Below are 57,671 nucleotides of genomic sequence, written 5' to 3' on the forward strand. Positions count from 1 at the left end.
GTTGAGCGTCCGTGAATATGAGGACCCGTTTAGAAGCAATCACGCAGCTAAGAAAAAGTAGCCAGATTGGGACACGAGCCTCTTCCAGAGGCAGTTAAAGTGGCAATCGCAGTAGGCCTTGAACGCAGTGAATGAGGCCAGCGCCTTGACACGCAGCCAGTAGCGGGGGCTTATAGCCCCAGTGAAAACCACCCGTTTTACGGGTGGTTTTTATTGTGCCGCTTCAACCACATCCTTAACGGGTGTTGCAGTGTCGTCACGAACGAATTCAATGTGAAACAGCCTAATTGAACAAGCAAGGTCGGTGGGCATTGGCGTAAGGAAGTCGAACAGAAGAGAAAAAATCAATTTAGGGCAGGGTCGCCGGAGGAGAAATGGCTCAGTGGTGAATTTGTTCTTAGCCAACGGGTTTGGTTGGCTTAGAACAAGCCGCGACTTTGAGACTTGGAGAGGCTCAAAGCGCTGGCCACCACGTTCCAGCCATTTCTGCGGAGGCGGCCCTGCCCGGCGGTTAACGCGGTTGAAGCCAGTCGGCTAAAACCGGTTAGCCCTCACTGCCTGCTGGCTAGAATAGGTATTTCACTGCCTGTGTGGTACACTGTTAAAAGGAATAATTCGTTGCCAAGTGATTGGCGAAAGAACCTAATCTAATTTAACGAGGTGCTCACATGAGTAAAATCAAAGTGGTCGCACTCGGCGGCGTGCGTGAGAACGGTAAAAATATGTACGCCATCGAAGTAGACGACCAAATTTTCGTTGCCGATTTTGGGCTGAAATACCCGGACAACGAGCTACTGGGAATCGATGTTGTGATTCCTGATCTCACTTACCTGGAAGAAAATGCCGATAAAATCGCCGGCATCTTTCTGACTCACGGTCACGCCGACGCGATTGGCGCGCTGCCGTATTTTGTCAGCGAACATCCAGTGCCGGTCTTTGGCTCCGAGTTGACCATTGCGATGGCCAAGCTCAACATGACCGCCAGCCCGAAAGCCAAGAAATTCCGCGATTTCCATGTGATCACTGAGAAGTCGGTGATTGATTTTGGCAAAATCAAGGTGTCCTTCTTCCCAACGACCCACAGCATTCCCGGGAGCTTAGGGATTGTCATCGAAACGCCAAATGGTTCGATTGTTTACACCGGGGACTTCAAGTTTGACCAAAGCGCCTCGCCGAAGTACCACACGGACCTTTCGCGTCTAGCCAAAATCGGCGACCGGAAAGTATTGGCATTGCTGTCTGATTCTAACAATGCGGAATCGCCATACCGCAGTGCCAGCGAACACGAAATCTACGATCACATCAACGAAACTTTCCGCTACCATGAAGGTCGGGTGATCGTGGCCAGTGTCGCCAATAACATTCAGCGCATCCAGCAGGTCATTAACGCAGCTGCGGCCAACAATCGCCGCGTCGTTTTGACGGGCCGCGAAGTGGAGCGGGTCGTCAAAACCGCTATTCGGCTCAAGGATATCGTGTTGCCAGACGAAGGCATTATTGCCACCACCAAAGAGCTAAAGACCATGAAGCCGGAAGAGACCGTGGTGCTTGAAACCGGGCGCATGGGCGAGCCGCTGAAGTCACTGCAACGGATGGCCACCAATAAGCATCGGTTGGTACACATTCACGAAGGCGACTTGGTTTATATCACCACCACCATTTCGCACGCCATGGAAACCATGGCCGCCCGTACCCGTGATATGATTTATCGCGCTGGTGGTGAAGTCAAGGCCATCTCGGAAGACATCCACGCCAGCGGTCACGCGAATAAGGACGACTTGCAGTTGATGATCAACTTGCTGCGGCCGCGCTTCGTCATTCCTGTGGAAGGTGAGTATCGCCTGCTGGAAGCCCATGCCGAGATTGCTAAAGATGCCGGTATTCCAGCCGAGAATGTCATCATTCCAAACGTCGGCGACATCATCAGCTACGAAAAAGGCAAGATGCATCTCTCTGGCCATGTCGATGCCGGTAATACCATGATTGACGGTATCGGTGTCGGCGACATTGGCAACATCGTTTTGCGTGACCGCAAGATGCTGGCCGAAGATGGGATTTTCATTGCGGTCGTCACCATCGACCGCAAGAAGAAGAAGATCGTGGCCAAGCCGAAGATTCAAAGCCGCGGGTTCGTTTACATGAAGACCTCCCGTGACCTGCTTAACGAAAGCGGCGAGCTCGTGGCCAAAACCGTGCAAAAACAATTGGACAACAAGTCCTTTGACTGGAGCACTTTGAAGCAGGCGGTGCGTGATGATTTGAGCCGGTTCTTGTTTGATCACACGAAACGCCGGCCGGTGATCTTGCCTGTGATTATGGAAGTGAACCAAAATAGTGCTAAGCGGCAGTAGCCGTTCAAACCTGGAGCTTAGCTTCAGGTTTTTTCTATGCTTGGAAGCGCTCAAGCCGGATATTTTTTTCTAGCGCAAACATTGGTATGATGGTAACCAAAGGGGAGTGAAGCGCATGGGAAAAATCGTGCCTTTGCCAAATAGTGGCAGCCGCCATATGAGCCTTGGCGTTTCTGCCTTGCAGAAGCAGAACTACGCCAGTGCCGTGGCGCATTTAGAAAAGGCGTATAAGGAAACGCCGGTGTTTGAAGTGGCCCGGCCACTGGTCAAAGCGCTGGTGGGACTGCATCAAAGTCGTGAAGCCTTGCCTTACGTCAGTGAGTATATGGAAGATTTCTTGGCCGGCGATAGCACCACTAAGTTGTTGTTTGAAGTTTTGCTGGACCTGCCCGATTACCGGTTTGCCTGGGCGGTGTTACATCATGTGGAGGCTAAAAACGCCGCCGTTTTTGAGCAGCAAATTACGGCCGCTGAAACGGCTGATCTCACCGCGCATGGGGATGAGATTGCAGATCTGGCCCGGCGGTTGCGCCATCTGGGTGGATTAAGCGCGCATGAGCAGGAACAACTGATTCAGCAACTTGGGCGCTTGCCGAAAGCCAAAATCATCGAGGCAGCCAAGCCCAATTTGGTTGATCCAGATGTCCATCCCGCCATTCGCGTTAGCCTGTTAGACGCGCTGACGGCAGTGGGGGAAGCAACGCCAGTTCAAGTGACGAGTTACCAGACCACTGCCGAGGTCATTCCCAGTGCGCTACCTGGCGTGATGAATGATCCGACCATGCTGCAAGTGCTGAATCAAATTCAGCTCCAAGTCGGCTTAGCGGATCCCGAGCTGATGAAGGCTACCGTGGAAACGTTGCGCTTTGAGCTGGGTTACCTTTATCCCTTTATTGGAGAGGCTGTGCCAGATCCCAAGCATTTTGCTGCCAGTTATCTCAACCGCGATCGGCCCGAGGTGACCGCCGAAGAGCACGCCTTGTTTGAATGGTTAGGGACGCAGACCCAGGCTTTGACCGCGCTAAGTTGAGCGGCTGAACAGTGGCAGGAGCGCCTCAAAAGACGTGTAAAGCAAAAAAACTTGACTAGGATGGTTTACAAAACCGGGGGTTCTCGGTATAATCATTTTCGGAATTCATTTCCAGCCAAAATATTGTTTTGGTATTTTGGCGTGAATGTAGTAAGATAGAACGTAAAGGATTACGGGCGGCTTTGCCTGTGTCTTTACGAAAATATACAGGAGGTTCGTTTTTTCATGGCTGAAAAAGAACACTATGAACGCACTAAGCCCCACGTAAACATTGGTACGATTGGGCACGTTGACCACGGTAAGACTACTTTGACCGCGGCTATCACCAAGGTACTTTCCGAAAAGGGCCTCGCTAAGGCGCAGGACTACGCATCAATCGATGCTGCCCCAGAAGAAAAGGAACGTGGCATCACGATCAACACCGCCCACGTTGAATACGAAACCGAAAAGCGTCACTATGCGCATATCGATGCCCCAGGGCACGCGGACTACGTTAAGAACATGATCACCGGCGCTGCTCAGATGGATGGTGCGATCTTGGTTGTTGCGGCTACTGATGGCCCAATGCCACAGACCCGTGAACACATCCTGCTGGCTCGTCAGGTTGGTGTTGACTACATCGTTGTCTTCCTGAACAAGACCGACTTGGTTGACGATGACGAATTGATCGACTTGGTTGAAATGGAAGTTCGTGAACTTCTGTCCGAATACGATTTCCCTGGTGACGATATTCCTGTTATCCGTGGTTCAGCCCTCAAGGCACTTGAAGGCGACAAGGAACAAGAAAAGGTTATCGAAGAACTCATGGACATCGTTGATGAATACATCCCAACCCCAGTTCGTGATACCGACAAGCCTTTCTTGATGCCTGTTGAAGACGTCTTCACCATTACTGGTCGTGGGACGGTTGCTTCTGGTCGTATCGACCGTGGGACCGTTAAGATCGGTGACGAAGTCGAAATCGTTGGTCTGAAGGACGAAGTTCTGAAGTCCACCGTTACTGGCCTTGAAATGTTCCGTAAGACTCTTGACTTGGGTGAAGCCGGCGATAACGTTGGTGTTCTGCTTCGTGGTGTTAACCGCGACCAAGTTGTTCGTGGTCAGGTCCTGGCAAAGCCAGGTTCCATCCAGACCCACAAGAAGTTCAAGGGTGAAGTTTATATCCTGACGAAGGAAGAAGGCGGCCGTCACACGCCATTCTTCTCCAACTACCGTCCTCAGTTCTACTTCCACACCACCGACGTTACCGGTGTGATCGAACTGCCAGAAGGTGTTGAAATGGTTATGCCTGGCGACAACGTTACGTTCGAAGTCGACATGATCGCGCCAGTTGCTCTTGAAAAAGGTACGAAGTTCACCGTTCGTGAAGGTGGCCGTACTGTTGGTGCCGGGGTCGTTTCTGAAATCCTCGACTAATTCAACCTTTAACAGCGTTTCGCTTCGGCGAGGCGCTGTTTTTGATTATTAAGATGAAAATCGTTCAACATAAAATAAATAAGATGAGTTTTACTTAACGCTGGCAGACCGGTACCATGAAGTTATCGTAAGCAATGAAAGGACGCGGTCACATGAAGTTTGCCAGTCGAGTTGCCACCACCATGCAGTCAGGGTTAGATGAACTCTTCACTGCCCCGGATCCTGAACTCATCTCGTTTGCCGGCGGGTATCCTGATACCACCATGTTTCCCCAGGGAGCATTGCAGGCGGCGTTTGCGCAAGCCACTGCTGAACCGGCCGCATTTCAATATGGCGATAGTTGGGGCTTACCTAAACTGCGCGAGCACATTGCTGCGTGGCTACAAGCAGATGGCATTGGGGCCACGGCGCAGGATGTGCTTTTGACCCAAGGGGCGCAGCAAGGCATTGATCTCGCGGCTAAGATGCTCCTTAATCCTGGTGACGGCTTGGTGGTCGAGGCGCCAACCTACTTAGGCGCGCTGGCTGCTTTCAACGCGTATGAACCGCATTACTATGAAGTACCAATGGCCGCGGATGGCATGGACTTAACCGAGTTGCAGAAGGTTTTGATGACCCACGACGTCAAAATGATTTATACCGTGCCGGATTTTCAGAATCCGACAGGTGCGGTCATGTCTTTGGCCAAGCGTAAAGCCCTGATTGCCTTGGCCAATAAGTATGACGTCATCATTTTGGAGGACGGGCCGTACCGCTGGCTGCGGTATCAAGGCGAGTCGCTGCCACCGCTTAAGCATTTTGACACCCAAGGGCGCGTGATTTTTCTCGGTAGCATGTCCAAAATTCTGGCGCCGAGTTTGCGCTTAGGGTGGATGGTCGCCGACGCGGAGCTTTTAGAAGCGGCAGCGGCATTGCGCGGGGCTAGTGATGTCGAATCGAGTCAGTTGGTTCATCGGGCCGTGGCGCTGTACCTGGAACAAAATGACTTTGAGGCCCATCTGAACCAACTCCGTCAGTGCTATGGCGCCAAGCTCAAGCTGATGCATCATGCCCTCAGTGCGCAGCTACCAGAAGGGTACCAACTGAGTCAGCCGGCGGGTGGGTTCTTCCTGTGGTTGACGGCGCCAGCTGGCGTGGATATGACGATGCTACAGGCGCAGCGGTTGACCCCAGCGCATGTGAGTGTGGTACCGAGCAAAAACCTCACCCCTTCGCATCAGTTGCTCAATGGCGCCCGTTTGACCTTTGCGGCGCCGCCAACGGCCAAGATTGAACCAGGCAGTGCCCGGTTGACCGCCGCCTTAGCGGCCACTGCGACGGCCCAGGCCCATCGTGCTTAGCGTTAATACCGGCCTAGTGCCGGTATTTTTGTGGGGAATTTGACCATAGTCGCTGCGAAAATTGACCGCTTGCTAGGCTGAAGTTTGCTACAATGAAACATGAAAACGTCACCACAGGAGGTCTATATGCTTCAACTTGTTGCAGTGGATATGGATGGCACTTTTTTGCGCTCTGATCAGGACTATGATCGGGCCCGTTTTGCTAAGGTCCATCAAATGCTAACTAATCACGGCGTGCGCTTCGTGGTCGCCAGTGGTAATCAGTATTATCAGCTAAAAAGCTTTTTTGAAGCTTATCCGGAAACGATTTATGTGGCCGAAAATGGCGCCTACATCCGCGATGAAACGCAAACCTATGCGGTGCACACCTTTACCCCAGCTGAAACGGCTAAGATTACCGCTATTTTGACGAGCCATCCCGAATTGAAAATCGTCGCGTGCGGCGTGAAAAGTGGCTATGTCCGCGCCAGCGAAGGCGAGGCTTTTATCACCAATACCAGACGCTACTATCATCGACTGGCGGTGCAGCCCACCCTTGAGGTGACGGATGATGACATTCTCAAGTTCGGGATGAACTTTCCGCCTGAACGCACCGAGGAATTCCTGCAGGTGCTCGGTGAGGAACTCAAGGGCCTGGCGGTGGCGACTTCCAGTGGCCATGGCGATATTGATATTATTCAACCCGGCCAGCATAAAGCCGCCGGCCTGGCCGAACTGGGCCAGGTGCTCCATATTCCCCTCGCGAATATGGCGGCGTTTGGCGATGGGGGCAACGACCTTGAAATGATCAAGGAAGTTGGCTTAGGCGTGGCGATGGCCAACGCCCAACCTGCGGTCAAGCAAGCGGCAGCTGCCCAGACATTGGACAATAACGCGCAAGGCGTGCTGGCGTTTCTCGAAGATTATTTTAAAGACTAAGCATGGCGCCGCGGGAGACGCGGCGTTTTTGAATGAGGCGAGGACATGAAGACGTTATATTTGATGCGGCATGGCGAAACGTTATTTAATCAATTGCGGCGCATTCAAGGTTGGTGCGATTCACCCTTGACCGCCAAGGGCATTGGCCAAGCCTTGGCTGCCCGGCAGTGGTTCGCAGCGCAAGGCATTACGCTGGATGAAGCTTATTGCTCCACTGCTGAGCGGGCAACTGACACCTTGGAGCTGGTCACCAAACTGCCTTATCTTCGCAAAAAGGGCTTGCGCGAGCATGGTTTTGGCCAATTTGAAGGCCAACCGGAATACCTGAATCCGACGCCGCCCTATGGGGACTTTTTCGTGCCTTGGGGCGGGGAAAGTGATGCCCAGCTTGAAGCGCGCATCACCCAAACCATCGGTACCATCATGGAACAAGCCACCGGGGCCAATATTTTAGTGGTGTCACATGCTGGCGCTTGCCACACTTTTTTGCAGCATTATGCCCCTAATCAGTTGCATCAGCGCCTGCCGAATGCGGGTATTATCATCTTTGATTACGTGCAAGGGGACTTTAAGCTGCGCCAGATTGTTGACCCGCAAAATGCCCAGGCGTGAATATGACGTAAAGTTTTTTTACTTGTCAGCCCGCGTTGCGTTTACAAATGCGGGTTTTTCGCGTATAGTATGGAAAGTATGCAATACGAATAACATAATTTAGTCGGAGGGATATCATGGCTGCAAATTGGGAAAAGAAGGGCGACACAGACGGCGTCCTGACTTTTGAAATCGCACAAGATAAGATCAAAGAAGGTCTGGACAAAGCGTTCAACCGCGTTAAGAAGAACCTGAACATTCCAGGTTTCCGGAAGGGCCACGTGTCTCGCACCGTGTTCGACCGCATGTACGGCGAAGCGGCATTGTACGAAGATGCCTTGAACATTGTTTTACCAGACGCTTACGATGCTGCTATCGCTGAAGCCGGCATCAATGCCGTTGACCAGCCAAAAATCGACATCGACAGCATGGACGAAGGCAAGCCTTGGGTAATCAAGGCCACTGTCACTGTGGCGCCAGAAGTAACGCTGGGCGACTACAAGGGCATCACCGTTGACAAGCAGGATCGCACCATTAGCGATGCTGATGTTGACGCTGAACTGACCAAGAAGCAGGAAAGCCAGGCCGAACTGGTGCTCAAGGAAGACGGCGCGGCTGAAAAAGGCGACACCTTGACCATCGATTATGTCGGCACCGTTGACGGCAAGGAATTCGATGGCGGTTCTGCTAAGAACTACGCCTTGGAATTGGGCTCTAACTCCTTCATTCCTGGTTTTGAAGATCAGCTGATTGGCGCCAAGGCTGGCGATGAAGTCACCGTCAAGGTTACCTTCCCAGAAGATTACCAAGCCAAGGATTTGGCCGGCAAAGATGCCGAATTCAAGACCACCGTTCACGAAATCAAGAGCAAGGAATTGCCTGCCTTGGACGATGATTTTGCCAAGGATCTGGACGACGAAGACGTTGAGACGCTTGAAGAACTGAAGCTGAAGATCAAGTCTGACTTGCAAGCCAAGAAGGACGAAGAAGCAGACGATGCCATTCAAGAACAGGCGATTGCGAAGGTCGTTGACAACGCCACGATCCCGGCTATTCCCCAAGCCATGATTGACACCGAAGTGGACAACCAGATGAACCAATACCTGGGTTCCATGCAGCAACAGGGCATCGATCCAAAGATGTACTACCAGCTGACTGGCACTTCCGAAGCCGACTTGAAGAAGCAATTTGCTTCTAACGCTGAAAGCCGCGTCAAGACCAACTTGGTTCTTGAAGCAGTCGTTAAAGCGGAAAAGATCGAACCAACCGAAGACCAAGTCAAGGGTGAAATCAAGCGCTTGGCTGGCGAATACAACATGGAAGAAAAGGCCGTTCGTCGCGCCTTGACCGATGATATGTTGAAGCATGATATCGGCGTTCAAGATGCCATCACGGTCATCACCGACTCAGTCAAGGAAGTTGCCCCAAAGGCAGCTGACAAAGCCGACGCCGATAAGGAAGACGCTGACAAGTAACCTTGTGTCACGCAAGGGCACTCCTCCGCTTTAGGGGGAGTGCTTTTTGCATCTTGGAGGCAATTTGATAAGAATCATACGCTTATTCGTCCGCTTAGTCGGCGGCCCAGAAAAACGTGCGCTTTTGATGATGCTCAGTGGCGTGGCCCTTTTTCTCCTGGCCCGTCGCCGTCAATGGCGCCCAACCGCTCGTAAATTGCTGCTGACCCTAGCCGCAGCGTTGGTGGCGGCAGGAGTCCTGATTATTGTGATGTAAACTGCCATATTTGAGGCATGAGTCATACAGAAAATCAAACATACACTTTCATCATCGCTTTTGTAGCGTATAGATGGATAAGACATTCGTCGTGAAACAGTAGGGTCGGGTAACTGGAGCAGAAAGGGGCTCAGTGGTGAAATTGTTCTTAGCCAGTGTTCTTGACTGTTAGAGTAAGCCGCGACTTTGAGACTCGCAGAGGCTCAAAGCGTTGGCCACCACGTTCCAGCCCCTTACTGCGGAGGTTAACCGACCCGGCCGCACAGTCTTCGACCGCAGCCTGGTCGCGCTGCGGTCGGCAACATCCGAGCGATTAGCTACGCACCAAGCCTCACCAACAAAGAGCGATGGCAATGCTTGGTGCTAGGCTACTCGTCGGACTAAGCCTGCCGACCTCCGCAGCCTAGTCGCGCTGCGGTCGGCAACGTCCGAGCGATTAGCTACGCACCAAGCCTCACCAACAAAGAGCGATGGCAATGCTTGGCGCTAGGCTACTCGTCGGACTAAGCCCGCCGACCTCCGCAGCCTATTCGCGCTGCGCTGAACCGACGCCCGAGCAGCTAGCTACAGACTGAGCCTTGAAGCCAAGCCCTGGCTTCAAGGTTCAGTCTTAGGCTACCTGTCGGGCTAAGTGCGGTTCAGCTTCGCAGCTTAGCTTTTGACAAACCCGGTTTTGTTGTGCTACGCTGTTGCGGTTTGACTAGGCATGGTGCCGCGGTTTTGGTATCATGAAGGTAACAAGAAGGGGTTGAAGATTAATGTTTGACAACGTTGAAACCACCGGTCCGGTGACCTGCTCATTTTGCGGGAAATCCCAAGATCAGGTGAAGAAAATCGTTGCTGGCCCTGGGGTTTATATTTGCAATGAATGTATCGACCTCTGCAAGGAAATCATCGACGAAGAATTCAAGGCTGACGCCGCTTCCAACATGCTGGAAGTACCAAAGCCAATCGACATTTTGAGCATTTTGAATGACTATGTGATCGGTCAAGATGCCGCTAAAAAAGCGCTCGCGGTAGCGGTTTATAACCACTACAAGCGGGTTAACCAGATGGAAGTCGCTGACAAAGGCGACACTGAGCTGCAAAAGTCTAACATCGCTTTGATTGGACCAACCGGGTCAGGGAAGACCTTCTTGGCCCAGAGTTTGGCGCGGATTTTGAATGTGCCATTTGCCATCGCTGATGCCACCACCTTGACGGAGGCGGGTTATGTCGGCGAAGACGTCGAGAACATTTTGCTCAAGTTGCTCCAAAACGCCGATTACGACGTGGAGCGGGCCGAAAAGGGCATCATCTACATCGACGAAATCGATAAGATCGCCAAGAAATCCGAGAACGTCTCCATCACCCGTGATGTGTCTGGTGAAGGGGTGCAGCAAGCCTTGCTGAAGATTTTGGAAGGCACGATTGCCAACGTGCCACCGCAGGGCGGGCGTAAGCATCCGCAACAGGAATTCATCCAAATCGACACCACGAACATTTTGTTCATTGTTGGTGGGGCGTTTGACGGCATCGAAGGCATCGTCAAGAACCGCCTCGGTGAAAAGACCATCGGCTTCGGCAAGAATTCAGACAACACCGAAGTTGATGAGCAGAAGTCACTGATGCAGCAGATTGTACCGGAAGATTTAATGAAGTTTGGGATCATCCCTGAATTCATTGGCCGGATTCCGATTATTGCATCGCTTGAGAAGCTGACGGAAGACGATTTGGTCCGGATCTTGACTGAACCGAAGAACGCCTTAGTCAAGCAGTATCAAAAGCTGCTGTCGCTGGATGACACCAAGCTGGAATTCACGCAAGGCGCCTTGCATGCGATCGCTCATAAGGCGATTGTGCGCGATACTGGGGCCCGTGGTTTGCGGAGCATCATTGAAGCCGTGATGCAAGATATGATGTTCACCTTGCCAAGTGAACCAGAGGTGGTTAAGGCAGTCGTGACCAAAGCGGCGGTTGAAGGCACCGGCAAGCCGGAGCTGATCAAAGCCGACGATCGAAAAGCCTCATAAGTTTGATATAAGCTAGGCCAAGCTGACGTTCAGCTTGGCCTTTTTTGATGGGATCATTTTTGCCCCTGGTTTGTTTACCGATGCAGACGCCCCTTTTTTCGGCGGGTATGATACACTTAATGGCGAAAGATTTTAGGAGGTCACCATGAAAGTCAATAATGTGAGCCTAACCATCAGTGCGGTTAGTGCCAAGCAGTATCCTGCCACCGGGTACCCAGAAATTGCTTTTGTCGGCCGCAGTAATGTCGGCAAGTCAAGCTTGATCAATCGCCTGATCGATCGCAAAAGCATGGCCCGGACCTCGAGCGTCCCTGGCAAAACGCAAACGCTGAACTTTTACGACATTGAAGACCTGCTATATTTTGTCGATGTCCCTGGCTATGGCTTTGCTAAGGTGTCCAAAGCCGCGCGGGCAAAGTTTGCGGCCATGATCGAGGAATACTTAAGTACCCGGCAGCAGCTGCACGGTGCGGTGCTTTTGGTCGATGCGCGGCATTTGCCAAGTGCCGATGACGTGTCGATGTATCAGTATCTGAAGTATTTCAATATCGATGTGTTGGTGATCGGCACGAAGGTCGACAAAACCAGCAAGGCGCGGCGGCAAACCATCATGCGTGATATCAAAAAGACCTTGGATCTAAACCAAACCGATCAGCTGATTATGTTTTCCGCCGAAACTGGGGAAGGCAAAGATGCGGTCTGGGCTTGGTTAGAGGCCCAAGCAAATATTGGAGGCAATGATCATGGAGTTGAATGAGTATCAGGAAAAGGCCAATAAGACTCTGGCCGGCAATGAGCATGTGCTGACCAACCTCGCCTTGGGGCTGGCGTCAGATGGCGGGCAAGTGGTCGATCGCATCAAGCGCTACACCTTCCAAGGGCAGGACCTCGATCAGGAGCAACTGAAGGCCGAGCTGGGCGATGTTCTTTGGTACTTATCGCAAATCGCATTATGGGCGGATATTCCTTTTGAGGAAGTCGCCAAAGCTAATTTGCAAACGTTAGCCAAGAAGTATCCCAACATCAAGTTATAACTTAGTCATAAACGAAACCAGCGGCCTGCCGATTTTCAGTGTGGCCGCTGGTTTTATCATGAGGCGGAAATGAATCCAATTCTATTAACGTTAATTCTATTGCTCACTGGGGTGGCTGGTGGGCTCATTAGCTCCACCGCTGGCATGGCGTCTTTGGTCACCTATCCAGTGTTGCTGGCGTTAGGCGTGCCGCCAGTGTCGGCTAATGTCACCAACACTGCCGCGATGATTTTCACTGGGGTGGGTTCCGGCCTGGCGTCCACGCAAGAGCTGTCGGCGCATCGCAAATTGATGTGGCAGGTCGGCGTCTGGGCCGTGATCGGCGGCATCGTCGGCGCGTTGATTTTGGCCGTGGCGCCGGCTTCCAGTTTTGAAAAAGTGGTGCCGTTTCTGATTGCCCTTGCTGGGGTGCTGATGTTGTCATCGCTGCGCCAAAAGCCCGCGCCGGAGCAGGTCGGTCACACCGTTCGCGGCTGGCGTCTGGTCGGCCGTAATTTCCTAATTTTCTTGGTTGGGGTGTATATCGGCTACTTCGGGGCTTCGGCGGGCGTGATGATGCTCTCCATTTTGGCGGTCACCTTACCCGTCAGTTTTGCTGTCAGCAACGCGTTGAAAAACTTCGCGACGTTACTGACCAATATCGTCTCGCTAGTGATTTACGCTTTCACCACCAAAGTCTACTGGTTGATGGTGATTCCGCTGGGGCTGGGGATGTTTGCTGGCGGCCTGCTGGGACCCATGGTGGTGCGCCATGTCTCTAATCGCTTGATTAGATTGTTGATCGGCATTGGCGCTTTCGCCTTGGCGGGCTATTTCTTTTATACCGCGTATCTTCAGTGAATCAAAATGCCGAGCCTCGCGCTCGGCATTTTGATTCATTCATTTCTTAGTGGCTTTTTTGGCCTTGGCGGCTTTAGCCTGGTCTTCTTGCTTTTTTGGATCATTGCCAGTGGCTTTGGTTTCCTCAGGCACCGTGGCAAACTTGTCGAACATTTCGCCCCAGTCGGTTTTAGTATTCACTTTTAAGCCCATCGTCGTGTGCTCCTTCCGCCTTGCTTTTGGCGCTAGTATAGCACGCAGAGGCGACAGATACCAAATGTTGAATAAAAATAGAATAGATATTGCATAAATACTAATTTACGTGTATAGTAAACGACATGATAGTCAAGATGCCGGGAAAATTCGGCCGTGAAGGGAAGAATGGGTTATGAGCGTTGAACAACCATTGATTCAAGTGAACCATCTCGTTAAGAAGTTTGGCGATAACATTGTCTTGAATGACATTACTGAAACCATCAACAAAGGCGACGTCATTGTTGTCATTGGGGCGTCAGGCGGTGGGAAAAGTACCTTCCTGCGTAGTCTCAATTTGCTGAATCAGCCGACCTCTGGCCAGGTGCTGTTTGAAGGCACCGACTTGACCTCCCTGAGTGAAAAGCAGCTGGACGTGGTGCGGGAAAAAATGGGGATGGTATTCCAGCAGTTTAACCTGTTCCCGAACATGACCGTGTTGGATAATATCAAGCTGGCGCCGATGAAAGTCAAGGCTCAAAGCGAAGCTGATGCCACGGCCAAAGCCAAGGCCTTGCTGGCACAAGTCGGCCTGGAAGATAAAGCCGATGCTTTCCCTACTAGCTTGTCTGGGGGTCAAATGCAGCGGGTGGCCATTGCGCGCGCCTTGGCCATGGAACCGGATGTGATGCTGTTTGACGAACCAACCTCGGCGCTGGATCCAGAAATGGTGGGCGAAGTGCTGAAAGTTATGGAAGACCTGGCCAAGTCAGGCATGACCATGGTCATTGTGACCCACGAAATGGGCTTTGCTCGCGAAGTGGCGAATGAAGTGTGGTTCATGGATGACGGCATCATTGCTGAAAAAGGCAAGCCAGAAGCGATTTTCTCGCATCCAGAGCATCCGCGGACCCAGGACTTCCTCAGTAAAGTCCTGGCCCAGTAGAAAAGATCCTGACCGACATGGTTGTCAGTCAGGATCTTTTTGATTCCAAGCGGCCTTGGGTAAATTGAGCACATGCATCACCGCCGCGATGGAGCAGCCGCCCAGCAGTAGGAACAAAATGGCCATGCCATACTGGCCAATGGCCGTCGACAAGGTGACCGTGGCTCCGGCCAGCACCGAAGCCAACGGATAAACCGCGGAAAAGGCCCCGGAGTATGTGCCAATCTTGGCTGGATCCATTAAGTCCGCGCGCAGCGTTTGACTCGGCGGCACTACGACCATTTCGCCGATGGTGAGAATCACCGCGCAAATCACAATCGGCCACAGAGTGTTGAGCATGCATGTGAGGGCAAACCCCAGCGTCTGCAGCCCCATGCCAATGCCGTAAGCGCGGCGCAGTGACCATTTGCTGGTCAAGCGGGTGAAGAGGGACATAAAGGGAATAATGATGGCGGTGTTGATCAGCGTGATGCCAGACAGCATGCGCTGGCCATAGATTTCCAGCCCGAAAAGAGGCACCGTGTGAAAATCGGCGCCGAGATGCACGGCAAGGTAGAAACCAAGCTGGTTGGTGACCATGCCGCTGAGTACTATGCCGATGAGGTACCAGTCGTAGCGATGGTCACTCATGACTTGCCAATAGCCACGTACCGCCTGCCAAACTGATCCAGAGCCGGTATGCTCTGGGGCGAAGCTTTCGGTCATGAAGAACCAGATGATGATCAGGTTGATGATGGTGACCACGCCCATACCGATGAGTAATTCAAACAGGTAATCCCGGAAGAACCAGCCGCCCAGCGCGGCCCCAATCATGACCGAAATGTTAATGATCCAGTAGATCAACGCGTACACATAGCGCCGATTCTGCGGCGTCGAGACATCGATGACCATCGCCTCTTCGGCGGGGCTAGAGAGGTTGGCGCCGACCTGCGCAATCAAAAACGCGAAGAAGGTGGGAATCGGATAGTGACCCAGTGGAGAATTCATCACCGCCGCCAAGGCAAACCCAACCAACGTCAAAATGGTGCCTAGCACCATGATGGGTTTACGGCCATGCACATCGGCCAGATGCCCACCATACAGGCCGGCAATGAAGCCCATGACCGACACGATAATGAGTAGCACCCCGGTCAGGCCGGCGCCGAAGTACTTGGCGTAGTAAATGGTCATGTTAGGGCCAATGGCGCTCGACAGCATGACCGCCAAGAAGACTGTCAGCATCCGTAATTTTAAATTGTTATTCAGTGCCATAAATTCTTTCATGATTACCTCCGCCAAACTTAACCAGTATACGGAAAGCGCAGGCAAAAGAAAAGGCCACCGGCGCAAGGCAAGTGGTCAATTATTTAGGCCGGCGGCGCGGGGTCCGGCCAATTAAATCATGGTCAAGCTGGCGCTGCAAGTTGGCCAACCCAGCGGCTTTTGCGCTCCGGGTTTGGCGTTTTTTAATCGCGGCATTCGGCCGCTTTCGGTGTTTTTGCACAATCCTCATCCTCTATCAACGGCTAAACCTATGATACCATGCCGGCGTCTGAGTTGCGTTATGCGGTGGTGAATATTAGAATAGTAAGCGAACGTTTGTTTCGTATTCGATAAACGAGGTGATAGAATGGCGTCTGAACACATTGAACATAAGCTTGCCTTGCTGCCAGATGAGCCGGGCTGTTACCAAATGAAAAATATCAACGGCAAGATTATTTATGTCGGGAAAGCCAAAAATCTGAAAAATCGGGTCCGTTCGTATTTCAAAAGCAGTCACGATGGTAAAACCGCCAGGCTGGTGGCGGAAATTGCTGACTTCGACTACATTGTCACTTCCAGCGATAAGGAAGCCTTTTTGCTTGAAATCACTTTGATTCAAAAGTGGCAGCCCTACTACAACATTAAGCTAAAAAAAGGCACCGGTTATCCCTACATCAAAATCACCAATGAACGTGATCCCAAGTTGGAGCTCACCGGTGACGTCAAGAAAGACGGCGCCTACTATTTTGGCCCGTATCCGAATGTCTACGCGGCGCAGGAAACCATTCATTTCCTGCAAAAGGTTTATCCGCTGCGCCGCTGCAATGGTTTCCAAGGCCGACCGTGCCTGTATTATCACATGGGCCAGTGTCTCGGCGCTTGCTGGCGGACGGTACCAGAGGAAGAGTATGCCGCTCAAATCGCCAAGATTCGCAGCTTTTTGGATGGGAACACCGGCCGGGTGAAGCAGGAGCTGACTCAGCGGATGGAAAAGGCGGCCAAGAAGCTTGAATTCGAGCGCGCGGCCGAATTACGTGATCAGCTGCACTACATCGAAGTCACGGTGGAAAAGCAAAAAATCATTTCCACTGACCGCACCCAGCGCGATGTCTTCAACTTCTACATGGACAAAGGCTGGATTTCGATTCAGATTTTCTTCATTCGCCAAGCGCGGTTGATGAAGCGGGAATCGCGGCTATTTCCAATTGCCACGACTGCCGAAGAAGAATTCGAAACTTTTATTTTGCAGTTTTATGATCGCAAGAACAACGTCAAACCCAAAGAAATTCTCGTCCCCAGTGGGCTTGATAACGATGTCTTAGAGCAGGTGCTCGAGGTGCCGGTGCGGACGCCGCAACGCGGGGAAAAGCGGGCCTTGATGGAATTGGCGGCCAAAAACGCCAAAATCAAGCTGGATGAGAAATTCCGGCTGCTGGAGCTGGATAATCGCACCACGGTTGGTGCCCAAAACGAGATTTTTGCCGCCCTCGGCTTAGCGCCGGGGCACGTCATCGAGGCCTTCGACCACAGTCATATTCAAGGGACCAACCCTGTGTCGGCCATGGTGCAATTCGTCGATGGCCGGCCCGAGAAAACGAATTACCGTAAATATAAGCTGGCCGAAGCGGAAAACGAACACAGCGCGGATGAAGTCGCCAATACCTATGAGGTGATTCGCCGCCGTTACAGTCGGCTGTTGAAGGAGCATGCCGCGATGCCGGATTTGATTCTGATGGATGGTGGCGAAATCCAGATGAATGCCGTCAAGGACGTGTTGGAAAACGAATTGAACCTTGCGATTCCGGTGGCGGGGATGGTGAAGAATGATAAGCACAAAACCGCCCGTCTGCTATATGGTGATTTTGACGCGCCGATTGATTTGGATCCGAAGTCCCAAGGGTTTTATTTGCTGGAACGGATTCAAGAGGAAGTGCACCGCTTTGCAATCACCTTTCACCGCCAGCTGCGCAACAAGAATTCGTTGGCGTCGCGCTTGGAAACCATTCAAGGGGTGGGACCAAAAACCCGGTCCAAGCTGCTCCGCAAATTCAAAACGATGAATGGCATCAAAGCGGCTTCCATGGAGGACCTGCAAGCAGCCGGCGTGTCTAAGGCAGTGGCGCAGGCCATTAAACTATCGCTGTAACCCAACGCGACTGTTTACAGTCGCGTTTTTTGGTGCTTCCGTTTCTCTGGTAATCATGCTATTATGATGATATTAAAATGAGATTTAAATTATAAAATGAAAAGAGTGATGATCATGATGGCGATGCCAAATCATCCCACTAGGCAGCATCAAGTCGATCAGGACCGCGCTTATGACCGGATTGCGCCCAAGCCATATCACTGTTTAGCCTTGATTGTCGCCAGTCTGGTACTGGCCGGGGTACTGGGGTTTCTCTAATTAAACGAGTGGGTCCGCTGCAAGTGACAGCGGGCCCTTTTTGTTGGGCAGGTGCGGGAACGGTGGTGGCGCCAAGCAGCAGCAGCCACCACCGCCCCCGCGCCAGAGTAAAGAAAAACCCTCACTGCCGAAGCGGTGAGGGAGACAGAATCATTAAGCCTCTTTGGCTTTGGGCCGCCATAGGCCGAGGATGAGCCCGGCAATGACGGTGCCGACAATCAGGGAGAGGATGAAGCCCAATTTCTGGTCGGTCAGGGCCAAGGCCACGATCCCGCCGTGGGGCGCCGGCACGTTGACCTTGAAGACTTGCGTCAAGCCGCCGGCAATCGCGGAGCCAATGACCGAACTGCCGATGATGTGCAGTGGATCGGTGGCGGCGAAGGGAATGGCACCTTCAGTGATAAAGGTCAGGCCCAGGACATAGTTGGACATGGCCGAGCTATGTTCCGTTTTGGTGAATTTTTGCGGGAACAAGGTCGCAGCCAAGGCAATGGCCAGCGGCGGAATCATCCCACCAATCATGACGGCGGCCATCCAGCGGCCGTCTTTGAAGCCGGAAGCTTGGTAAATCCCAATGGCAAAGGTGTAAGCCGCTTTGTTGAAGGGACCGCCCATGTCGATGCTCATCATCGCCGCCAAAATCACGCCGACGACGACCGCGTTACCAGTACCCATGCCTTCAAGCCAGGCAATCAGCGCGCCATTCAGGAAGGCAAAAATCGGATTAACGATGAAGAACATGATCAGGCCAATCAAGGCTAAGCCAATGACCGGATAGAACAAAATGGTCTTCAAGCCATCCAAGGAGCGTGGGACTTTAGCGAAGAGCTTCTTGAGGCCAACAATCATCCAGCCGGCAATGAACCCAGCGGCCAGGCCGCCAATAAACCCAGCGGGATTTTGCGCTTTGACAATTGACGCGGAAGCCAAGGTGGCCATATAACCACCGACGAACCCAGGCATTAAGGCCGGCCGATCACCGATTGACACCGCGATGTAAGCGGCCAGGACTGGCACCAAGAAGGAAAAGGCGTAGTTCCCTAAGTTGTTGGTGAAAGTGAACCAACCGGACTGGGCGCCAAACGCATTTTCAAAGATGAAGGACAGCGCCATGATGATCCCACCGCCGACCACGAAAGGCAGCATGTTGGAGACCCCGTTCATCAAATCTGCATAAATCTTGCTCCAGGTACTCTTCTTTTCGTCATCATCCGCGTCGCTTTGCACGCCGCCTTCAGCATGGAAAATCGGGCCTTTTTCGGCCAGGGTGTCGTTGATTAATTCTTCCGGCTTCTTGATGCCATCGATGACCGGGCGGTTGATCAGATGCTTGCCGTCAAAGCGCGGCATGTCGACTTTCTTGTCGGCGGCGATGATGACGCCAACCGCCTTGGCAATGTCGGCTTTGGTCAGCAGGTGCTTCACGCCTTCAGAGCCATTGGTTTCGACCTTGATGGCCACGCCCATTTTCTCAGCTTGTTCCTTGAGGGCGGCTTCGGCCATGTAAGTATGGGCAATGCCGGTGGGGCAGGCGGTGACCGCAACGATAAACGGCTTTTCTGCTGGGGTGGTTTCAACCGCGGCCGGCGCCGCAGCAGCTTCGGCGGCTGCCTCTTCAGCCTCTTTGGCTTCCTTAGCGGCTTGGGCATCGGCAAAGAGTTGCAAGACCTCATCTGGGGTGGTGGCTTCTTTCAAGGCTGCCACCAGCTTCGGATTGATCAGCAGCGAAGACAGGGCTGCTAAGGCCTGCAGGTGCGTGTTGTTGGCGCCTTCGGGAGCGGCAATCATGAAGAACAGGTGCACCGGCTGACCGTCTAAGGCGTTGAAGTCAACGCCGGCGGCACTTTTAGCAAACAGCACCGTGGCGCGTTGAACGGCTTTGTCCTTGGCGTGGGGCATGGCGATACCATCCCCGATGCCGGTGGTGGACTCTGCTTCACGCTTTTCAATGTCGGCTTGATAGAGTTTGGCATCATCGATAATGCCTTCTTCAGCGTACTTGGTGACCATTTCGGTGATGGCCGCCGCCTTGGTGGTGGCCTTGAGGTCCATGATCATGACATTTTTGAGTAGTAAGTCACGAATATCCATTTAGATTTCCTCCATTGTGATGGTGGCGGCAACTTCAGCGATTTTAGCCTTGGTGGCTAAGTCTTGGGAAAAGGCAGTGGCACTGCCGCAGGCGATGCCGGCTTTAAACGCGGCTTGCGCATCGCCGGTTTGCATCAACGTGCCGGTGAAACCGGCAAGCATCGAGTCGCCGGCTCCTACCGAATTGATTACTCGACCCGGGGCAACGGTGCCATGGTAGGCATGCTCGGCGGTGACCATCAGCGCGCCTTTGCCGGCCATGGAAACCAGGACATGCTGCGCACCGAGCTTCAGCAACTTGCGCCCAGCAGTGACCACTTGCTGTAGATCCGTGTATTCGTCATCCCCGAACAACGCGGCCAGTTCATGGTGGTTCGGTTTGACGACTAGGGGATGGTCAGGCAGGGTGTCGAGCAGGGCTTGGCCAGTGGTGTCAATCACAAACTCGGCTTTGGCGGCATGAATCATCGGAATGAGATCGCGGTAGAAGGTAGCCGGTAAACCTTGAGGAAGGCTGCCAGCCATAATCACGACATCGCCAGGTTGCAGGCGGGCTTTAAGGTCGGATGTGAAGGCTTCGACTTCAGTAGCCGCAATTTGCGGCCCAGCTGCGTTAAGCTCAGTTTCGCTTTGCGCATGCAGCTTAACGTTCAGGCGCGTGGCGGCCGCGGTGGTGGTCAGGTGATGTGCGACTTGAAGCTGCGCCAGCTGGTCTTCAATGAACGCGCCAGTGAAGCCGCCGCTAAAGCCCAGCGCGGTACTGGCGATGCCCAAGGCCTTCAAAATGCGACTGACATTAATGCCTTTACCGCCTGGTAGCATCACCGCTGAACTGAGGTGGTTCACCCGCCCGAGTTCAAGGTCGGGGAGGGCGATTACGTAATCGATTGACGGGTTGAGGGTAATCGAATAAATCATGCATGAACCTCCTTGATATTGGTTTGATCTTCGTAGTAGGTGGCAATGTCACCTAAAGCAGTGGTGAGAATGATGCCAGCCGAAATTGGCGCAAAGCGGGCGAAACTGACCTGGCCGAATTTGGTGGGGTCAGCCAAAATCACGGCGGTTTTGGCCTGCCTGATTGCAGCGGCCTTCACCGCGGCTTCTTCCTGATCCGGCGTGGTCAGCCCATATTTCAGGTGCACCCCGTTCGCGCCGATGAAGGCAAAGTCAAAGCGGCAGGCTTCCATTTGTTGCACGGTGGTGGCCCCGATCAGCGCCTTGGTGGTGGGCTTGACGCTGCCACCAAGCAGGCGGGTGGCGATGCCGTAATCCGCAAGTTGACTGGCATTGTCAACGCCAGTGGTGACCACGGTGACTTCACGCTCGGCGAGCAGGGGAATCATTTGCGCGGTGCTGGTGCCAGCATCAAGAAAAATCGTTTGGTGCGGTTTCAGCAATTTCACCGCGGCTTGGGCAATTTGCTGTTTTTCCAGCAGCGCCTGCGTGGCTTTTTCTTGGACGCTGAGTTCCACTAAACTGGCATCGATTCGTTCAGCGCCACCATGAATGCGCCGGAGCTGGCCGGCACTTTCCATGTCGGCGAGGTCGCGCCGGATGGTTGACTCAGAAGCGTCTAAAGCCGCCATCAGGGCTTGGGATTTGACCACTGATTGGCGGGTTAGCAGCGCTTGAATGTAACGATGGCGTTCTTCTGTAAGCATTTTCTTCACCTCACAGCGCTTAGTATACACGTCAAACGGTCAAAAGCAATACATAACGGTCAAAAACATTCAAATTATCGTCAATGTACGGTCACAAGCCGTCACACCAAAATTGTTCCCACAAATTTGTAGGAAGCCCTTTCATTGGTATGGTCCAAAATGGTAAACTAGAGTCGAAAAGGGGGACGATACTCATGGGAAAACTAGGCGTTTCAGTTTATCCAGAACGATCGACTTATGAAAAAGATGCCGCATACTTGGATTTAGCGGCGCAATACAAGTTCAAACGGGTCTTCACCTCGCTGCTTGAAATCAAAGGCGACCAAGACGCAGTGGTGAACAACTTCAAGAAGGTCATCAACCATGCCAATGCACTCGGCATGGAAGTGATGGTCGACATCAACCCGGCGTTGTTCAAGCAGCTCGGGGTCACCTACGACAACTTGGCGTTCTTCCACGACCTTGGGGCTTGGGGGGTACGCCTGGATGAAGGCTTCACCGGGGCCGAAGAAGCCCGGATGACGCGCAATCCTTATGGCCTGAAGATCGAAGTCAACATGTCACAAGGCACGCACTACATCGATAACATCATGGCGTTTTCACCTGATCGTAATAACCTACTGGGGTCGCATAATTTCTATCCGCATCGCTTCTCCGGCTTGGGGCAGGCGTTCTTTGAACAAGCCACGGCGCTATACACGCAGTACCGGTTAAACACGGCCGCCTTCATCACATCGCAGGCCGCCACGTTCGGCCCTTGGCCAACCCAAGATGGCCTGTGCACGCTGGAAATGCACCGGAACTTGCCAGTGGAAACGCAAGTGAAGCATTATCAGTTGATGGACACCATTAATGATGTCATTATTGCTAATGCGTATGCCAGCGAGGCGGAATTAAAGGCGGCGCATGACGCTTTCTTCGCAGCTTACCCAGTGATTAAAGTGGTGCCGGCAGCTGATATGACGCCACTGGAACACACTGTGATTTTTGACAATGACCACAGTTATCGCGGCGATCGCAGCGAATACCTCCTCCGTAGCACCATGACGCGGGTGAAGTACCGGGATCGCGATTTTCCGGCGCACAACACCAAGCCGATTACGCGCGGGGATGTGCTGATTGATAATGTTGGCTTTGGCCAATACAAAGGCGAAACGCAAATTGCCTTGCAAGACATGCCCAATGATGGGCGCGTGAATGTGGTGGGCCACCTTCACCCAGATGAAGCGTTTCTTTTGAGTTACCTTAAGCCTTGGAGTGGGTTCAAATTTGCGGAAGCCACGCTTTAATTATTAGAGGTGAGCCTGATGGTGACCATCAAACACGAAATGGTGCAGTTGACGCCCAGTTTGCCGTTCAAGTTCTATGCCAAAGATCCGCATCAGGCGGCCATTGCGCCACATTGGCACCGCGGTTTGGAACTGAATTGGTTGGTGGCTGGCGGACCGTTGACAGTCGTTCAAAATGGCGTCACCTCGATTTTTCATGCCGGCGCCATGTGGACTGTCGATTCGCGGGTGGTGCACGCCTCGCAAAGCGGCGGTGTGCCCGTGCAGGAATATGGCATCATCATCGATCCGACCTTTTTGGAATCCGTGTTGCCTGATAGTGTCAATTGGCACTTTACGCTGCAAGGGCCGCCTGAGCCTCCGGTGCCAGCCTATGCGGCTTTGCAAGCGGCCTTTGCTGCGCTGGCGAAACCGATGACGGCACCGTTGACGCCAGTCAGTCGGCTAGAGGCGCTGAGTGCGTTTTATGAGATGCTGGCGCTGCTGGCCGCGCATTTCACTGCCGTTAAGGCCACGCCGGTGGTCCGCGTTAATGCGCCCCTGGTGGATGAAGCCATGGCGCTCATCGATCAGCAATATGCCGAGCCGGTCAAAATCAGTCAGCTGGCGGCGAAGCTACACACTTCGGTCACCACTTTGGGCAACCAGTTTCAGGCCACGCTGAAGCAATCGCCGAATCAATATCTGCAAGAGGTGCGGTTGATGAAAGCGCGGGAGCTGCTGCTCACATCTAACAAACCGATTGAGTACGTGGCAATGGCGAGTGGTTTCGGCAATTCGCGGAGCTTAGCCCGGAATTTCAAACGTTGGAAAGGGTTAACCCCGAGTGCCTATCGGGCGGCGTACAAGCGGTATCACCAAAATGACCGCATTTACTTTGAAAATTAACCCCTCGCCAAGGCAGTCGGCCGTTACACTATAGTCGTCAGCCAAATCAAATCGACTCCGCAGTGCCTGGACAGCCTGCGGGGTCCTTTTTTGTTCAGCCGCTAACTTGATGCAAATCAAGTTGGTTCTTCGCTAGTTGGCGTATACTATAGAAAAAAGCGAGGTGGGTAAGATGCATCAACACGAAGCAGAAGATTGTGTGCGGCTAGTGCCAATTTTTCAGGCGCTTGACCCAAACGATGTGGCCCAAGTGGCTAAACTGGTGCGCGACCGGCAGTATGCCGCTGGCGAGACGCTGTTTGCGGCCGGGACCGCAGCGGACGCTTTGATGATCATTGCCCATGGCCAAGTCAAGGTCACCCAAACCCTGGCCAGTGGTCGCGAGCAGTTGCTACGGGTGCTGGGCCCAGGCGAGTTTGATGGCGAGGCTGTGCTGTTCACGCCGAGCGAGCGCACCACCAGTGGCGTTGCCTTGACCCAGGTGGTGGTCTGCACCATTAGTCGCCAGGACTTTCAGCAGTTGTTAAAAAAGACCCCGGCGCTAGCGCTGAACATGCTCAATAGCCTCGGCGAACGCGTGGTGCAGTTAGAGGCCCAAACAACCGCCGCCAATGTGGCCAGCGTCAGTGAACGCCTCGCCGGCTACCTGGTGGAAACCAGTGCGGCTCTAGGCCAGGCCCATTTCACCTTGCCCCTGCAGAAAAAGGATTTGGCGGCTTACTTGGGCACGACCCCAGAAACCGTCAGCCGCAAGCTAGCGGCGTTTGAGCGCGACGGCCTCATCAAGCAAAATGGCCGCAGCCAGATTACGATTTTAGATAGCGACGACCTGAGTTTGGTCGAATAACGGCGCAGGCCGTTATTTTTTTGGCCTCAGCGGCATGGGCTGGGGCAGAAATTGGTATAATAACGATAATGAAAGTCATGCAGGTGGTGAACTAGTCGCTACGCAGCGTCGACGCCGAAGCGACGAGCTAAGGTGCACGCTGGCTGACACGCGGTATCAAGGCTACTCGTCGCCCTAAGCCCCCCGACCTTTGGAGCCTAGTCGCGCTGCATGAGGCCAACGCCTGAGCGACTAGCCACGCCCAAAGCCTCGCCATCAAAAGGCGATGGCAATGCTTTGGGCTAGGCTACTCGTCAGGCTAAGCCCGGCCTCATTCCGCAGCCTAGTCGCGCTGCATGAGGCCAACGCCTGAGCGACTAGCTACGCCCAAAGCCTCGCCATCAAAAGGCGATGGCAATGCTTTGGGCTAGGCTACTCGTCAGGCTAAGCCCGGCCTCATTCCGCAGCCTGGCTGTATTGCACTTTGGGGGCAGAACCCGTATGATTGACGTTTAGTAGTAGACGTTCGCGTTGGCGCATGGCGCCAGTTCGGTATAAGGAGGAGCACATGTTTGTCGATCAGGTGACAGTGGAAGTTGAGGCCGGAAAAGGCGGCGATGGGATGGTGGCGTTCCGCCACGAAAAATTCGTGCCCTTTGGCGGGCCAGCCGGCGGTGATGGCGGCCACGGTGGCAGCATCGTGCTTTATGTGGACCCAGGTTTGCGTACGTTGATGGATTTTCGCTATCAACGCCATTTTCATGCCAAGGCCGGTGGCAACGGGCAAGGTAAGCAAATGTATGGCCGCAAAGCCGAAGATATTCGCTTAGCAGTCCCAGCCGGCACGGCGGTTTACGATGCCGATACCCACACCCAAATCGGGGATCTCACTCGCAACGGGCAGGAGCTCGTGGTGGCCAAAGGTGGTCGTGGGGGCCGGGGGAATGTTCACTTTGTGTCGCCTAAAAACACGGCGCCAGAAATCGCGGAAAATGGCGAACCCGGTCAGCATCGCTATGTCACCTTGGAACTCAAGGTGTTGGCCGATGTCGGCCTCGTTGGTTTCCCGTCAGTGGGTAAGTCTACCTTGTTGTCGGTGGTGACTTCGGCCAAGCCGAAGATTGCGGCTTATCAGTTCACGACCTTAACCCCTAACTTGGGGATGGTGCAACTGGATGACGGCAGCGATTTTGTCATGGCGGATTTGCCTGGGTTGATTGAAGGGGCTTCAACCGGGGTCGGACTGGGCTTCCAGTTCCTGCGGCATGTGGAGCGGACCCGGGTGATTTTGCATCTGGTGGAAATGGATCCCGAAAATGGGCGCGAACCACTGGATGATTACCATCAGATTCGGCAAGAGCTGGAGACCTACGACGATACGATTTTGGCCCGTCCGCAGCTGGTGGTGGCCACCAAGATGGATTTGCCTGGCGCCAGTGAACGCTTCGCCGCCTTTAAGCAAGCCTTGCTTGATGAAGGCGTTGAGGCCAAGAATATTTATGCCATCTCCAGCATCACGCACGATGGGGTGAAGCCGCTGATGCAAGACACCGCTAAGGCCTTAGCTACGGCACCGGTCTTCACCCCGAAAGCCACGGCGGAACAGGCGGATTATATTTACAAGCCAGAAGAGCAGGCGGTGACGGTGACGCGCGATGCAGATGGTACCTTTATTTTAGGCGGCACCAAAGTCGAGCGCATGTTTAAAATGGCAAACTTGGATCACGATGATGGCGCCTTGCGGTTCGCCCGGCAGTTGCGGAGCCTCGGCGTTGATGATGCGCTGCGGGAAGCCGGCGCGCAAACCGGCGATTTGGTGGCCATCGATGATTTCACTTTTGAATTTGTTGAATAATTAAATTGATTGATAGGCTTGAACAATAGGCGGGGATATCATGGAAGCAAGCGGGCAACGCCGGTACATTGGCGGCTTTGATGGCCTGAGAACCCTCGGAGTGTTAGGTGTGATTTTGTACCATTTACGGCCAGACTTATTTCAAGGCGGCTACTTGGGGGTTTTGATTTTCTTTGTCATCTCGGGGTATCTGATCACTGACGGTCTGTTACGGGTTCACGCCCAAACAGGCCGCTTTGCGGTGCGCAAGTTTTGGCTGAAACGGGTCAAACGCTTGTATCCAGCGCTTTTGACGGTACTACTAACGGCCAGTGCCTACATCGGTTTGTTTGCACGCGATTTGCTGGTTGACTTACACAAAATTGTACTGGCAAACTTGGCGCTGGTTTATAACTGGTGGCAAATTGCGCATGGCCAGTCCTATTTCCAGCGCTTTGCCCAAAATGAATCACCGTTTACCCACTTGTGGACCTTGTCGATTGAAGGGCAGTTCTATCTGCTTCTACCGCTGCTGCTCTGGTTGTTACTCAAGGTGCTGCCGAAAAATCGGCAGCGCTTCGCTGCCGTGCTCACGCTGGCGTCGCTCAGCGCCGGCTGGATGGCAGTTCTGTTTCACTTGCAGCCGGCCGGCGCGGATCCTAGCCGGCTTTATTATGGTACGGATACCCGCCTATTCGCGTTGTTGTTGGGCGCGAGCCTGGCGTTTGCCTGGCCAAGCGCTAAACTGGCTAGCCATTTGCCAAGTGCCGGTCGCTGGCTGCTGGGTGGGGTTGGGACGCTGGCAGCGGTAGGAATGGGGCTCAGCATTTTCTTCATGAATGCCGAAAGCGACTTTTTGTATCAAGGTGGCATGTTGCTGTTTACCATCCTGGCAATGTTGCTGACGGCGGTGGTGGCTTCCCCGGCGACATTGTGGGGGCGCCTGCTGTCAAACCCGGTGTTTCATTGGATTGGCACCCGGAGCTATGGTTTGTACATTTACCAGTTCCCCGTGATGATTTTTTGGGAGAATCGCTTTCGCAACATCGCCGACCATCCGCTTTTGTATCCGGTGATTGAGTGTGCGATCATTGTGCTACTCAGCGAGCTCTCCCATCATTTCATTGAAAAGCCAGCGCGCCAGCTCACTTGGATGCAAGCCCAAGCGCACCTGCGCCGCCAGTGGCAACTGCTCCAGCAGCACCATTTCCGCTTCAAACAAGTCAAACTGCTGGCAGGGCTAGTGGTGGCAATGCTAGGGGTGGCCGCCTTGGTGCAGGCGCCTTTCGTCAAGCCGCAAGCGGCGGCGCCGGAAGAAGTGCACCTCAAGGCGAGCGAGGAAACCAAGGCCCAGCGCAAGGCCGACGAAACGCGCGCCAAAAATGCGATTAAAGCGCAAGCGTCCAGCCAAGCCCACTCATCAGGCCAGTCTAGCCGTGCGACTGCTGATCAGCCAGGAGTGAACGCCAGCTTTGAACGGTTCGGCATCACCCCAAAGGCGCTGCAAGCCGCACAGCATGTGACGGTCACTGCGATTGGCGATTCCGTACTGCTGGGGGCCCGACCGACATTGATGCAGCTCATGCCGAATGCCTTTATCGATGGCAAAGTGGCCCGGCAAATGGTCGATACCATTCCTTTGGTTAAGGATTACGCGCGCCAAGGCTTGCTGGCGAATAAAGTTTTGATTGCCCTAGGGACGAATGGCTCGTTTCGGGCTAGCGACTTAGCGGCAATGATGGCCGCCATTGGCCCGAAACGACAGGTGTATTGGGTCAACGTCCAAGTGCCGACGCGGCCGTGGCAAGGCGTGGTCAATCAGTTGCTGGCCCATGAAGCTAAGCACTACCCGAATTTGACCATCATTGATTGGCATGGCTATGCCAAAAAGCATGAGGATTGGTTCTATCATGACCTGGTTCATCCCAACCAAGTCGGGGTCAAATATTACGCGGCTTATCTGACTTCCGCGCTTGTGCTAAACTGATAACGACACTTTTGGACCCATAGTTAGGATGAAGCAGACATGGAACTTTTATTTTTAGGCACTGGCGCTGGCTCGCCATCGAAAACACGCAATGTGACCAGTACGGCGTTGAAGTTACTGGATGAGCGCAATGAGGTCTGGCTCTTTGATTGCGGCGAAGGCACTCAGCATCAGATCTTGAAAACCACGATTCGCCCGCGGAAAGTGACAAAAATTTTTATCACGCATCTCCATGGCGATCACCTTTTCGGCCTACCAGGCTTTTTGGCCAGTCGGGCGAACCAAGGCGGCGAGGCGCCGCTGACGATTTATGGTCCAGAAGGCATCGACCGCTATGTGCGCACCAGTTTGCAGGTCAGTCAGACCCGGTTGCCTTATCAGCTGAAGTTCGTCATTCTGAAAAATCCTGGCGTGTTGTTTGAAGATCAAACCTTCAAAGTCAGCTTTGGCTTGCTCAATCATCGCATTAACAGCTTCGGCTTTCGGGTGGAGGAAAAACCGCATCCTGGTGAGCTGCTCATCGACCAAGTAAGAGCGGCAAAAATCCCAGAAGGGCCGCTTTACGCGAAGCTCAAGGCGGGCGAAACCATCACCTTACCAGATGGACGCCAGTTTGACGGTCACGACTTTATCGGGGATGCCAAGCCGGGGCGCATTGTCGCAATTTTTGGCGACACGCGCAGTACTGACCGCGAATTGCCAATCGCCCAAGATGCCGATGCGATTGTGCATGAGGCGACCTTTGGCCCAGAAGAAGCAGCGCTAGCCCGCCAGTATTACCATTCCACGAATATTCAGGCGGCGCGGCTAGCGAAAAGCGCTCATGCCAAGCAGCTGCTGTTGACCCACATTTCGGCGCGTTACCTAGGGAAAAATGCGCTGATGCTACAAACGACAGCGCAGCAGATTTTCCCAGCGACCCGGCTGGTGCATGATTTTGACGAAATTCCAATTCCTTTTGCCCAAGGAGGCCCGCACAATGAAACGCTTAGCTAATCAAACGGTAGTGGTAACTGGCGGCTCCAGTGGTCTTGGCCGCGCCATTGGCCTTGAAGCAGCGAAACAAGGCGCCACGGTGGTCTTTTTGGCCCGGCGCAAGGACCGCTTGGTGGAGGCGCAAGCCGAAGCCACGGCCTTATCTGGTCAGCCGGCGTTTGCCTTTGTCTGCGACGTCGCCGATCCAGTGGCGATTGAAGCCGTGGTCGCGCGCATCAAACGCGACGTCGGGCCAGTGGATGTCTTGGTGAACGCGGCAGGCTTTGGCCATTTTGAAGACGCCTTGGAAACGCCCATGGCCACGACTGAAAAAATGTTTCGGGTGAATGTGCTGGGGATGCTGTATATGACCCAGTTGATTGGCCGCGAGATGATTGACCAGCACCATGGTCACATCATTAACATTGCTTCGATGGCGGGTAAAATGGCTACGCCAAAGTCAGCCATCTATTCGGCCACCAAGTTTGCCGTGGTGGGTTATAGCAATGGGTTGCGCCTAGAGCTCAAACCGTTCGGCGTGCGCGTGACGACGGTTAGCCCCGGTCCCATCAACACCGATTTCTTCACTGTGGCCCAAGCCAATGACTACCTCAAACGGGTGAACTTCATCGTCTTGGATCCGGTGAAGTTGGCTCGGCGCATCGTCTGGAGCTTCCACCGCCCAGTGCGCGAAATCAACGCCCCTTGGGTGATGGCGGCGGCCGCGAAGTTCTATGACTTGGCGCCACGTGTCGGAGATTTTCTGGCCGGCGGATTGTTTAATCAAAAATAGGAGAGTCGCTCATGAAAAATCAACAACGCTTAATTGTCGGCCTGGTGCTGGCATTGGTTTTGATCATTTTTGCCGTGCTCAATGGCCAAGGGGTCGACGTGAATTTCTTCGGCGCCCAGTTCACCTGGCCGCTGATTGTCGTGATTGTGGTGTCGGTGATCATCGGCGCCGTGATTACGTTCTTGGTGTCCACCACTGGCCTTGCGAAGATGAAAAAAGAGCTCAAGTCCGCCCAAGCTGCTGAGGCCGGCGCGGCGGAGGCTCAAGCTAAAGCGGTCAAAGAAGCGACCGCCGATTTAACTGCCCAAGTAACGGCTTTGCAAAAAGAGTTGGCCGCGGCTAAAGCGCCCGCTGAAGAATCACAGGCTTAATGCTATTGCCAGTGTCCATGCGGATGCTGGCTTTTTTATATTGTGGGCCGCGGGCCTGGCTGAGGCGGCGCCGAGACGCGGTGGGCTGACTGCGGGGCCGGGCCGAGCTAAGGTCTCGGCCCTCAATCTGGAGCCTCGACTCGCTACGCTCGCTTTTGAGCCGCCAGATTGTCCCCGAAACCAGGGTGAGCCTGCCAAAAGCGCAGTCTCGCCCTGGTTTTCGTTTCGCAGCTGGTCCGCCGCGCCCCTCTGCCACCCCAGCCAGATCCGCTAATTAACGGTAGTTGGTTCATTGGGGTAAAAAGGTTGTGCAACACTGAGTACTGATGCCGCATCCCCTCGAGCGATAACAGTTCTCCGAATTTGGATGATTCTTCAACGAAGGTAAACCAGTCGAAGCGGTTTTTGGTGGTGCCAGCCGGCCGCACAGCAGGCCTTGACCCCCTGAGCGGAGGCTCCCGCCATCAAAAAAATGCGGCCGAGAGCACCAATTCTTGCGTTGCCAGTCGACAATTGACTAGACTGAAGAAGAAGCTCAGGCTAAAGACTGATTTTGATGTTTTGACCATTTTTGACCTTTACGGCATTTAGCCTGATTGTTACACTGAAAGCGACATAAACGTTTGATCAGGAGGCCACAATATGAACCCAGATAATTTAACCCAAGCCGTCACCGAAGCCGTGGCAGCGGCACAACAAATTGCGCAAGTGCGGCATCACCAAGAAATTGATATTCCGGAATTAATCAAAAGTATGGTCCAGCCGAATGACTTTGGTGCGCAGCTGTTCCAAGATGCTGGTATCAATCTTGATGGCTTGAATGCTGTGATTGACCAGGCTATTGATCAGGCGCCCGTCGTCGAAGGCGCGTCTGCCTATGGTCAGAACATGAGTCAGAATCTCTACCAGCTGTTTCAAGATGCAGATAAGATGAAAAGCGAGCTGGGCGATGAATTTATTGCCACTGAAGATGTACTGCTGGCCTTATTTGATCAGCCCTACAACGTCATTACCAAGTACCTGACGGATCAAGGCGTCACTGGCAAAAAGTTCCGCGAAGTGGTCGACAAGGCCCGCGGCGGTGCGAAAGTCACCAGCAAAACGGCAGAGAACAATTACAAGGCACTGAAAAAGTACGGCACAGACCTGGTCAAAGAAGCGCGCTCTGGCAAAATGGATCCAATCATCGGGCGGGATGACGAAATTCGCGATGTGATTCGCATTTTGTCGCGGAAAACCAAGAATAATCCGGTGCTGATCGGGGAGCCTGGGGTTGGTAAAACTGCCATTGTCGAAGGTCTGGCGCAGCGCATTGTCCGTAATGACGTGCCTGACAACTTGAAGAATAAAGCCATTGTCTCGCTGGATATGGGCAGCTTGCTGGCTGGTGCGAAGTACCGTGGGGACTTTGAAGAGCGCTTCAAGGCAGTGCTCAACGAAGTCAAAAAAAGTGAAGGCCAAATTCTGCTATTCATCGATGAAATTCATACCATTGTCGGGGCGGGGAAGGCCGAAGGGGCGATGGACGCCGGTAACCTCTTGAAGCCAATGCTAGCGCGCGGCGAACTGCATTTGATTGGGGCCACCACCTTAGATGAATATCGTGAAAACATCGAAAAAGATAAGGCCCTGGAGCGCCGTTTCCAGCGGGTGCTGGTGCAGGAGCCTACGGTGGCAGATACGATTTCAATTTTGCGGGGCCTCAAGGAACGGTTTGAAATCTTCCATGGCGTGCGCATTCACGACTCGGCGCTGGTGGCAGCCGCCACGTTGTCCAACCGCTACATCACCGATCGGTATTTGCCAGACAAGGCGATTGATCTGATTGACGAAGCTTCAGCGAACATCAACGTCGAGATGAATTCGCGGCCGACGGAGCTGGATGTGGCGGAGCGCAAACAGATGCAGCTGGAAATTGAAGCCCAAGCCCTGAAAAAAGAAACTGATCCGGCCAGTCAAAAACGCCTGGCGCAAGCCCAAGCCGACCTGGCAAACTTGAAGGAAGAAACTAACAAGCTCAAGGCTCAGTGGGATGCCGAAAAGCAAGATATCAATCAATTGAACGAGAAGAAGGCCGAAATCGACAAGGCCAAACATGATCTGGAAGACGCTCAAAGCCGCTACGATTTGGAAGCAGCGGCGCGCCTGCAGCATGGCACGATTCCAGAACTGGAAAAAGAGCTCCAGCAATTGGAGTCTACCGATCGGCCTGACAGTTGGCTCGTCCAAGAATCCGTTACCGAAAACGAAATCGCCGCAATGATTTCACGCCAAACTGGCATTCCGGTAGCCAAACTGGTCGAAGGCGATCGCCAGAAGCTCCTGCATTTGCCGGAGAAACTCCATCAACGCGTGATTGGCCAGGATGAAGCCGTCGATGCGGTGGCTGATGCTGTGCTCCGTTCGCGCGCCGGCCTGCAGGATCCCAGCCGGCCGCTGGGGAGCTTCCTGTTCCTTGGTCCCACTGGGGTCGGGAAAACCGAGTTGGCCAAATCGCTGGCTGAAGATCTCTTTGATTCTGAAAAGCATATGGTACGTATCGACATGTCCGAATATATGGACAAAATCTCCGTGTCTCGCCTTGTCGGCGCTGCGCCAGGCTATGTGGGCTACGAAGAAGGCGGGCAGCTGACTGAGGCCGTGCGGCGCAATCCATACACGATTGTCTTGTTGGACGAAATCGAAAAGGCGCATCCTGATGTCTTCAACATTTTGCTACAGGTCTTAGACGACGGCCGGTTAACTGATAGCCAAGGGCGGACGGTTGATTTCAAAAACACGATTATCATTATGACCTCCAATCTCGGCTCTGAAGCCTTACTGGATGGCATGGCTGATGACGGCACCATCACCGAAGCGGCCCATCAAAGCGTTTTGGCCCAGGTGCGGACGCACTTCAAGCCTGAGTTCTTGAACCGGATCGATGACATTATCATGTTCAATCCGCTGCGGCTCGCGGATGTTGAAAAAATTGCCGTCAAGGATCTGGACCAACTCAGCAAGCGGCTGGCGGATCAAAATATCCAGTTGACGGTTACCCCGGCCGCCCAGGAATGGCTGGCCCATAAAGGCTATGAGCCAGCCTATGGCGCCCGGCCGCTGCAGCGCCTGATTACCACGGCAGTTGAAACGCCGCTGGCCAAGCAGTTGATTGCCGGTACCATTATGCCGGATAGCACGGTCGAAATTGGGGTGAAGGATGCTGCGTTGACCTTCACCAGTCAGCCCGCCGGTGCTACGGCGACTAATTCTGATTAACCGTGCCGCCTTTGAAAGACGCAACCGGCAGGCAAAAGGAGAATGTCTATGAAAACGCGAATCATGCTGTACGTGTCTGACGTGGCGAAACTGACCCAGTTTTGGGAAACGACGCTGGGGGCAAAAGTCGTTGAGACGTTGCAATTACCTGAGGATCATTATGCCAATGTCCTCGCCGTCGATGACACCACTGAACTGGCGCTTTTCAGCAACGCCTTCGTGCAAAAGTATTCGCCGGAAGTAGCCGATAATCGCCCATCGCTCATGTTTTTGGTCAGTGACCTCGATGCGGCGCATGCTCGCATCAAAGGCGCGACGCCGATTGTCGATGATGCCGGTACGCGCGCCTTCGGCTTTCCCAATCCTGATGGGCATTTTTTTGCCATGGGGGAGAGGGCACGCAATTTTTAGCTGTTAAGGTCTTGCCTTGACGCCTGTTTTCTAGTATCATAAGTCATGCTGTGATAGCAAAACGCTATCCAAGGCATCGGCCAGCGGCTTGCAATTTCCGCTGGGTTCGGTATAGTAGGTAAGAAATCTAAAACAAAAGGGGTTTTCCGCTCATGGCAGTTCCAGCACGCAGGACTTCAAAAACCAAGAAGCGTATGCGCCGCGGTCATATCAAGTTGAATGTGCCTAACTTGCAGTTCGACGCAGCGACCGGCGAATACCGCGTTTCACATCACGTTTCACCGAAGGGCTTCTACAAAGGGGCTCAAGTGGTTAAGAAGAGCGAAGACGCAAAAGCGTAATCACTCATGAAGGTGTTGATCAAGTTGATCAGCACTTTTTTTATGGATTGGCTAGACCTAGACTTTAAAACCAGGTGGCATGTTATAATGATAGGGAAGCAAGATCACATGCCAACTGAACAAGGAGGAGCAACATGGCTGAAGAAGAAGCATATTCGGCATATCTCAAGCAATTGCAGCAAGTCGATTTACCGCGGTGGACGGATTTGCCGCAGTTTGATTTGTACATGGACCAGGTCGTGCAGTTCGTGAATGATATTGTCCAGCCGCTGGGGCTGGGCGAGCTGACGGCCACGATGGTGAATAATTATGTCAAAAAAGGCGTGATTACCACGCCGATCAAGAAAAAGTACCAAAAAGGCCAAGTCGCCAACATTTTGATGATTGCGATTTTAAAGCCCGTTTTTGCCTTGGACACCATCGCTGCCGGCATCGATTACCAGTTGAAGGGCCGGGAGAAGCAACAAGCATTTGATTCGTTCATTCTCGGCTTCATCACCGCGATTCAGCAGGCCAACTCCAGCTTCAGCGGCGAAGTCATGATTAACAAGATCAACAAGCAAGACACGCTGAATGTGCAAAGCGCCATGGTCGATTTGGCCATCAACGCCGTGCTCCAAAAAATGCTGGTGGAGGCGATGGTCAAAATGGTCACGCCTGAAGCCCCGAAGAAGAAGGCTTAACCGCGATGAAATTAACGATTCTTTCGACCAGTGACACGCATGGCTTTGTGTTACCCACGAATTATGTCAAGCGTAATCAAGATTTACCCTTTTCCCTAGCCAAGGCCAAAAGCACGCTGGATCAGTTGCGGCAGGCGGCGGCTGGCCCGGTGCTGACCATTGAAAATGGCGACTACCTGCAAGGCTCCTCGCTGGCTTATTACGCCGCGCGCATCAAGCGCCAGCCGGCTTTGGAAACCGCGGCGTATAACGCGGTCGGCTATGATGCCGGGATAATCGGCAACCATGAATTCAATTACGGCCGGGATTATTTGAGCAATGCCATTCAGACGCTGAATTACCCAGTGTTGTGCGCCAATATTTTGGCCGGCGCCGAGCCAGCGTTTGGCGCGCCATATCAGTTTTTTGAAAAAGCCGGGGTTAAAATTGCGCTGCTGGGGCTGACCACTAGTTATATTCCGCATTGGGAAGGTCCAGCGCATATTGCGGGACTGGCCTTTAATGATGTGGTAGAAACTGCCCGGCAGTGGGTGCCACGGCTGCGGGAGCTAGCCGATGTGGTCGTGGTGGCCTATCATGGCGGCTTCGAACGTGACTTGACGACTGGTCAGCCGACCGAGCGGCTAACCGGCGAAAATGTCGGTTATGAATTGACCCAGATTCCCGGCATCGATGCCCTAGTCACCGGCCATCAGCACCGTGAAATTGCGGCAGTGGTGAATGGAGTGCCAGTGACGCAGCCGGGTTATCGGGGCCAGGACGTCGGCGTGATCACGTTGGAATTGACCGCTACCAGCACCGGTTATCAGGTGGTCGCAGGCAGCGGCAAGGCGGCTTTGGCTCCGACCGGCGACCAACCTGCTGATGCTGGCATCGTTAATAGTGTGGCGGCATTGCAAACGGCGACGGAAGACTGGCTGGATTCCCCCCTTGGCCATGTGAAAGGCGATATGACCATCGCTGACCCGGCCGCGGCGCGGATTAAGGAATCCGCCTACATTGAATTCATCAATCACGTGCAAATGGCCGCCACCGGCACCGACATCGCTGGCACCGCGTTGTTTAACAACGAGGGCACGGGCTTTGCCTCGCAAATCACGATGCGAGATGTGGTGACGAACTACATTTATCCCAATACCTTGGCGGTGCTAAAGCTATCTGGGGCGGACCTGAAAGCAGCGTTGGAGCAGGTGGCGGAGTTCTTCAGTCTGGATGATGGCCAACTGGTGGTCACGCCGCGGTTTCTTAAGCCTAAACCCCAGCTTTACAACTATGATATGTATGAGGGCATCACCTACACGCTGGATATTCGCCGGCCAGTCGGTCAGCGCGTTACCCAGCTGCTGTATCACGGCCAGCCGGTGGTCGCAACCGGCACTTATGAGGTGACCATGAACTCGTATCGAGCCGCTGGCGGTGGTAATTTTGCCATGTTTTCCCCCGCCAAAATCGTGCGGGAAAATCAAAAAGATATGACCGAGCTGATTGCTGATTACTTGCAGGAGCATCCAGAAATAACAGCTTCGGCCGATCATAACTTTACGATTCAGGCTTAAAATGTGACAACTAGTCACTTTTTCCTTGTGCTTTGGGCGTGGCCAGCGTAGGCTATTCAGAGAAATAAATAAAAGGATGGTTGCTCATGAAAAAGTTCAAAACGACACTCCTCGCGCTCGGGCTGACCGCTGTGTTAGCCGGTTGTGGGAATAAGTTAACCACGACCAAACCGGTTTACAATAACTCGGGGATGGTCGCGGTGATTAAAGGGGATGCATCCGGTAAAACGGTGAGCTACACGGCGCCCACCAAAACCGGTTCGGTGAAGGTGCATAACGGGAAATATGTTGTGACCCTCCCAATGAGCACCAAAGCACAGAAGGTCACACTGAAGGCGAACGGTCAGACGACCACGACTAAGATCAAAGCAGCAACTGCCATTGGCACATACAGTGTCGTTGCCGACCAGTACAATCAGGCCTTAGTGATGACGGCGGTGCCGGCAGACACTTTAAAGGCCATGCAAGCGGCGCAGAAGCAAGGCACGCCGACAAATACACAGATTGCGGCCATGACGCCTGCCCAGCAGCAAGCCCTGCTCAAGCAGCAACAGGAATTTAAAGCGGCTTTGACCAAGGCCAAGGCCGCCGTGAAAGATCAGCAGCTGCCGGCCAAGGTAGAGGGGCTTAAGCAAGTGGTTAAAACCACTTCGAGTACGATGCGCGTGAATGTCCAAGATGGCGAATTGCTTTCTGCCACCTTGTCCGCCCCGGTGAAGGCCTTGAAAGGCTCACAGAAGGACAATCAGTTCGGTATTGAATTTGGACTGTTGGCCAATGCTTTAGGTGCTGATGCCCAAAAAGTCGGCACTCAGTTCCAAAAAGCCATTAAGGACCAAAACGGCTCCCAGACCACCATCAAAACCATTACCAGCAATGGGGTGAAGTTTGACGTTGGCTTCTCGGCGAGTGAATTGTTTATCTATATGACCAAGTGATTGAAAAATCGGGGTGATGACGGCATGGTCATCGCCCCGATTTTTGATTCAAACCAGCTAAAGTATTCCAGAACAGTACGAGCCAAAATGCAACGCCCTTGCCGGATACGCTAAACGGCCTGCAAAACCTAAATTCGGGTTTTACAGGCCGTTCGGCTTATCCTCTAGGCTAAAAACGTATTCTGGCTAAGCCTATCGGCGTTTAATTCGCTTTTTTATCAGTGGCAGTGCTATCAAAGTGTTTCATGATTGGCGGCAAGGCGAAGAGGATGATGACAAACAAAATTGACGTGATGCCAGCCATCTTGGGATCGTATGTCCCACCGCTCAAGGCACTGACCAGAAAGCCGACGACCTGACCTAAAATCACGCCCCAGACTAAAGTTGCTACGTAGCGCATAGAATCCCTCTTTTCTGATGTCAGTTTAACACGCTGAAAAGAAAAATGAAACTGACGAGGCGGTTTTCATTCTGGCAAGGCAAAATAATCCGCCGCCTCTGCGGAAACAGGTGGAGTCGGGTATAATGGCATTGAGGTGGCAACATGTTTACACATATTCAAGTTCAAAGCGCCAATTCCTTGCTTCAAAGCCCACTGACTTTGGGGCAGATCATCACTGCCGCCAAGGACCGCGGATTTGCTGCGATCGGGCTCAGTGATGTCAATGTGGTGTATGGCGTTGTCGATTTTTATCGGCAAGCCACCGCCGCACATATCAAACCGCTGTTAGGCATGACGGTCGCCGTTGCTGACGCCCGTTTCTTAGTCGTGGCCGAAACCACTGCCGGGTATCATCAGCTGCTGCGGCTATCGAGTGCCATCATGTTGCAATCTGAGTTGCCTAAACTGACCGACCTGCCGGCGCTGGCCGGAATGGCGGTGATTATCCCTGGGGCCGATTTGCTCAGCCCGGCATTTGCCGAGCGCGGGTACACCGGTGTAGAGCTTGTCGCAGCTTTGAAAGCCAAGCAGCCAGCGAGTTTGTATCTGGGCGTAACGGCGGCGGACCTGGGCGGCTCTTTGCCGCAGTTTGCCGAGACGCAAAAACTACCCCTATTGGCGCTGAGCCAAGTCAGCTACCTCAATCCCACCGATGCGTTCACGCAGAAGGTGATGGCGGCGATTAAATCTGGCCAGCAGCTTAATTTCCGGGATCCTACCTTGATGGATGCCGGCCCTGATTGGCTAACCCCGGCTGATCAGGCCGCTGCCCCTTTCGCGCAGTTGCCCGAAGCGTTGACCAACCTTGAAGCTCTAGTGGCGCGCTGTCAGGTGACCATTGAATTCAAACAGCCACAGCTGCCGCATTTTCCCACGCCGGACAACCAGCCGGCGGCGGCCTATCTGGCCAGCTTGGCTCAAGCGGGGTTGAAGCAGCGCATGGGCACGGTGCCGCCTGACTATCAGAAGCGGCTCGCTTATGAGCTTAAAGTCATTGATGAAATGGGCTTCGCCGATTACTTCCTGGTAGTGTGGGATGTGATGAACCACGCCCATGAAGTCGGGATTATGACTGGTCCCGGGCGTGGTTCCGCGGCGGGCGCGCTGGTGGCATTTGCTTTGGCAATTACCGAAGTGGATCCGATTGAATACCATTTGCTGTTTGAACGGTTTCTCAATCCGGCTCGGGCGCAAATGCCGGACATTGATCTGGATATCCCGGATGATCGCCGCGGCGAGCTCATTCAATATGTCCATGACCGGTATGGGGATGACCACATGGCCCAAATCATCACTTTCGGCACGTTTGGTGCTAAGCAAGCCATTCGCGATGTGGCGCGGGTGTTTGGCCTCAGTCAATTTGACGGCAATAAGTGGAGCAATGCCATTCCCAGCCAGTTGCATATCAACCTGAAGCAAGCGTACGAGGATTCATTGCCGCTCCGTAATCTAGTGGGGGATGCGCCGGAAAATCAGCGGTTGTTTCAAACCGCCCTGGCCTTGGAGGGGCTACCACGCCACTATTCGACCCATGCGGCTGGCATTGTGCTGGCGCAAGAAGTGCTGACTGACACTGTCGCCTTGCAAGATGGAGGTGACGGCATTGCCCAAACCCAAGTGACCATGGTCAATGTCGAGGCGCTGGGTCTGCTCAAAATCGACTTTCTCGGTTTGCGCAACCTCAGTCTGCTGGCCCGCGCCAGCAAGGCCATTGCCTATCAAACCAAGCAAGCGTTTGACCCTAAGCAAATCCCGCTGGATGATGCGGCGACCTTACAACTTTTTGCCCGCGGGGATACCAACGGTGTGTTCCAATTTGAATCGGCTGGCATTCGCTCGGTGCTGAAGCGCCTGCAGCCCACGACCTTTGAAGATGTCGTGGCCACCAATGCCTTGTATCGACCAGGGCCAATGGAGCAAATCGATACCTTTATTCGCCGCAAGCACGGCCAAGAGCCGATTACTTATGCCGCGCCAGCGCTGGAGCCGATTTTGGCGCCGACCTATGGCGTGTTGGTGTATCAGGAACAAGTCATGCAGGTGGCGAGCACCATGGGCGGATTCAGTTTAGGCGAAGCCGATTTGTTGCGCCGCGCGATGAGTAAGAAAAAAGCCGCCGTCCTGGCAGCCGAAAAAACGCGGTTCCTGGCCGGGGCCAAGGCCAAAGGTTACGATCAGGCTACCGCGGAAACGGTCTATGACTATATCGACCGCTTTGCCAATTATGGTTTCAACCGTAGTCATGCCGTAGCCTACAGCATGATTGCCTTTTGGTTGGCTTACATCAAAGTTCATTATCCGACGGCATTTTTCGCGGCGCTGATGAACAGCACGTTGAACAGTGGCCCCAAGCTGCGCCAATACGTGCAGGAGCTCAAACAACGGAAAATCAAAGTGCTAGCGCCAGATATCAATCGCAGTGGGCTGGTTTTCCGCATCGAAGGCGCCAGTCTGCGTTTTGGCTTTTTGTCCATCAAGGGGCTGCGCCGGGACTTTGCCGATGCATTGCTGACCGCGCGGGCTGACGGGCCGTTCCGTTCGCTGCAAGATGTCTTTCAGCGGCTTGACCCCAAGTGGTTGAAAGCGGAGCAATTCGCGCCGCTAGTGGCGGCTGGCGTGTTTGATCAGTTTGATGACAATCGGGCGCAGGTTACCGCTAATCTCGCTGAGTTGATGGAAACCGTCAAGTTGGCTGGTAACGATGTGGGGTTGTTTGAGGCGTTCCAGCCCAAGCTGATTAAAGTGCCGCGGCAGTCAGCCACCGAGCAGCTCGACCAAGAGGCTGCTGTGCTCGGGGTGTACTTATCAGGGCATCCCGTGGATCGTTATCAGAACCAACTGGCGCCGTTTTATCCGATCATGGCCACCACGGCGCTGCAGGGGCAAAAGCAAGCAACGGTGCTGCTAGTGATTCGCCGGATCAAACGCATTCGCACCAAGAAGGGGCAGGAAATGGCGTTCATCGATGGTCAAGATGCCAGCGGACCGCTGAGCATCACGGTTTTTCCGAGCCTTTACCCGGCCATCAGTGAATTTAAGGTGGATCAGGTGGTACTGGTACAAGGCAAAGTCGAGGAGCGCGATGGCCTGCAAATGATTGCCAACCAAATCGAGTTGGCGGATCACCTGGTGGCCAAACTGCCGGCAGCGAAGCTATTCATTCAGCTGCACGACCAAACGCCGGCTCAGCAAAAAGCGTTGCTGGCGCTGCTAGGCCAAATGACCGGGCCCATCCCGGTGATCACGGTGAATGCACAAACCCGTGAAAGCGTCATGCTCAATCGCCGTTACTGGATCGATGCCAGCGATGAAAACGTCGCCAAGATTAAGACCCTGATGGGAGAAAAAAACGTAGTGCTCCAGCGGGTTGAGCGGGTTTCAGAAAAAATGGAAGATTCATAAGCAATAGGCGACATTTTTTCAGAAAAGTGATATGCTTAACAAGTGTTTGGGGCTTACCCCAAAAAGAAAATCATGAGGTGAAATGATGAAACGCATTGGGATTATGACTAGTGGCGGCGATGCACCCGGCATGAATGCTGCGGTGCGCGCAGTCGCTCGTAAAGCCATTACGGAAGGCCTTGAAGTCTTCGGGATCAACTACGGTTTCGCTGGCCTGGTTGCTGGCGATATTTTCCAAATCACTCCGGCTGAAGTGAGTGATGTGATTCAGCGCGGCGGCACCATGCTGTACTCTGCACGTTACCCTGAGTTTGCTCAGGAACCTGTTCAACTGAAGGGGATTGCCCAACTGAATAAGTTCGGCATCGATGCTTTGGTGGTTATCGGCGGCGACGGTTCTTACCACGGCGCTTTGCGGCTGACCGAACATGGTTATAATGCCATCGGCCTGCCAGGCACAATCGATAACGATATTCCGTACACCGACTTTACGATTGGCTTTGACACCGCGGTTAACACTGCCTTGGATGCCATCGATAAGTTGCGTGACACTGCTGCTTCTCATGAACGGACCTTTGTGGTTGAAGTCATGGGTCGCAACTGCGGCGATATCGCGATGTGGGCCGGTGTGGCCGGCGGCGCGAGCGACGTCATCATCCCAGAACACGATTACGACATCGAAAAAGTCGCTGATCGTCTGCGTTCTTCCCGTCAGCGCGGGGAAAAGCATGCTATCATCGTGCTGGCCGAAGGCGTCATGACCGCCGCTGAATTTGCTGACAAGCTTGGCAAGTACGGCGACTTCCAGCTGCGCGCGACCACGATTGGCCACGTTCAGCGCGGTGGTTCACCAACCGCTAAAGATCGTGTACTGGCTTCCGAAATGGGCGCCTATGCGGTTGAGCTGTTGATGGCAGGCAAAGGCGGCTTGGCTGTTGGGATTCAAAACAACAAGTTGGTTAACCACGCGATGACCGACCTGTTCAATTCCAAGCATGAAAGTCAGCTTCCCCTTTACAAGCTGGCTTCTGACCTGGCTTACTAGTCTCGTTTTACTTTAATTGTGTTAATTCTGGCGTAAAAGTCGGCATTAAAAATTGTCAAAGGAGCGATTTTACATTATGAAAAAAACCAAGATCGTTAGCACGCTCGGTCCGGCCAGCAACACGACGGACATCATCGTTAAGCTGATCCAGGCGGGGGCCAACGTATTCCGGTTTAACTTCTCTCATGGGGACCACGAAGAACACTTGGCTCGCATGAATATGGTTCATGAAGCTGAAAAGATCACCGGCAAGACGGTTGGGATCATGCTTGACACGAAGGGTGCTGAAATCCGGACCACGGTTGAGCACACTGACAACGGCAAGATTGAATATCATACTGGCGATGTAATGCGGATTTCGATGGACGCTAGCCTCGAAGGCACCAAAGAAAAAGTCGCTGTCACCTACCCAGGTTTGTATGACGATACCCACGTTGGCGGCCATGTGCTGTTCGACGATGGTTTGATTGATGTTTTGATCACCGAAAAGGACGAAGCCAACCGAGAACTGGTCTGCACCGTGCAAAACGACGGTGTCTTGGGCAGCCGTAAAGGCGTCAACGCCCCTGGTGTTTCCATCAACCTGCCAGGGATTACCGAAAAAGACGCCGATGATATTCGTTTCGGCTTGGACAATGGGATCAACTTCATTGCTGCTTCCTTCGTTCGTAAGCCTCAGGACGTGATGGACATTCGGGAATTGCTCGAAGAAAAGAACGCCCTGAACGTTCAGATCTACCCAAAGATTGAATCCCAAGAAGGCATTGACAACTTTGACGATATCCTGAAGGTTTCCGATGGTCTGATGGTTGCTCGTGGCGACATGGGTGTCGAAATTCCATTTGAACATGTGCCAATCGTTCAGAAGACTTTGATCCGCAAGTGCAACGATGCTGGTAAGCCAGTCATCACTGCGACCCAGATGCTGGATTCCATGCAGGAAAACCCACGCCCAACGCGGGCTGAAGTGAACGACGTGGCCAATGCGGTCTTCGACGGCACCGATGCCACGATGTTGTCTGGTGAATCCGCTAACGGTGAATACCCAGTTGAATCTGTTGCTGCTATGGCGCGGATCGATGCTTACATCGAAGACCAGATCACCAAAGAAGGCGGCTATGCTGAACGCGACTACGCCAACGCTTCTGTCACCGAATCCGTTGGGGTGGCAGTGGCTCGCACCGCTAAGAAGCTGGGCGTGAAGACCATTGTGGCGGCTACCAACTCTGGCTACACCGCTCGTATGATCTCCAAGTACCGCCCAGATGCTGACATCCTGGCCATCACCTTCGACGAAAAGACCCAGCGCGGCTTGACCATCAACCGCGGCGTCTTCCCAATCGTTGCTGATCGTCCAAACAGCACTGACGAAATGTTCGACTTGGCCACCAAGAAGGCGCAAGAACTCGGCTTTGCTGAGGAAGGCGACCTGATCTTGATTACCGCCGGCGTACCGGTTGGTGAAAGTGGCACCACCAACGTCATGAAGGTTCAACTCATCGGCTCCAAGCTGGTTCAAGGCTCTGGGGTTGGCGACGAAGCTGTCGTTGGTAAAGCCGTCTTGGCTAACAGCGCTGATGAAGCTGCTGCTAAGATGCAAAAGGGTGACATTCTGGTCGTTAAGACGACAGATAAGGATTACCTGCCAGCCATTGAAAAGGCTTCGGCCTTGGTCGTTGAAAATGGCGGCTTAACCAGCCACGCTGCTGTGGTTGGGATTGCCATGGGTATTCCGGTGGTTGTTGGCGCTGAAGATGCCCTGAAGGCCATCACCGATGGTCAGGTCATCACCGTTGACTCCCGTCGTGGGATCGTCTACAAGGGTGCTACCAACACGCTGTAATTACTTGTGATAACAAGCATGAAAGTCGGGTCAGCATTTGCTGGCTCGGCTTTTTTGGTGCGCTGGTGGTGGGTGACTTTTGCTGTGAACTCGCGTAAAGTAGAAACAGAACAAATGCAGGAGGTCATTATGGAAAGCTGGGCATTTTTAACCGCCGTCTTGGCGATCGCCGCCGTGGCGAAAAACAAAGCGCTGCTGATTGGGGTCGGGTTGGTGATGGTGATCAAACTGATTCCAGCCTTGCAGCCGTTGCTGAAAACCATTCAGGCGCAAGGCATCAACTGGGGTGTGACCATTATATCGGCTGCCATCATGGTGCCAATTGCCACCGGCGAAATTGGCTTCAAGGAGCTGGTGCAGGTGGTTAAAAGCCCGGCTGGGTGGATTGCCATTGCCATGGGCATTTTGGTGGCAGTGCTATCCAGCAAAGGGGTCGGGTTGCTCGCCCAGAGCCCGGAAATGACCGTCGCCTTGGTGTTCGGCACCATTGTCGGCGTTGTGTTTCTCAAAGGCATCGCCGCTGGCCCGGTGATCGCCAGTGGCATGACCTACGTGATTTTAACAGTGTTTAATTTAGTGCCCACACATTAGGAGGCAACCATGAACTTTAACGGTCAAATCATTGACGCGACAGTTTCAGATACGAATGATACCCAAGTTTTCGCCCAATACGACGGCGTGACCTTAGCTATCGACCAAACCGAATTTGAGACAGTGCCAGCCACCGGCGCCACTGTGCACGGTTTTGCGTATGAAAACAAAAATGACACAGCGCGGCTGACAACCAAAATTCCGACGATCGGTTATGACCATTATGCCTTTGCCACAGTCGTCCAGGTGCGCAAGGACCTAGGCGTTTTCCTAGACATCGGGTTGCCAGATAAAGATCTGGTGCTGTCCTTGGACCAGTTGCCAGAACTGGCGCGGCTGTGGCCAGCCAAAGGCGACCGCTTGATGGTGGCGATGCGCATCGATAAAAAGCATCGCCTCTGGGCGGATTTGGCGGATGAGACCATGTTTCAAGCCATTGCCAATCAGGCCAAGCCGACGATGATGAACGCTGATGTGACAGCGACAGTGTACCGTTTGAAGCTGGCAGGCACGCATGTCCTCACGTCAGATTACTATCTGGGCTTTATTCACCCCAGCGAACGGCAAACCGAACCGCGCCTTGGGGAAGTGGTACACGGCCGTGTGATTGGCGTGCGAGATGATGGCAGCTTAAATCTCTCGCTGAAGCCGCGAGCCTTCGAAGAAATCGATGATGACGCCGCAATGATTTTGGCCGTCATTGATCATGACCCTAGCCGCAGTATTCCTTACACGGATAAAAGTGATCCCGAAGCCATTAAGGCAGCGTTTGGCATCAGCAAAGGGGCCTTTAAGCGCGCGCTGGGGCACTTGCTCAAAGCCAAATTGATCACGCAGCAAAATGGGGTGACCAAGCGGAATGACCAGCAGTAAAAAACGCCAAGCCATGGCCGACCAAATTGGTGATTTTGTCCATTATCTGGATGTTGAACGTGGGCTCGCCAAAACGACCCAAACCAGCTATCGCCAAGATCTGAATGAATTTGCGGACTGGCTCGATACCAGTGATGCCGCTGGCTTTCCTGAATCGCTTGAATCGATTCAGGCCTTTCTGGCGACCCAAAGTGACGCCAAAGCCGCTACCTCAGTGAGCCGGATGATTTCGGCTTTGCGCAAGTTCTATCGCTACCTCTTGCGCGAAACTGTAGTTAGCAGCGACCCCATGACCATGGTTGCCTCACCTAAGCCCGCCCAGCATTTACCAGCCACCTTATCGGGACCGGAAATCGATGCCTTAATGGCCGCGCCTGATATTACACAACCGCTGGGGTTACGCGATCGAGCCATGTTTGAGCTGATGTACGCCACCGGTCTGCGGGTGTCGGAACTCGTTAACCTGCGCTTGGATCAAATGCACCTCTCACTTAACCTGCTGGAAGTGACAGGGAAAGGCGACAAGCAGCGCATCGTGCCCGTGTCGCCGCAAGCCGTCGATTGGGTCAATCAGTACCTACAAACTAGCCGGCCAGCCTTGATCAAAAAAACGCCGCCGGCCGTCGTATTCGTCAATTTTCACGGCCGCCAGCTCACCCGCCAAGGCATCTGGAAAAACCTCAAAGCTTATATTCAAGCCCTGGGCATCGAAAAGGACGTCACCCCGCACACGCTGCGCCACAGCTTTGCCACCAATCTCCTCGAAAACGGAGCGGACTTGCGCGTCGTGCAAGAACTCCTCGGCCACGCTGACATCAGCACAACGCAGATTTACACGCATTTGAGTAATAAGAAAATCATGAAGGTCTATCACGACACACATCCACGGGGATAGGTGGGGCGCAATCTTCTATTGCACCTGCGTTAAGGCCTTATCGTAATCATAGAGATGGCGGGCATCCAATCGTCTGTCATGTAACTAGTTTTCAATCAGAAGTGTTGGGGTCAGGGAGTCCAATCTAGCAAGAAAACACTAACGTAGCCCCTGCCTGCGGAAGCTGGCCTGGCCGGGCGCCTGTGATTTACCGTAGTTGCGCTCCGAACGACCAACGCCGGAGTGGCTAGCTACGCTTAAGCCCTTGTCGGTAAAAGACACCGACAAGACCTCAAGCTAGGCTACCCATCCGGCTAAAAGCGGTCGTTCTCCGCAGCCTAGAGTTGCGCTCCGTAAGGCCAATGCCCGAGCAGTTAGCTACGTCGTAAGCCTCGCCGTCAAAGTGCGCCGGCAATGCTTACGCCTAGGCTACCTGTCGGGCTAAGTGCGGCCTTACTCCGCAGCCTGGGGTCAGCCTGTTTCTTTAATATTTGTTGCTTCTCTTAAGATATGGTAAAGTATGCCTCAGAGTAGTTAATGTGTGGAGGCTATCATGCTGACTAAGTATAAGAATGATTATGCCAAGATCGCGATGGGCTTTTTGTCGTTCATCCCTGATCTCAAGGACATCGATCATCTGAAAACAGAATTGACGCTATACACCACAGATAATTCGCACCAACTTTATCTGTACCGCGAAGTCGCTGGGGGCGATTTCGAAGGCGTCGTGGGCATCGAAATGGGGACCGATTTTGTCATGGTTCGCCATTTGTCGCTTTCGCCGGCGGTGCGTTCGGCGGCGACTAATTTTGCGGTGCTCAATGATTTGACCAAGTTATATCCAGATCAGAAATTGATGGGCACCATGGAAACGGCGCCTTTAATCGCTGCGTTTTCTCAGTATAGAAAAGAGGACCCTGATGGCACTGACCTTAGTGCTGAATGACTTCTCTGGCCCACTTGATTTGCTTTGGCATCTCATTCGGACCAATGAAGTCGACATCTACGACATTCCCATCGCAGAAATCACTAGCCAATACCTCGAGTACCTGCATCAGATGCAGCATTCGCGGCTGGATGTGGCTGGTGATTATTTTGTTATGGCTGCCAGCTTAATGGCGCTGAAAAGTCAAATGCTATTGCCCCAGCCGGAAACTGATGATGAAGACTTGCCCGAGGATTATGAAGATCCCCGGGCAGGGTTGGTGGCGCAGCTGCTGACTTATCAGGTCTATCAGGAAGCGGCGGCCCAACTGCGCACCCGCGAAACCGCCCGGGCGCAATCATACGCCAAACCAGAAACCTTGCCTGGCGCCGATGTTAAAGTGCCAATGCGGCCAGGATCAGTCAAGCTTAATGAATTGACGGCGGCGATGATGGCGGTGCTGCAGCGGCAGTTAGCCACGCGCGAAACCATTGCCCATATCGAAGGCGAACCGATTTCGGTGGAAAAACGGATCACCGAAATTCTCGCGCAGTTAAGCAAGGTCGGGACGTGTCAGTTTGAAACCCTGGTGGCAGTGAAAAGCGTTGAAGGCATCGTGACCACTTTTATGGCGCTGCTGACGCTGATGAAGTCAGATCAGATTATTTGTCAGCAAGACGCGTCATTTGACCCAATTATCGTGACAAAAAAGGAGGCAGCGTAATGCAACCGGTGATCGAATCCGTGCTTTACACAGCAGGCGAGGCCGGCGTGGAGTTGAAGGCCTTTGCCGAGCTGCTCGGGATTTCACCAGCGGCCATGCGTCAGCAATTAACCACCTATGCGCAGGCGCTCAGCGATGATTCTAGTCGCGGGCTGCAGCTGCAAGAAGCGGATGAGCGCTATTTTTTGGTCACCAAGCCGGAATTTGCTGAGGTGCTGAAGAAGTATTTCGCCGGCCCGCCGCAAGCAGGCCTGTCCAATGCCGCGCTGGAAGTGCTGGCCATCATTGCCTACCAGCAGCCCATTACCCGCATTGAAATCGATGAAGTGCGCGGGGTGCAGAGTTCTGGTGCTTTAACGACGCTGGCTTCTCGGCAGTTGATCAAAGAAGCAGGCCGCAAGGAAGCGCCCGGGCGGCCAATTCTTTATGCCACCACGCCGTTTTTCCTGGATTATTTTGGCCTGCACACCCTCGAAGACTTGCCGCCATTGAAGCCGGAAGCGGCGCCAACGGAAGTCGATTTATTTAGTGATTTTCAACAGACGCTAGCCCCAGATGCTGCGCCGACAGAAGGAGAAAAGAATGCCGAAAGCAACCAGTGAAATGCGCCTTCAAAAGGCAATTGCCGAAGCTGGCATCGCCTCGCGCCGCCACGCGGAAGCGTTGATTAGCGCCGGGCGGGTGACCGTCAATGGCGAAACCGTGACCGCAATGGGCGTTAAAGTGACGCCGCAAGATGCCATTGAGGTGGATGGGGTGCCGCTGACCCAAGAGCAGAAGAAATACTACCTCTTCTACAAGCCGCGGGGCGTGATCAGCGCCGCTTCGGATGACAAAAAGCGCCGGGTGGTCACCGACTTTTTTGAAGACGAACCCCAGCGCCTTTATCCAGTGGGCCGGCTGGATTGGGATACGTCAGGGCTTTTGCTGATGACTAACGATGGCGATTTCGCAAACCGCCTGATGCACCCGAGCTTCAAGGTAGAAAAGAAGTACGTGGCCAAGCTGCAAGGGATTCCAACCCGTGAGAAGCTGATGCCGCTGCGCGATGGCCTGGTGGTGGACCACAAGAAGCTGGCGCCAGCGCGGTTCAAGATCATGTCGACGGATAAGGCCAAGCAAACCTCAATTGTCTCCTTGACCATTCATCAGGGCATTAATCACCAAGTCAAAAAAATGTTTGAAACCTTGGGCTACAAAGTGATCAAATTGTCCCGTGAGCAATACGGACCGCTGACGCTTGCTGGCCTGCAGCCAGGTGATTACCGGGCGCTGAAGCCGGCAGAAGTGGCCGCGCTCGAAGCGCTTTCAAATGAGGGTTGACAAGGCCAGATTGACCAGTTACAATTTGTTAGTAATAAAAATTAAATATTGGTTCGTCTTCAGGGGCAGGGTGAAATTCCCGACCGGCGGTGAAAGTCCGCGACCCGCGCTTGGCGCGGCCGATCCGGTGTGATTCCGGAACCGATAGTACAGTCTAGATAAAGAAGATGGGGCTTATTTTGAATCCCGAATTCAAGTTAAGGCCTGTTTACCCTGGGGTAAACAGGCCTTTTTTGGCCTCTCTGAAGCAACCACATGGAGGGATTTTCATGTCTGGTTCTAGGGTTCATCGTTTAGTTGGGGTCGCCCTTTTGGCGGCAGTCGGGTTTGTGCTGATGATGTATTTGGCCTTTCCTATTTTGCCGATGTTTCCGTTTTTGAAGTTGGATTTATCTGACTTGTTCGTACTGCTGGGGGGCTTAATTTATGGTCCTGGTGGCGGCATCATGGTTGCCTTTGTTCGCAGCCTGCTGCACTTTATTCTTACCGGCGGCGGGGTGGTGAACCTGATTGGTGATTTGGCCGCGTTCATCGCCAGTGTCGGCTTCATGTTGCCGGTGGTCATGACCATGAAGCCCAAAAGCGGGCTCGGCCGCGAAGTCAGCGGCTTGGCCTTGGGCACAGTCAGTCTCACCGTGATTATGAGTGTGCTGAACTGGCTGGTGATCATGCCGATGTACCTGGCGGTGATGAACTTCCCACTGGGTATGTCCGTGATCCGCTACGTCCTGATTGGGGTCGTCCCCTTTAACCTGATCAAAGGGGCCGTGGTGTCGGTGGTGTTCTTCGCCATTGCCAAGGCCTTGATGCCTTGGCTGGAAAAGCAGCGGGCGCATCAAACGACTGCTCACCTACAATAGTTTGAATCAAACAACGGTCCTCGGCAAATTGCCGGGGACCGTTTTGCATCTAGCGAAATATGGATTAAGCTTGGGTGAACGGCTGATCGCTACGCTGGATGGCGCCGGTGGGGCAGCGGCGATAGGCGAGCTTGAAGTCAATCAGCTGTTCGCCAGTTAAAGGTACCGTGCCAGTATTCCCATCAGGGCAGTAACTGGCGATGCCTTCTTGATCATACTCAAATAGTTTTGGGGCCAGCATTTGGCATAAGCCACAAGCAATGCAGGCAGCGCGGTCAACATGCGCGTATACTGGTTTCATAAGTCAAACCTCCAGGAGCCGAAATGTTAGAAGCATTCATTTTACAATTTTTTAGTGACCAACCGCGGCGCGGGCCAGCGGTTTATCTCTTATTAACCGGCAAAAAGACGCTGTCGATTCTGTTTTCGGCGTTGCAGCATCATCAGCTGCAATGGCTTCAGCTTTACCCTACGCTGGCGCGAGCGGATTTTCAAGCGGCGTTAAACACCCTGATTGCGCAAAAACGACTGGTTGAAACTGATGCCGGCCTGGTGCTAGGGTCCAATGGCGTTGATTCTGCCGTCAAGGTCCCACTGCCTGAGGCCTATCAACCTTGGATGGGACTAGCGGAGTTTGAGCGCCGATTGCTACTGGCGGTGCAAGTGGTGTCGGAAGCCAGCTTCGACAATCGTCGCTATCGCCCGGCAGTGGCGGAATGGGCGACCCAACAAGCCGTGCGGGACTGGCTTAAACACCCTGAATCCGCCAATTTCGTCAGCGAGTTGACAGCGGCGTTTGCAACGCTCCCAGCGCCGGTGGCGGATCGACTGGCCCAACGGTTGGTGGGCCATGATTTTGTGGGCGCTGCTCAGGTGGGTTCGCTGACCGCGAGTCTTGAAGCCACCAACGATCTGGCACTGCTGGTGGCTGCGATTGCGCAGCAAAAGTGGCCGGCGCTTTGGGCCTTGTGGGGCGGGCCGACGCCGCTGTTGCCACCGAATGCGAAGCTGGTGTGCGACCGGTTTGCCCGCGGCGAGAGCCGCCAGCAGATTGCACAGCAAATGCGACTGCGGCCAAGCACCGTGAATGAGCATTTGCTGGAGGCCACCATCTTAGGTTGGCAGCCGCCGGTGGGACAGGTTTATTCGGCTACGATCAAGGCCGCCTTGACCGCCTATCAGGGCCAGCAGTTGAACTATCAAGCCTTGCTCGATGCGGTGCCAGGCAGTGAATTTTTCCAAGTGCGCTTGTTTCAAATTCTCGATTTGCAAGGAAGGTGGCCACATGACTGACTTAAACCAAGCGCTCAAACAGTATTTCGGGTTTGAGGCCTTCAAGCCAGGCCAAGAAGCCATTGTGCAGGCGGTGCTAGCCGGGCAAGACACCTTGGCCGTGCTGCCGACGGGGAGCGGCAAAACGCTTTGCTATCAGCTGCCCGGGCTACTACTGCCGGGGCTGGTGGTGGTCGTTGAGCCGCTGCTGGCCTTGATGGAAGATCAGGTGGCCCGGCTACAAGTGCTAGGGGAAAAGCAGGTGGCGGCTTTATCCAGCCGCTTGGCCCCAGCCGACTTTGCTGCGGTGCTGCGAACCCTGGATCAGGAGAAGTTCTTGTTCATCTCGCCAGAGACACTGGCGCGGCCCGATGTGCAGGGCCGCTTGCGCCAACTGCCAGTGGGGTTGTTGGTGGTGGATGAGGCACATTGCATTTCCCAATGGGGGCCAGATTTTCGCCCGGCCTATTTGAAGCTTGGGCAGGCGCGGGCCGTGCTGCAGCCGCAGGTGACCTTGGCTTTGACCGCCACTGCGCCGAAGCGGGTGCAGGCAGATATTTTAGCCGGCTTGCAATTACCCGATGCGACCTGTCTGATTGGTTCGGTTGATCGACCGAATCTGTTTCTCGGGGTGGAGCAACTGACCAGTGATCAGGTCCGCGCCGCCCGCGCCTTGGCTTTGGTGCAAGCCGTGGCGGGACCGCAAATCATTTACTTCGACCGCAAACAGGCGGCTGAGGAATTCAGTGCGGCGCTGAATGCCCATGACATTAAGGCGGCTTATTATCATGCCGGTTTGACCGCGCCCCAGCGCGATTTGGTGCAACGTCAGTTTATGGCGGATCAACTGCAAGTGATTTGCGCGACCAGCGCGTTTGGGATGGGGATTGATAAACCTGATGTGCGCCTGGTTTTGTACCTGCATCTACCGGAGTCGCTTGAGGCCTATTCGCAAGGGATTGGCCGCGCGGGGCGCGACGGCCAAAAAGCACTAACGATGTTGCTGCTCGGGCCGAATGATGTGGCGCGCGCCGGGCAGTTCGCAGCGAGTGTACCCGATGAAAACCTCATTCAAACGATTTTTAAACAGCCCAGTGCTTATCAAGATTTTGATGATCCGCAGGTTGCCTTGATTGAGGCGTATATTCAAGCTGGCTTTAGCCAAGCGGCAGTCCTCGCACAGTTAAGCGGCCGCCGCGAGGACAAGCAGGCGAGCTTCACCGCGATGGCTAACTTACTGCAGGCACCGTGCAAGCGGGCGGCGCTGATGCAGTATTTTGACTCACCAGCCCAGCCGCACAGCGAGTTTTGCTGCGGCGAAGCGACTGCCGGGGTGTTAGCCCAACTTCCCAAGCTCCCGCGGCCAGCCCAAATGTCAAGGGCAAGCTGGTCTGTGATTTTTAAACGCATCTTTAATTCTAAGTGAAAATCGCTGGGACCAACTATGATACAATAGGCTGTAGTTGAGCAAGGAGGATCGTCATGAATAAGAAAACCGATCAGAAATCCCCTCAGGCCGATGACGCTAATCAGCCATGGAATAAACAATTTGAGGATGATCGTGACGACGAGGGTAATTTGTCGCGGGTCGCAACTCGGCGCAAGTCGCACGGCACCAAGGTGTTGCAATATGTGCTTTGGGTGTTGATTGCTTTGTTTGTCATTGTGCCAGTTACATACAATGCCATTGCTAGCAATGCCAGCAACAATGGTGGCAGTGACAAAATTGCCGTCGAAAGCAAGAAATCATCAAGTAGCAAAAAGAGCAGCAAAAAACAAAGCTCAAGTAAGTCGAGCAAATCCAGCAAGGCTTCGTCCAGCAGTTCCAGTAGCGAGGCCAGCAGCAGTGAATCGAGCAGTAGCGTTGCTTCTAGCAGCGTTGCCTCGAGCTCTTCAAGCGTGGCGAGCTCTTCCAGCAGTGCGGCGGAATACTACACGGTGAAGGCCGGCGATAACGCTTATCGGATTGCGCTGAACCACGGGATTTCGCTGTCACAGTTCTACGCCTGGAATGGCCAAAAGCTGCAGCCGGGCCAGTCAGTGCGAGTGAAGTAACCAGATTGAGTCGGGCGACCGACTCAATTTTTGTGTCAGGTCTTTTAGAAATATTTTGATAGGAGTCGAAAACATGCAAATCGCAATTGATGGCCCAGCCGGGTCAGGGAAAAGTACCATCGCTAAACGCGTCGCTAATCAATTAGGCTTTATTTACTGTGATACTGGCGCCATGTACCGGACGGCGACGGTGATGGCCTTACGCAAGGGATTGAAATTGGATGATGAAGCGGCCATTATGGCGGCGCTTAAGCCTTTGACCATCACCTTCAAGCCGGCGTCTGAAGGTCAGTTGGTGTTTATGGATGGCGAAGATGTGACCTTGGCCATTCGCCAGGAAGACGCCACCAACAACGTCAGCCAAGTTTCGGCCTTGCCCAAAGTGCGGGAAGAAATGGTGAAGCGCCAGCGCGCCATTGCCGCCGCCAGCGATATTGTGATGGATGGCCGCGATATCGGCACCACCGTGTTGCCCCAGGCCGAGGTTAAAATCTTCATGATTGCCAGCGTCCAAAAGCGCGCCGAGCGTCGCTATAAAGAAAACGTCGAAAAAGGCATCATGACCCCAGTGGCCGTGTTAGCGGAAGAAATCGAAGCCCGAGATCACAAAGATTCCACGCGGGCGGTGTCGCCGCTACGCAAGGCGGCTGATGCAGTGGAAATCGACTCCAGCAACATGACCATCGACCAGGAAGTGGCAGAAATCATTGCCCTGGCGAATCAAAAGCGGAAGCACTGATTCATCGTTTCCGGTCAAAACCGGTCAGGGCTTGAACAAAACTTTGCCGGCTTTGAAACAAACTGTTGGTATTTTGGCGCTAATCGGTTACAATGTAACAAGTATGACAGTCGTATAGGAGGATTTTTTGGCATGAGTGAAAAGAATGAAGCAGAAAACCCCGAAACAATGGCGGATGCGCTGAAGAGCGTTGAAACTGTTCACATCGGTGACACCGTTAAGGGTGAAGTATTAGCCGTCGAAGATAAGCAACTGGTTGTAGGTATCGAAGGCACCGGCGTTGAAGGTGTCGTTCCTCTGAAAGAATTATCTACTCAGCCAATCGATGACATTCGGTCGGTTGCTAAAGTCGGCGACAAGCTTGACTTGGTCGTGATCTCTACTATTGGCAAAGACAAAGAAAATGGTCAGTACCTGCTGTCCAAGCGTCGTCTGGAAGCCCAAAAGGTTTGGAAGGAAATCCAAGCGAAGTTTGATGCTGGCGAAACCATCACCGCACCGGTCACCTCGGTGGTTAAGGGTGGTTTGGTGGTTAACGCCGGTGTGCGTGGGTTCGTCCCAGCAAGCATGGTTGAAGATCACTTTGTTGAAGACTTGTCTCAGTACAAGGGCCAAGAACTTGAATTCAAGATCATCGAGATCGAACCAAGCGAAAACCGCTTGATCCTTTCCCACCGTGCCATTGTTGAAGCAGGCAAGGCTGAAGCCCGCAAGGAAATCTTTGCTAAGATTCAGCCTGGCGATGTCGTTGAAGGCAAGGTTGCGCGTTTGACCAACTTTGGGGCCTTTGTTGATCTCGGCGGCGTGGACGGTTTGGTTCACGTTTCCGAAATCGCCTTTGACCATGTTGACAAGCCAAGCGACGTGCTGAAGGTTGGCCAAGACGTTAAGGTTAAGGTCCTCGCCGTTGACCCAGAACGCGATCGCATTTCCTTGTCCATCAAGGCAACCTTGCCACAGCCTTGGGATGACATTGACGAAAAAGCCCCTGCAGGCAGCACCTTGACCGGGACGGTCAAGCGTTTGACCAGCTTCGGTGCCTTCGTTGAGGTCTTCCCTGGGGTTGAAGGTTTGGTTCACATTTCTCAGATTTCCCACGAACACATCGCAACGCCTCAAGATGTGCTTAAGGAAGGTCAAGAAGTTCAGGTTAAAGTCCTGTCTGTTGATCCAGACCAGCACCGTCTGGCCCTGTCCATCAAGGCGCTCCAAGAACGTCCTGAAGGCATGGAAGAAGAACGCCCAAGCCGCAACAATAACAGCCGCGGCGAAGGTCGTCCTCGTCGTAACAACAGCCGCAATGAACACACCAAGATTCCTGCTGAATACCAGCAAGATGACTCCGGCTTCTCATTGGGTGACATCCTCGGCGACGCGCTGAAGGATGCTGCTAAAGGCGCTGAAGACAACGACAAGTAATACCTGAGCCAAGCACGAAACCGGGGCAGTGATGTCCCGGTTTTTTGCGGTTTAATTCTGACCAGCCAAACGTGGCGGTCAGCCTCTGAGGACCACATTTCCTGAAGTGGTCCGGTTTCAAAGAAGGAAGGGATCAGTTTGGTACTCCCCACATTAGCGATTGTTGGTCGACCAAACGTCGGCAAGTCAACCATTTTTAACCGCATGATTGGCGAACGCATTTCCATTGTTGAAGATACGCCAGGCGTTACGCGCGACCGCATTTATGGTAAGGCGGAATGGCTTGGCCGTGAATTCGCGTTGATTGACACCGGTGGGATCGACATCGGCGACGAACCGTTTCTGGATCAAATTGCCGACCAGGCCGAAATTGCCATTGATGAAGCTGATGTCATCTTGTTTCTGACCAGCGTCGAAGCAGGCGTCACTGATGCCGACGAAAAAGTGGCTCAGATTCTCTACCAGGCCGACAAGCCGGTGGTGCTCGCTGTCAATAAAGTCGACAATCCCGAGCGGCGGCAGGATATCTATGATTTTTACAGTTTGGGGTTCGGCGAACCGTATCCGATTTCCGGGACCCATGGTATTGGCCTGGGCGATGTGCTGGACGCCGTGTTTGCTGGCTTTCCGGCTGAAGGCAGCGGCGATGACGATGACAGCATCAAGTTCTCGTTTATTGGGCGGCCGAATGTTGGTAAGTCCAGTCTGGTGAACGCGATTTTAGGTGAAGAACGGGTAATCGTGAGCCCAATCGAAGGGACCACGCGTGATGCGATTGATACCAAGTTCACCCATGGCGACCAAGAATTCACGATGATCGATACCGCTGGGATTCGCAAGCGGGGCAAGGTCTACGAAAACACCGAAAAGTATGCGGTGATGCGGGCGCTGCGGGCCATCGATCGTAGTGATGTGGTGCTAGTGGTGCTGAATGCGGAAGAAGGCATTCGCGAGCAAGATAAGAAAGTCGCCGGGTACGCGCATGAAGCAGGCCGGGGGATTATCATTGTCGTCAACAAATGGGACACGCTGAAAGAGAAAGACAATCACACGATGCAGGAATTTGAGGCGCACATTCGCGCTGAATTCCAGTATTTGGAGTACGCGCCCATCGTTTTTGTTTCCGCCAAGACCAAACAACGGCTCCAAAATTTGCCAGGCATGATTCAAACGGTTTCTGAAAATCAAAACCGCCGAATTCAAAGTGCCGTGCTTAATGATGTGCTACTAGATGCCTTGGCAGTGACCCCGACCCCCACCATCAATGGTAAGCGCCTGCGTATTTACTACATGACCCAAGTGGCTGTTAAACCGCCGACTTTCGTGGTTTTTGTCAATGATCCAGACCTGCTT

General features: G+C 53.5%; 54 protein-coding genes and 1 riboswitch (1 of these 55 running past the window's edge). Of the genes, 46 read left to right on the forward strand and 8 right to left on the reverse strand.

From position 1 onward, the window contains the following. Window positions 1-668 precede the first annotated feature (668 nt). From EKM90_RS08525 to EKM90_RS08580, 12 genes are all read left to right on the forward strand, one after another. The gene (locus EKM90_RS08525; protein ID WP_125581666.1) at window positions 669-2,351 is read left to right on the forward strand and encodes a ribonuclease J; all 1,683 of its coding nucleotides are present in this window, start codon (window positions 669-671) and stop codon (window positions 2,349-2,351) included. A gap of 115 nt (window positions 2,352-2,466) precedes the next feature. Next, window positions 2,467-3,381, forward strand: coding sequence for a hypothetical protein (locus tag EKM90_RS08530; protein WP_125581669.1), 915 nt, complete (start codon window positions 2,467-2,469; stop codon window positions 3,379-3,381). A 225-nt stretch (window positions 3,382-3,606) separates the two neighbouring features. Further along, entirely contained in the window at window positions 3,607-4,797 is a 1,191-nt protein-coding gene (tuf, locus tag EKM90_RS08535; RefSeq protein WP_125581671.1) for an elongation factor Tu, read from the forward strand. A 152-nt stretch (window positions 4,798-4,949) separates the two neighbouring features. After that, complete coding sequence (locus tag EKM90_RS08540; RefSeq protein ID WP_125581673.1) at window positions 4,950-6,137, forward strand: aminotransferase-like domain-containing protein; 1,188 nt, start codon at window positions 4,950-4,952, stop codon at window positions 6,135-6,137. Between the two features lie 126 nt (window positions 6,138-6,263). Further along, window positions 6,264-7,055, forward strand: a complete 792-nt coding sequence (locus EKM90_RS08545; protein WP_125581676.1) for a Cof-type HAD-IIB family hydrolase — start codon at window positions 6,264-6,266, stop codon at window positions 7,053-7,055. 45 nt (window positions 7,056-7,100) lie between these two features. Further along, entirely contained in the window at window positions 7,101-7,667 is a 567-nt protein-coding gene (locus EKM90_RS08550) for a histidine phosphatase family protein (protein WP_191987473.1), read from the forward strand. 116 nt (window positions 7,668-7,783) lie between these two features. Then, window positions 7,784-9,121: a trigger factor gene (tig, locus tag EKM90_RS08555; protein ID WP_125581678.1), complete on the forward strand. Its 1,338-nt coding sequence runs from the start codon at window positions 7,784-7,786 to the stop codon at window positions 9,119-9,121. Between the two features lie 64 nt (window positions 9,122-9,185). Continuing rightward, the gene (locus EKM90_RS08560; protein ID WP_125581680.1) at window positions 9,186-9,377 is read left to right on the forward strand and encodes a hypothetical protein; all 192 of its coding nucleotides are present in this window, start codon (window positions 9,186-9,188) and stop codon (window positions 9,375-9,377) included. Between the two features lie 758 nt (window positions 9,378-10,135). Continuing rightward, a complete protein-coding gene (gene clpX, locus EKM90_RS08565; protein ID WP_125581682.1) occupies window positions 10,136-11,389 on the forward strand; it encodes an ATP-dependent Clp protease ATP-binding subunit ClpX in 1,254 nt (417 codons plus the stop codon). Between the two features lie 145 nt (window positions 11,390-11,534). Beyond that, the gene (gene yihA, locus EKM90_RS08570; RefSeq protein WP_125581684.1) at window positions 11,535-12,146 is read left to right on the forward strand and encodes a ribosome biogenesis GTP-binding protein YihA/YsxC; all 612 of its coding nucleotides are present in this window, start codon (window positions 11,535-11,537) and stop codon (window positions 12,144-12,146) included. Continuing rightward, the gene (locus EKM90_RS08575) at window positions 12,133-12,423 is read left to right on the forward strand and encodes a nucleoside triphosphate pyrophosphohydrolase family protein (RefSeq protein ID WP_125581686.1); all 291 of its coding nucleotides are present in this window, start codon (window positions 12,133-12,135) and stop codon (window positions 12,421-12,423) included. Before yihA ends, EKM90_RS08575 begins: the two co-directional genes overlap by 14 nt. A gap of 69 nt (window positions 12,424-12,492) precedes the next feature. Then, window positions 12,493-13,263, forward strand: a complete 771-nt coding sequence (locus EKM90_RS08580) for a sulfite exporter TauE/SafE family protein (RefSeq protein WP_125581688.1) — start codon at window positions 12,493-12,495, stop codon at window positions 13,261-13,263. 39 nt (window positions 13,264-13,302) lie between these two features. On the opposite strand, the gene EKM90_RS12840 is transcribed toward EKM90_RS08580, so the two are convergent. Beyond that, the gene (locus tag EKM90_RS12840) at window positions 13,303-13,455 is read right to left on the reverse strand and encodes an SPJ_0845 family protein (protein ID WP_164507924.1); all 153 of its coding nucleotides are present in this window, start codon (window positions 13,453-13,455) and stop codon (window positions 13,303-13,305) included. Window positions 13,456-13,630: 175 nt separating this feature from the next. Here EKM90_RS12840 and EKM90_RS08585 point away from each other — a divergent pair, with 175 nt between their 5' ends. Continuing rightward, window positions 13,631-14,380 (forward strand): amino acid ABC transporter ATP-binding protein, encoded by a 750-nt coding sequence (locus EKM90_RS08585; protein WP_125581690.1) that lies wholly within the window; start codon window positions 13,631-13,633, stop codon window positions 14,378-14,380. 24 nt (window positions 14,381-14,404) lie between these two features. On the opposite strand, the gene EKM90_RS08590 is transcribed toward EKM90_RS08585, so the two are convergent. Further along, entirely contained in the window at window positions 14,405-15,643 is a 1,239-nt protein-coding gene (locus EKM90_RS08590; RefSeq protein WP_125581692.1) for an MDR family MFS transporter, read from the reverse strand. Window positions 15,644-15,722: 79 nt separating this feature from the next. Continuing rightward, entirely contained in the window at window positions 15,723-15,863 is a 141-nt protein-coding gene (locus tag EKM90_RS12845) for a hypothetical protein (protein ID WP_164507925.1), read from the reverse strand. A 126-nt stretch (window positions 15,864-15,989) separates the two neighbouring features. Between EKM90_RS12845 and uvrC the strand changes: the two genes are divergently transcribed. Then, complete coding sequence (gene uvrC / locus EKM90_RS08595; RefSeq protein WP_125581694.1) at window positions 15,990-17,768, forward strand: excinuclease ABC subunit UvrC; 1,779 nt, start codon at window positions 15,990-15,992, stop codon at window positions 17,766-17,768. 96 nt (window positions 17,769-17,864) lie between these two features. Then, a complete protein-coding gene (locus EKM90_RS12850; RefSeq protein ID WP_164507926.1) occupies window positions 17,865-18,026 on the forward strand; it encodes a hypothetical protein in 162 nt (53 codons plus the stop codon). A gap of 153 nt (window positions 18,027-18,179) precedes the next feature. Here EKM90_RS12850 and EKM90_RS08600 read toward each other — a convergent pair whose 3' ends face one another. From EKM90_RS08600 to EKM90_RS08610, 3 genes are read right to left on the reverse strand one after another with little or no spacing between them, the layout of a single operon-like run. Continuing rightward, on the reverse strand, window positions 18,180-20,117 hold the full coding sequence (locus EKM90_RS08600) for a PTS fructose transporter subunit IIABC (protein ID WP_125581696.1): 1,938 nt from the start codon (window positions 20,115-20,117) through the stop codon (window positions 18,180-18,182). Further along, window positions 20,118-21,035: a 1-phosphofructokinase gene (pfkB, locus tag EKM90_RS08605; RefSeq protein ID WP_125581698.1), complete on the reverse strand. Its 918-nt coding sequence runs from the start codon at window positions 21,033-21,035 to the stop codon at window positions 20,118-20,120. After that, window positions 21,032-21,781 carry a DeoR/GlpR family DNA-binding transcription regulator gene (locus tag EKM90_RS08610; RefSeq protein ID WP_125581700.1) on the reverse strand — a complete coding sequence of 250 codons (750 nt, stop codon included), beginning with the start codon at window positions 21,779-21,781 and terminating at the stop codon, window positions 21,032-21,034. The genes pfkB and EKM90_RS08610 overlap by 4 nt, the downstream gene beginning before the upstream one ends. A 194-nt stretch (window positions 21,782-21,975) precedes the next feature. Between EKM90_RS08610 and EKM90_RS08615 the strand changes: the two genes are divergently transcribed. The 14 genes from EKM90_RS08615 (at window position 21,976) to EKM90_RS08680 (ending at window position 37,931) form a co-directional block, all read left to right on the forward strand. Then, on the forward strand, window positions 21,976-23,070 hold the full coding sequence (locus tag EKM90_RS08615; protein WP_125581702.1) for a DUF871 domain-containing protein: 1,095 nt from the start codon (window positions 21,976-21,978) through the stop codon (window positions 23,068-23,070). 18 nt (window positions 23,071-23,088) lie between these two features. Next, the gene (locus tag EKM90_RS08620) at window positions 23,089-23,958 is read left to right on the forward strand and encodes an AraC family transcriptional regulator (RefSeq protein WP_125581704.1); all 870 of its coding nucleotides are present in this window, start codon (window positions 23,089-23,091) and stop codon (window positions 23,956-23,958) included. A 172-nt stretch (window positions 23,959-24,130) separates the two neighbouring features. Next, the gene (locus EKM90_RS08625; RefSeq protein WP_125581706.1) at window positions 24,131-24,805 is read left to right on the forward strand and encodes a Crp/Fnr family transcriptional regulator; all 675 of its coding nucleotides are present in this window, start codon (window positions 24,131-24,133) and stop codon (window positions 24,803-24,805) included. Between the two features lie 547 nt (window positions 24,806-25,352). Then, window positions 25,353-26,639 carry a GTPase ObgE gene (gene obgE, locus EKM90_RS08630; protein WP_125581708.1) on the forward strand — a complete coding sequence of 429 codons (1,287 nt, stop codon included), beginning with the start codon at window positions 25,353-25,355 and terminating at the stop codon, window positions 26,637-26,639. Between the two features lie 40 nt (window positions 26,640-26,679). After that, complete coding sequence (locus EKM90_RS08635) at window positions 26,680-28,605, forward strand: acyltransferase family protein (protein ID WP_125581710.1); 1,926 nt, start codon at window positions 26,680-26,682, stop codon at window positions 28,603-28,605. A 39-nt stretch (window positions 28,606-28,644) separates the two neighbouring features. Further along, complete coding sequence (gene rnz / locus EKM90_RS08640; protein WP_125581712.1) at window positions 28,645-29,601, forward strand: ribonuclease Z; 957 nt, start codon at window positions 28,645-28,647, stop codon at window positions 29,599-29,601. Continuing rightward, a complete protein-coding gene (locus EKM90_RS08645; RefSeq protein ID WP_125581714.1) occupies window positions 29,585-30,373 on the forward strand; it encodes an SDR family NAD(P)-dependent oxidoreductase in 789 nt (262 codons plus the stop codon). The genes rnz and EKM90_RS08645 overlap by 17 nt, the downstream gene beginning before the upstream one ends. 11 nt (window positions 30,374-30,384) lie before the next feature. Further along, complete coding sequence (locus EKM90_RS13190; RefSeq protein WP_125581716.1) at window positions 30,385-30,744, forward strand: lipopolysaccharide assembly protein LapA domain-containing protein; 360 nt, start codon at window positions 30,385-30,387, stop codon at window positions 30,742-30,744. Between the two features lie 642 nt (window positions 30,745-31,386). Next, window positions 31,387-34,002, forward strand: coding sequence for an ATP-dependent chaperone ClpB (clpB, locus tag EKM90_RS08655; protein WP_125581718.1), 2,616 nt, complete (start codon window positions 31,387-31,389; stop codon window positions 34,000-34,002). A gap of 48 nt (window positions 34,003-34,050) precedes the next feature. Further along, complete coding sequence (locus EKM90_RS08660; protein ID WP_164507927.1) at window positions 34,051-34,413, forward strand: VOC family protein; 363 nt, start codon at window positions 34,051-34,053, stop codon at window positions 34,411-34,413. A gap of 152 nt (window positions 34,414-34,565) precedes the next feature. Beyond that, window positions 34,566-34,754, forward strand: a complete 189-nt coding sequence (rpmF, locus tag EKM90_RS08665) for a 50S ribosomal protein L32 (RefSeq protein WP_125581722.1) — start codon at window positions 34,566-34,568, stop codon at window positions 34,752-34,754. Window positions 34,755-34,888: 134 nt separating this feature from the next. Beyond that, the gene (locus EKM90_RS08670; RefSeq protein WP_125581724.1) at window positions 34,889-35,437 is read left to right on the forward strand and encodes a DUF1836 domain-containing protein; all 549 of its coding nucleotides are present in this window, start codon (window positions 34,889-34,891) and stop codon (window positions 35,435-35,437) included. A 5-nt stretch (window positions 35,438-35,442) separates the two neighbouring features. Beyond that, complete coding sequence (locus EKM90_RS08675; protein WP_125581726.1) at window positions 35,443-36,993, forward strand: bifunctional metallophosphatase/5'-nucleotidase; 1,551 nt, start codon at window positions 35,443-35,445, stop codon at window positions 36,991-36,993. An 86-nt stretch (window positions 36,994-37,079) separates the two neighbouring features. Beyond that, entirely contained in the window at window positions 37,080-37,931 is an 852-nt protein-coding gene (locus tag EKM90_RS08680) for a hypothetical protein (RefSeq protein WP_125581728.1), read from the forward strand. A 202-nt stretch (window positions 37,932-38,133) separates the two neighbouring features. Here EKM90_RS08680 and EKM90_RS08685 read toward each other — a convergent pair whose 3' ends face one another. Beyond that, entirely contained in the window at window positions 38,134-38,331 is a 198-nt protein-coding gene (locus EKM90_RS08685) for a YjzD family protein (RefSeq protein ID WP_125581730.1), read from the reverse strand. 144 nt (window positions 38,332-38,475) lie between these two features. On the opposite strand from EKM90_RS08685, the gene EKM90_RS08690 reads away from it, so the two are divergent. From EKM90_RS08690 to EKM90_RS08740, 11 genes are all read left to right on the forward strand, one after another. Next, window positions 38,476-41,775, forward strand: coding sequence for a DNA polymerase III subunit alpha (locus tag EKM90_RS08690; protein WP_125581732.1), 3,300 nt, complete (start codon window positions 38,476-38,478; stop codon window positions 41,773-41,775). An 85-nt stretch (window positions 41,776-41,860) separates the two neighbouring features. Further along, complete coding sequence (gene pfkA, locus EKM90_RS08695) at window positions 41,861-42,820, forward strand: 6-phosphofructokinase (protein WP_125581774.1); 960 nt, start codon at window positions 41,861-41,863, stop codon at window positions 42,818-42,820. Window positions 42,821-42,896: 76 nt separating this feature from the next. After that, window positions 42,897-44,663 carry a pyruvate kinase gene (gene pyk / locus EKM90_RS08700; protein WP_125581734.1) on the forward strand — a complete coding sequence of 589 codons (1,767 nt, stop codon included), beginning with the start codon at window positions 42,897-42,899 and terminating at the stop codon, window positions 44,661-44,663. 129 nt (window positions 44,664-44,792) lie between these two features. After that, window positions 44,793-45,254: a DUF441 domain-containing protein gene (locus EKM90_RS08705; RefSeq protein ID WP_125581736.1), complete on the forward strand. Its 462-nt coding sequence runs from the start codon at window positions 44,793-44,795 to the stop codon at window positions 45,252-45,254. Between the two features lie 9 nt (window positions 45,255-45,263). Next, window positions 45,264-46,127 (forward strand): CvfB family protein, encoded by an 864-nt coding sequence (locus EKM90_RS08710; protein ID WP_125581738.1) that lies wholly within the window; start codon window positions 45,264-45,266, stop codon window positions 46,125-46,127. Between the two features lie 13 nt (window positions 46,128-46,140). Further along, window positions 46,141-47,022 (forward strand): site-specific tyrosine recombinase XerD, encoded by an 882-nt coding sequence (xerD, locus tag EKM90_RS08715; protein ID WP_125581776.1) that lies wholly within the window; start codon window positions 46,141-46,143, stop codon window positions 47,020-47,022. Window positions 47,023-47,554: 532 nt separating this feature from the next. Then, the gene (locus EKM90_RS08720; RefSeq protein WP_125581740.1) at window positions 47,555-47,947 is read left to right on the forward strand and encodes an N-acetyltransferase; all 393 of its coding nucleotides are present in this window, start codon (window positions 47,555-47,557) and stop codon (window positions 47,945-47,947) included. Next, complete coding sequence (locus tag EKM90_RS08725) at window positions 47,922-48,650, forward strand: segregation and condensation protein A (protein WP_125581742.1); 729 nt, start codon at window positions 47,922-47,924, stop codon at window positions 48,648-48,650. Before EKM90_RS08720 ends, EKM90_RS08725 begins: the two co-directional genes overlap by 26 nt. Beyond that, entirely contained in the window at window positions 48,650-49,252 is a 603-nt protein-coding gene (scpB, locus tag EKM90_RS08730) for an SMC-Scp complex subunit ScpB (protein WP_125581744.1), read from the forward strand. Before EKM90_RS08725 ends, scpB begins: the two co-directional genes overlap by 1 nt. After that, window positions 49,233-49,973, forward strand: coding sequence for a pseudouridine synthase (locus EKM90_RS08735; RefSeq protein WP_275403562.1), 741 nt, complete (start codon window positions 49,233-49,235; stop codon window positions 49,971-49,973). Before scpB ends, EKM90_RS08735 begins: the two co-directional genes overlap by 20 nt. Window positions 49,974-50,024: 51 nt before the next feature. Further along, window positions 50,025-50,146, forward strand: a riboswitch (FMN riboswitch). A gap of 96 nt (window positions 50,147-50,242) precedes the next feature. Further along, on the forward strand, window positions 50,243-50,833 hold the full coding sequence (locus tag EKM90_RS08740; RefSeq protein ID WP_125581746.1) for an ECF transporter S component: 591 nt from the start codon (window positions 50,243-50,245) through the stop codon (window positions 50,831-50,833). A 64-nt stretch (window positions 50,834-50,897) separates the two neighbouring features. On the opposite strand, the gene EKM90_RS08745 is transcribed toward EKM90_RS08740, so the two are convergent. Next, entirely contained in the window at window positions 50,898-51,134 is a 237-nt protein-coding gene (locus EKM90_RS08745; RefSeq protein ID WP_125581748.1) for a ferredoxin, read from the reverse strand. A 23-nt stretch (window positions 51,135-51,157) separates the two neighbouring features. Between EKM90_RS08745 and EKM90_RS08750 the strand changes: the two genes are divergently transcribed. The 6 genes from EKM90_RS08750 to der form a co-directional block, all read left to right on the forward strand. Further along, a complete protein-coding gene (locus tag EKM90_RS08750; protein WP_125581750.1) occupies window positions 51,158-52,126 on the forward strand; it encodes a hypothetical protein in 969 nt (322 codons plus the stop codon). Further along, complete coding sequence (locus EKM90_RS08755; protein WP_125581752.1) at window positions 52,119-53,531, forward strand: RecQ family ATP-dependent DNA helicase; 1,413 nt, start codon at window positions 52,119-52,121, stop codon at window positions 53,529-53,531. Before EKM90_RS08750 ends, EKM90_RS08755 begins: the two co-directional genes overlap by 8 nt. Window positions 53,532-53,587: 56 nt before the next feature. Next, the gene (locus EKM90_RS08760) at window positions 53,588-54,160 is read left to right on the forward strand and encodes a LysM peptidoglycan-binding domain-containing protein (protein WP_125581754.1); all 573 of its coding nucleotides are present in this window, start codon (window positions 53,588-53,590) and stop codon (window positions 54,158-54,160) included. Window positions 54,161-54,233: 73 nt separating this feature from the next. Further along, window positions 54,234-54,899, forward strand: coding sequence for a (d)CMP kinase (gene cmk / locus EKM90_RS08765; RefSeq protein ID WP_125581756.1), 666 nt, complete (start codon window positions 54,234-54,236; stop codon window positions 54,897-54,899). Between the two features lie 132 nt (window positions 54,900-55,031). Continuing rightward, on the forward strand, window positions 55,032-56,318 hold the full coding sequence (rpsA, locus tag EKM90_RS08770) for a 30S ribosomal protein S1 (RefSeq protein WP_125581758.1): 1,287 nt from the start codon (window positions 55,032-55,034) through the stop codon (window positions 56,316-56,318). 138 nt (window positions 56,319-56,456) lie between these two features. Further along, window positions 56,457-57,671, forward strand: the 5' portion of a protein-coding gene (gene der, locus EKM90_RS08775) for a ribosome biogenesis GTPase Der (RefSeq protein WP_125581760.1). The gene runs 96 nt beyond the window's last position; only the first 1,215 of its 1,311 coding nucleotides appear in the window; the start codon lies at window positions 56,457-56,459; its stop codon lies off the right edge, out of view.

The organism is Lacticaseibacillus suibinensis, assembly GCF_003946175.1.
In the GTDB taxonomy this organism is placed as follows: Bacteria; Bacillota; Bacilli; order Lactobacillales; family Lactobacillaceae; genus Lacticaseibacillus; species Lacticaseibacillus suibinensis.

Excerpts from the sequence above, each read along its gene's own strand:
- obgE (WP_125581708.1), top strand. The coding sequence starts at position 25,353 with ATGTTTGTCGATCAGGTGACAGTGGAAGTTGAGGCCGGAAAAGGCGGC.
- EKM90_RS08720 (WP_125581740.1), top strand. The coding sequence starts at position 47,555 with ATGCTGACTAAGTATAAGAATGATTATGCCAAGATCGCGATGGGCTTT.
- EKM90_RS08620 (WP_125581704.1), top strand. The coding sequence starts at position 23,089 with ATGGTGACCATCAAACACGAAATGGTGCAGTTGACGCCCAGTTTGCCG.
- rpmF (WP_125581722.1), top strand. The coding sequence starts at position 34,566 with ATGGCAGTTCCAGCACGCAGGACTTCAAAAACCAAGAAGCGTATGCGC.
- EKM90_RS08600 (WP_125581696.1), bottom strand. The coding sequence starts at position 20,117 with ATGGATATTCGTGACTTACTACTCAAAAATGTCATGATCATGGACCTC.
- EKM90_RS08750 (WP_125581750.1), top strand. The coding sequence starts at position 51,158 with ATGTTAGAAGCATTCATTTTACAATTTTTTAGTGACCAACCGCGGCGC.
- tig (WP_125581678.1), top strand. The coding sequence starts at position 7,784 with ATGGCTGCAAATTGGGAAAAGAAGGGCGACACAGACGGCGTCCTGACT.
- EKM90_RS08675 (WP_125581726.1), top strand. The coding sequence starts at position 35,443 with ATGAAATTAACGATTCTTTCGACCAGTGACACGCATGGCTTTGTGTTA.
- cmk (WP_125581756.1), top strand. The coding sequence starts at position 54,234 with ATGCAAATCGCAATTGATGGCCCAGCCGGGTCAGGGAAAAGTACCATC.
- EKM90_RS08660 (WP_164507927.1), top strand. The coding sequence starts at position 34,051 with ATGAAAACGCGAATCATGCTGTACGTGTCTGACGTGGCGAAACTGACC.
- tuf (WP_125581671.1), top strand. The coding sequence starts at position 3,607 with ATGGCTGAAAAAGAACACTATGAACGCACTAAGCCCCACGTAAACATT.
- EKM90_RS08760 (WP_125581754.1), top strand. The coding sequence starts at position 53,588 with ATGAATAAGAAAACCGATCAGAAATCCCCTCAGGCCGATGACGCTAAT.
- EKM90_RS08755 (WP_125581752.1), top strand. The coding sequence starts at position 52,119 with ATGACTGACTTAAACCAAGCGCTCAAACAGTATTTCGGGTTTGAGGCC.
- EKM90_RS13190 (WP_125581716.1), top strand. The coding sequence starts at position 30,385 with ATGAAAAATCAACAACGCTTAATTGTCGGCCTGGTGCTGGCATTGGTT.
- rpsA (WP_125581758.1), top strand. The coding sequence starts at position 55,032 with ATGAGTGAAAAGAATGAAGCAGAAAACCCCGAAACAATGGCGGATGCG.
- xerD (WP_125581776.1), top strand. The coding sequence starts at position 46,141 with ATGGCCGACCAAATTGGTGATTTTGTCCATTATCTGGATGTTGAACGT.
- EKM90_RS08685 (WP_125581730.1), bottom strand. The coding sequence starts at position 38,331 with ATGCGCTACGTAGCAACTTTAGTCTGGGGCGTGATTTTAGGTCAGGTC.
- EKM90_RS08735 (WP_275403562.1), top strand. The coding sequence starts at position 49,233 with ATGCCGAAAGCAACCAGTGAAATGCGCCTTCAAAAGGCAATTGCCGAA.
- EKM90_RS08615 (WP_125581702.1), top strand. The coding sequence starts at position 21,976 with ATGGGAAAACTAGGCGTTTCAGTTTATCCAGAACGATCGACTTATGAA.
- EKM90_RS08635 (WP_125581710.1), top strand. The coding sequence starts at position 26,680 with ATGGAAGCAAGCGGGCAACGCCGGTACATTGGCGGCTTTGATGGCCTG.
- pfkA (WP_125581774.1), top strand. The coding sequence starts at position 41,861 with ATGAAACGCATTGGGATTATGACTAGTGGCGGCGATGCACCCGGCATG.
- clpB (WP_125581718.1), top strand. The coding sequence starts at position 31,387 with ATGAACCCAGATAATTTAACCCAAGCCGTCACCGAAGCCGTGGCAGCG.
- yihA (WP_125581684.1), top strand. The coding sequence starts at position 11,535 with ATGAAAGTCAATAATGTGAGCCTAACCATCAGTGCGGTTAGTGCCAAG.
- pyk (WP_125581734.1), top strand. The coding sequence starts at position 42,897 with ATGAAAAAAACCAAGATCGTTAGCACGCTCGGTCCGGCCAGCAACACG.
- EKM90_RS08545 (WP_125581676.1), top strand. The coding sequence starts at position 6,264 with ATGCTTCAACTTGTTGCAGTGGATATGGATGGCACTTTTTTGCGCTCT.
- EKM90_RS08610 (WP_125581700.1), bottom strand. The coding sequence starts at position 21,781 with ATGCTTACAGAAGAACGCCATCGTTACATTCAAGCGCTGCTAACCCGC.
- EKM90_RS08725 (WP_125581742.1), top strand. The coding sequence starts at position 47,922 with ATGGCACTGACCTTAGTGCTGAATGACTTCTCTGGCCCACTTGATTTG.
- EKM90_RS08585 (WP_125581690.1), top strand. The coding sequence starts at position 13,631 with ATGAGCGTTGAACAACCATTGATTCAAGTGAACCATCTCGTTAAGAAG.
- EKM90_RS08575 (WP_125581686.1), top strand. The coding sequence starts at position 12,133 with ATGGAGTTGAATGAGTATCAGGAAAAGGCCAATAAGACTCTGGCCGGC.
- EKM90_RS12850 (WP_164507926.1), top strand. The coding sequence starts at position 17,865 with ATGAAAAGAGTGATGATCATGATGGCGATGCCAAATCATCCCACTAGG.
- EKM90_RS08705 (WP_125581736.1), top strand. The coding sequence starts at position 44,793 with ATGGAAAGCTGGGCATTTTTAACCGCCGTCTTGGCGATCGCCGCCGTG.
- EKM90_RS08625 (WP_125581706.1), top strand. The coding sequence starts at position 24,131 with ATGCATCAACACGAAGCAGAAGATTGTGTGCGGCTAGTGCCAATTTTT.
- EKM90_RS08525 (WP_125581666.1), top strand. The coding sequence starts at position 669 with ATGAGTAAAATCAAAGTGGTCGCACTCGGCGGCGTGCGTGAGAACGGT.
- uvrC (WP_125581694.1), top strand. The coding sequence starts at position 15,990 with ATGGCGTCTGAACACATTGAACATAAGCTTGCCTTGCTGCCAGATGAG.
- EKM90_RS08530 (WP_125581669.1), top strand. The coding sequence starts at position 2,467 with ATGGGAAAAATCGTGCCTTTGCCAAATAGTGGCAGCCGCCATATGAGC.
- EKM90_RS08590 (WP_125581692.1), bottom strand. The coding sequence starts at position 15,643 with ATGAAAGAATTTATGGCACTGAATAACAATTTAAAATTACGGATGCTG.
- clpX (WP_125581682.1), top strand. The coding sequence starts at position 10,136 with ATGTTTGACAACGTTGAAACCACCGGTCCGGTGACCTGCTCATTTTGC.
- pfkB (WP_125581698.1), bottom strand. The coding sequence starts at position 21,035 with ATGATTTATTCGATTACCCTCAACCCGTCAATCGATTACGTAATCGCC.
- EKM90_RS08580 (WP_125581688.1), top strand. The coding sequence starts at position 12,493 with ATGAATCCAATTCTATTAACGTTAATTCTATTGCTCACTGGGGTGGCT.
- EKM90_RS08540 (WP_125581673.1), top strand. The coding sequence starts at position 4,950 with ATGAAGTTTGCCAGTCGAGTTGCCACCACCATGCAGTCAGGGTTAGAT.
- scpB (WP_125581744.1), top strand. The coding sequence starts at position 48,650 with ATGCAACCGGTGATCGAATCCGTGCTTTACACAGCAGGCGAGGCCGGC.
- EKM90_RS08550 (WP_191987473.1), top strand. The coding sequence starts at position 7,101 with ATGAAGACGTTATATTTGATGCGGCATGGCGAAACGTTATTTAATCAA.
- EKM90_RS12840 (WP_164507924.1), bottom strand. The coding sequence starts at position 13,455 with ATGGGCTTAAAAGTGAATACTAAAACCGACTGGGGCGAAATGTTCGAC.
- EKM90_RS08680 (WP_125581728.1), top strand. The coding sequence starts at position 37,080 with ATGAAAAAGTTCAAAACGACACTCCTCGCGCTCGGGCTGACCGCTGTG.
- rnz (WP_125581712.1), top strand. The coding sequence starts at position 28,645 with ATGGAACTTTTATTTTTAGGCACTGGCGCTGGCTCGCCATCGAAAACA.
- EKM90_RS08670 (WP_125581724.1), top strand. The coding sequence starts at position 34,889 with ATGGCTGAAGAAGAAGCATATTCGGCATATCTCAAGCAATTGCAGCAA.
- EKM90_RS08710 (WP_125581738.1), top strand. The coding sequence starts at position 45,264 with ATGAACTTTAACGGTCAAATCATTGACGCGACAGTTTCAGATACGAAT.
- EKM90_RS08745 (WP_125581748.1), bottom strand. The coding sequence starts at position 51,134 with ATGAAACCAGTATACGCGCATGTTGACCGCGCTGCCTGCATTGCTTGT.
- EKM90_RS08690 (WP_125581732.1), top strand. The coding sequence starts at position 38,476 with ATGTTTACACATATTCAAGTTCAAAGCGCCAATTCCTTGCTTCAAAGC.
- EKM90_RS08645 (WP_125581714.1), top strand. The coding sequence starts at position 29,585 with ATGAAACGCTTAGCTAATCAAACGGTAGTGGTAACTGGCGGCTCCAGT.
- EKM90_RS08740 (WP_125581746.1), top strand. The coding sequence starts at position 50,243 with ATGTCTGGTTCTAGGGTTCATCGTTTAGTTGGGGTCGCCCTTTTGGCG.